Source organism: Blattabacterium cuenoti, from assembly GCF_014251955.1.
GTDB classification, from domain to species: domain Bacteria; phylum Bacteroidota; class Bacteroidia; order Flavobacteriales; family Blattabacteriaceae; genus Blattabacterium; species Blattabacterium cuenoti_L.
The window spans coordinates 425,963-483,633 of record NZ_CP059203.1; the positions used below are offsets into that span (position 1 = coordinate 425,963).

The following is a 57,671-nucleotide window of genomic DNA, read 5'->3' on the forward strand; positions in this document are numbered from 1 at the left end:
TTACATTTTTTTCCTTTTTTTGCGCAAAAAAAGGAAAAAAATGTAAAGATTCTGTATTAATCGGAGGAAGTCCATTTTTAAAATGGAGAACAATATTATATAAAAAACTAGAATTTTTAATTAAAAAAAGATTTTTATTATGTAAAAAATGAACAGGATCATAAGCTCTATACTTTTTTAAAAAAACTTCATCAATTATTCCTCCTGAACTAGAAATTCTAAGTCTCAAAACTTCATTTTCTAAAAAAATTTTTTTAATTTTCTTTTTTTCTAAAGAGTTTTTATCCTTTGATCCAAATTCTTGGAATTTATTATTAGATATAGTAGTGGTAAGATGAGGATTATTGTTGGTGGGATTATTAATTATATATGTAAAAATCGTTAATATTAACAATATTAAAAATAAACCAATAATAGAATTAGAATCCAAACTTCTATCCTTCATACATAAGAAGATTTTTGATAATGATAATCAAAAGACTGATATCCCTTAGAAATTTTCACAAAATAAGTAAATAAAGGATGAGGATTAGTTACTGTACTTTTATATTCAGGATGAAACTGAACTCCTAAGAAAAAAACGTGATTTTCTAATTCAAAAGCTTCTACTAAACCAGTGTCAGGATTAATTCCAACAGCTTTCATTCCAGCATTAGAAAAATTTTCTAAATAATTATTATTAAATTCATATCTATGACGATGTCTTTCTAAAATTTCTTTTTTTCCACCATAAATAGAAAAAATTTTTGATCCTTCTATCAAAACACATTTCCAATTTCCTAAACGCATAGTTCCCCCTTTTTGTATTATATTTTTTTGTTTTTCCATTAAACTAATAATTGGATAAGATGAATATGGGTTAGTTTCATGACTTTCTGCTTTTTTTATTCCTAATACATTTCTAGCAAATTCTATTGCGGCTATTTGCATTCCTAAACAAATCCCAAAAAAAGGAATTTTATTTTCCCTTGCATATTTTGCAGCAAGTATTTTCCCTTCTATTCCTCTATTTCCAAAACCAGGAGCAACTAAAATACCAGAAATTCCATTAAAATATTTTTTTATATTTTTTTCTTGAATCATATCTGAGTAGATCCATTTTACATTAACATCTGTTTCATTTTCTGCTCCTGCATGAATTAGTGCTTCTGTAATAGATTTATACGAATCATGCAAAGAAACATATTTTCCTACTAACGCTATTTTAATTTCCCATTTTGGATTTTTATATTTCTTAACAAAAGAATTCCATTTTTTCAAATTAGGGGGAATAATAGTGGATAAATTTAAATGTTTTAAAACGACTTTATCAAATTTTTGAAAATGTAATAAACAAGGAATATCGTATATAATTTTAGTATTGATAGATTCAATGACATGCTCTGGTTTAACATTACAAAATAAAGCTAACTTATTACGAATATTTTTTGATATGTGTTTTTCTGTTCTACAAACTAAAATATCAGCTTGAATTCCATTTTCCATTAAATTTCTAACAGAATGTTGTGTAGGTTTTGTTTTCACTTCTCCAATAACAGATATATATGGCAATAAAGTTAAATGAATTACTAATCCATTAGATTCTCCTAATTCCCATTTTAATTGACGTACAGATTCAATATAAGGAAGACATTCTATATCTCCAACAGTTCCTCCAATTTCAGTAATAACAATATCATAATTTTCAGATTCTCCAAGAATTTTAATACGTCTTTTAATTTCATTTGTAATATGAGGGATCACTTGGACTGTTTGTCCTAAATAATTTCCTTTTCTTTCATTATCAATAACTTTTTTATAGATCATTCCAGATGTTACATTATTTTTTTTTGTAGTTGATTGATTCAAAAAACGTTCATAATGTCCTAAATCTAAATCTGTTTCTGCTCCATCTTTGGTAACAAAACATTCTCCATGTTCATAAGGATTTAAAGTTCCAGGATCTATATTAAAATAAGGATCTAATTTTTGAATTGTAACTTTATATCCTCTCGCTTTTAACAACATACCTAATGAAGCGGAGACTATTCCTTTTCCTAAGGAAGAACTAACCCCACCTGTAACAAAAATATATTTTGTTCTTCTCATTTAATTTTTATTCAAAAAAAAATAACATTCAGAATAATTATAATTAATTAAATATGCAATAAAATTTTCTTGTACAGAAAGAAAATTTCTAAATCAGAAAAGAAGAATTTCTAATTTTTTATTTATATTTACCTGAATTAGGAGCAAGTCCTACGCAATCAGCTCCCTATAAAATCCTCCAGGGTGGGAACACAGCAAAGGTAATAGGTTTGTAGCGATGTGATGTAGATTAGCTTGCTCCTTATTTTTTTATCATGTTTGTCATGCTTTTTTTTTATAAAACATGAAAAATGGAAAATTTATTAATATGTAATTTTTGTGGAAGAAAAAAAAATGAAATAACTTTTCTTATATCAGGAATCAACGGACATATTTGTAATTTTTGCATAGAAAAAACTTATTCTATAATTCATAGAAAGTTTTCCATTATAGAACAAAAAAAAGAAAATAATCAATTTTTTTTAAAAAAACCAAAAGAAATAAAAACTTTTTTGGATCAATACGTTGTAGGACAAAATGAAGCAAAAAAAGTTATTTCTGTTGCTGTATATAATCATTATAAACGAATTCAATTTATACAAAATCAAAAAAAAGAAAAAGAAATTGAAAAAATAGAAATAGAAAAATCTAATATTTTGTTAATTGGAAATACAGGTACAGGAAAAACTTTACTTGCCAAAAGTATTTCTAAACTTTTAAAAATCCCTTTTACTATAGCAGATGCAACAACTTTAACTGAAGCTGGATACGTTGGAGAAGATGTAGAATCAATTCTATCTAGATTATTGCAATCTGTCAATTATGATATCCATTCTGCTGAAAAAGGAATTGTATTTATAGATGAAATTGATAAAATTTCCAAAAAAAGTAACAATAATCCATCTATTACTAGAGACGTATCTGGAGAAGGGGTTCAACAAGCTTTGCTTAAAATATTAGAAGGATCAATAATAAATGTTCCTCCACAAGGAGGACGGAAACATCCTGATCAAAAAATGATTCCATTAAATACAGAAAATATTCTATTTATAGCTGGAGGGACATTTGATGGAATTGAAAAAATTATATCCGATAGAATCAATCAATTTTCCGATATTGGATATATTACCCAGGCTAAAGAAAAAATAAAAAAAGAAAAAAATGAAACCTATCTAAAAAATATTACAGCTAATGATCTAAAAAAATTTGGTTTAATTCCAGAACTTATCGGTAGATTTCCTGTAATTACTTATCTAAATCCATTGGATAAAATTATGTTGAAAAAAATTTTAATAGAACCAAAAAATGCTTTAATTAAACAATATCAAAAACTATTTTATATGGATAAAATATCTATGAATATTACAGATGAAGCTTTAGATATTATTATAGATAAAACAATCCAATTAGGATTAGGGGCAAGAGGATTGCGTTCTTTTTGCGAAAAACTTTTTTTAGATTATATGTTTAACATAGAAAATATTAAAAATATATTAAATATAGATAAAAATATGGTTAAAGAAAAGTTATCTTGTTCGTAATTCTTTTTTTGAAATCAAATCCCATAATTTATTTTTTAACGTCATTAATCCTTCTCCTGTAAAAGAAGAAATAAATATTATGTTTTTTTCTCCTAATGAGAAGAAAACATTTTTTATTTCGTTTTTTTTTTTAAAACAAATCAAATCAGATTTAGAAATAGCTAATAAACGTTTTTTATTCAACAATTTTGTATTAAATTTTTTTAATTCATTCAATAAAACAAGATATTCTGTTTTTTGATTTTTTGTTTCTGAAGAAATAAGAAATAATAAAACAGAATTTCTTTCTACATGTCTTAGAAAATGATGTCCTAATCCTTTTCCTTGTGAAGCTTTTTCTATAATACCAGGTATATCTGCTAAGATAAAAGAATGATAATTATTCATAAATACTATTCCTAAATGAGGTCTTATAGTAGTAAAAGAATAATTTCCTATTTTTGGTTTTGCTTTTGTAAGTGTAGAAAGCAAAGTAGATTTTCCAGAATTAGGAAATCCAATTAATCCAACATCCGCTAAAATTTTTAATTCTAAAGTGATCCACTTTCCTAAAGTTTTTATTCCAGATTGTGCATAATAAGGAGATTGAGACTTTGAATTTTTGAAAAAAGCATTTCCTTTTCCTCCTTTTCCTCCTTCAAATAAAATTTTATCCTGAAAATTTTTAGTAATTTCTACAATAATTTTTTCATTAACATCTTTAATTATAGTTCCTATAGGAACTTCTATCAACAAATTTTTTCCATTGGCTCCAGTAATATTATTTTTTCCCCCCGGAAGTCCAGATTTTGCTATCCAATGTCTATGATATTTTAAATGAATAAATGTATGAAGATGAGAATTTCCTCTAATAATAATATCTCCTCCTTTTCCTCCTGAACCTCCATCAGGACCTCCTTTTTTTATTTTTTTATTTCTGAGAAAATGAATACATCCTGATCCTCCATCTCCACTTTTGCAATAAATTTTTACAAAATCTATAAAATTATCTTTCATAAAAAAGATGAATATTATTTTTTATTGTTGTTATAATAAATTCATTATTTTTTTTTCAATAAAATGAGAAATTTTTTTTCTAGAATAAGAAGCATTTAATTTTACTATATTTTTTTTCCATTTACAATCATTCCAAATAAATGCAGTTTTTTTATTATATTCTTCAATTCTTTTTTTAACTATGATCATATCCGTATCATCATTACGTTTGCTTATTTTTCCTCTTTTTATAAGTCTATTAATTAATAAATTCTTTTTTATATGAAAAGAAAAAATTATATTTATGCTCCCTAAAGAAAATTGATCTATCATTTTTTCTAGAGAAAAAATTTGATTTTTGGTTCTAGGATATCCATCATAAATAATTCCTTTAGATTGAACATGTTTTTTTATTTCCATATTTAACATATTCGTAGTTATTTTATCGGGGACTAATGTGCCTTGATTAAGAAATTCACGAGCAAGTGTTCCTAAACTAGTTTTGTTTTTTATATGATTTCTAAATATCATTCCAGTAGATAAATGAATAAATCCAAATTTATTTGCTATAATTCTTGCTTGAGTTCCTTTTCCACATCCTGGTGGTCCAAATAAAATAATATGTGTCATAAAAACATAAAAAATTATGAATTCTATATAAATAAATTTTTATTATATAGAATAATGGTTATTGTTTACATACAAAAACAATAAAAATCAATAAATAATTGTAGTTATAATTATAATAATATTTTTTTCAGAAGAATAAAATCAGAATTTTAAATTATTTTTTTATACTTTATTACTCTTTTTTTCTACTCTACTACTTACTTTACTTAACTTATAAATGAATAGCTTTTCCGTAAGCATGTGCTACAGCTTCTAAAATGGATTCGCTTAATGAAGGATGAGGATGAATGCTTTCTATTATTTCACAATGAGTAGCTTCCAATTTTCTAGAGACTACTGCTTCCGATATAATATCGGTAACGTTGTTTCCGATCATATGACATCCAAGCCATTCATCATATTTAGAGTCAAAAATAACTTTAACAAATCCTTCTGGACTGTCATCAGAAATAGATTTTCCAAGAGCAGAAAAAGGAAATTTTCCTATTTTAATTTGATATCCTTTTTTTTTTGCTTCTTTTTCCGTATAACCTACTGAAGCAATTTCAGGAAGACAATAAACACATTTTGGGATGTTATTATAATCTATTTTAGTAGGATTTAATCCTTTTATGTTTTCAACACAGAAAATAGCTTCATGTGAAGCTACATGAGCGAGAGAAGGACCTTCTATGACATCTCCAATAGCATAATATTCATCTATATTAGTCCTATAGCTCTCATCAACAATTATAAATTCTTTATCAGTAGTGTGAATTCCAACTTCTTCTAATCCAATAGATTTACTATTGGGAGTAGTTCCAGTAGCAGAAAGAACCACATCTGCTTCTAAAACAATTTCTTGATTATTATTCAAAGTTTGAATATAAACTCTAACTCCTTTAGAAGAAGAATCTATTTTCTTTATAGTAGATGATACATAACTTTTGATTCCTATTCTTTCAAAAGAACATTTTAATTGAGAAGATATTTCTTCATCTGTATTTGGAAAAAGTTGTGAACAAAGTTCTACAATAGTAACATCAGTTCCCATAGAATGATAAAAATAAGCAAATTCCAAACCTATAGGGCCAGATCCAATTATAATCATTTTTTTTGGTAATGAAGAAAGAGAAAGAGCTTTTTTATATCCTATAATTGTTTTTTCATTTTGTTGAAATTTTTTTTCTATTTTAGGTTTTGCTCCTGTAGCTATAATAATATGTGAAGCATTATGTTCCTCTATTTTTTTTCCATTCTTAAAAATTTCAACTTTTTTTCCACTTTTTAATTTTGCATTTCCATAAATAACATGAATTCCATTTTTTTTCATCAAAAATGAAATTCCTTTTTTCATTTTATCCACTACATTTCTACTTTTTTTAATGATTTTTGAGAAATCAATTTTTATTTTATTGATTCCAAATAAATCTTCATTTTTTTTTATCTTTTGCAAGATTTTAGCACTATTTAAAATAGATTTTGTTGGAATGCACCCCCAATTTAAACAAACTCCTCCAAGAGATTCTTTTTCAATAAGAGCCGTTTTCATACCAAGTTGTGAAGCACGTATAGATGCAACATAACCCCCTGGACCACTTCCTAAAATAATAACATCAAAATACATAACAAATATGATGATATTTTATCAATAATTATAAATTTACAAATTTTTATTTTCTTAATATACAAGAAGAAAATTAATAAAAATAAGAAAACATAGAATTATGGGAGTATGCTAAAAAAAAATTTTCATAAATTTGTTTTTAAAACATTATAATGAAGTTTTTTATAGACACAGCTAATTTAAATGAGTTAAAAAAAGCCAAAATGTTGGGGGTATTAGATGGAGTAACAACAAATCCTTCTTTAATAGCTAAAGAATCTATTTGTAGTAATAAAAATGATGTTTACAAACATTATATATCTATTTGCAATTTTTTAGAAAAAAATAACGGAGATGTAAGTGCAGAAGTCATTAGTACTAATTATGTAGATATGATTCAAGAAGGAGAAACTATTTCCCTTTTACATCCAAAAATAGTAGTCAAAATTCCTGCAACAGAAAATGGAATAAAAACTATTCAATATTTATCGAAAAAAAAAATAAAAACTAATTGTACACTTATTTTTTCCATTGGACAAGCACTACTTGCGGCTAAAGCTGGATCTCATTATGTGTCTCCCTTTGTAGGAAGATTGGATGATATATCTTATAATGGATTGAATTTAATAAAAGAAATTAAAACTATTTATAATTATTATCATTTTGATACAAAAATTTTAGCAGCATCAATACGACATCCTTTACATATTATAGAATGCGCTAAAATAGGAGTAGATGCTGTAACTTCTCCATTAAATATCATATCATGTCTTATCAATCATCCTTTAACTAAAATAGGATTGGAAAAATTTTTAAAAGATTATAAAAATAAAATTTGTTAATGTTAATTTTCATTCTTTGTCTCTGTTATTTTTATTTTTCCGTTTAACAAATATTGAATAGCAATAGATGTAGGTTTTGGTAATCTTTCATAAAATTTGGATAATTCTATTTGTTCTTTATTTTCAAATATTTCTTCCAAATTATTTTTATTCATTATGTTGAATTCTTCTAATTTCTTATCCAAATCATTTTTTAAATGAAAACTAATTTTTTGACTTACTTTTTCTAAAATACAAATGATTTCATAAATATTACTTCCTGATAATTTTTCCAATACTATACGATCTATAGTTTCAGTATTTATTGGTGCCTTAATCTTTTCAAGATTCATATTTTTTTATAATACTTCATCAAAGAATGATAAAAAAATTTCAATTCTTTTATACAAGGAGAATTTGGATACAATTGAATATATTCAGAATATGAATCCAAAAAATCGAAAATATTTTTTTTATTTTTATTATTAATAGCTATTCTGTATTTTATAACACAAATTTTATATAAAGCTTTTTCTTTTAAACTACTTTTTGGAAAATCATTTATAAAATTTTGAAAAGAAATTAAAGCTGCAGAATATTTATGAATAAAAAAATATGTATTAGCTATAGAATAATCTCTCCTTTCAAGTTTCTTAAACAATTTATTCAATAAAATATCTACTTCTATTTTTTTAGAATTTGGAAATTGTTTAACAAACTTATTTAACCTATCAATAGCCATATTTGTGCTTCTATTTATATTTATTGGTGGATGATCAAAAACACATTTTTTATATTCTTGCATACTTCTACTATATCCTGTTAATGTTAATGAAAATAATGTAAAAAACAATAACAAAGAAATAATTTTATTTTTATTCATACATTATAAAAATTATAATAACACATATAACAATTATATGCAAAAATAATTTTATTTTCAATATTTAAAAAATAATTATTGATCACCAACCAATCATTCATAAAATTCAATAAATATAATAGTAATAACTACTTACCTAGTTTTTTTTTTTTTGGTAACATAACAATAATTTTCTTTAATATCGCGATCAAATAAATAAAATCCTATTTTTTCCTCTCCTATTAATTCAATTTTATTAAGTATCATTTTACTCAATGTTTCTTCTTCTATTTGTTCTTCTATATACCATTGTAAAAAATTATGTGTAAAATAGTCTTTTTCTTGTAAAGATAATTCAACTAATTTATTAATTTCTGAAGAAATTTTTTTTTCCTGTTCAAATGATTTTTGAAATAATTCCTTCAAAGTACTATGCAAAGAAAATTCTTTAAAAAGAATAGAAGATTGATTGGGAAGAGAAACAACAGCAGATCCTCCTCTTTTGTTAATGTACCTAATTAATTTTAACATATGGTTTCTTTCTTCATTTGAATGATCATATAAAAATTCACATATTCCATCAAATCCTTTTTCTTCAGTCCAAGATGCCATAGATAAATATAGTTGAGAAGATTCTAACTCTCTAATCAATTGTTTTTTTAATCCTGTTTGTATTTTTTCACTAAACATAAATAATCATTTAGTTAGTTTATTTAATTCATTTTTTTTCAAAAAATATGTCATTTTCTTTTTTAAAAGATTAGATCCATTTAATAATGGTAATCTTACATAGGAATTACATATTCCTATGATATTCAAAAGTGTTTTAATTCCTGTTGGATTCCCCTCTTCATATATTAAATCAATCATATTAAAAACTTTGTAAAAAATAGTGAAAGCTTTACAAATATCCTTTTTTTTCGCTAAGGAGACCATTTTTGAAATTTCTTCTGGAAATCCTTGTGCTATTACAGAAATGACTCCATCTCCACCACCTGATATTATAGGTAAAGTAAGAAAGTCGTCTCCTGAGATTACACTAAAATTTTTTGGTTTTTTTTCAATGATTTTATAAGATTGCAAAATATTTCCAGATGCTTCTTTTATTCCTATTATATTTTTAAAATCATCAGCTAATCTAATTACGGTTTCTGGAGATATATTAGATCCAGTTCTTTTAGGAACATTATAAATAATTACATCAGATTCCGTATTATCTGCAATAGATTTAAAATGTTGATAAATTCCTTCCTGAGAAGGTCTATTATAATAAGGAGAAACAGAGAGAATTGCCGTAAAATCTGACAAATTCGAATTTTTTATTTTTTTTACAATAGATTTAGTATCATTTCCACCAATTCCTAATATCAAAGGGAGATTTTTAGAATTTATTTTTTTAATGCATTCAATTACATCCTTTTTTTCTTCCTTTTTTAAAGTAGAAACTTCAGATGTAGTTCCCAATAATACTAAATAATCTACTTTATTTTCTACATATTTTACAAGTTTTTCAAGTCCATTAAAATCTATCTTTTCATTTTTTTTAAAAGGAGTAACTAACGCTACACCTGTTCCAGATAATTTTTTCATTACATTTTGGTATAATAATAAATTAAATTAATTCTATATTATATTTTCATAATCTTTACATTTTAATTAATATATCCGTTATAAATTTCACATTTACACACATATATTTTTTATTCATTATTCAAAATATCATTTATAAACAGATGTAGACGTAAAAAAAAAAATAAGGGATAATTTTTTTATTTATATATCAGTGATATAGTGATATTTTTAATTTCTTATTTTAATAATCTTTTCTTGTTCTTGGTCTAGCAGCAGATACAATAATATTTCTTCCCATAAATTCTGTACCATTCAATTTTTCTATAGCTTGTCTTGCATTTTCTTCATTAGACATTTCTATAAAACCAAACCCTTTACTTCTTTTGTTTGATGCAGATTCATCAAAAATTATTTTTGCATGAGTGACTTCTCCTATAGATTCAAAATATTCTTTTAATTCTTTTTCTGTCATATCATAGGATAAATTACCAACGTATAATTTCGTATTGTCCATATTAATTAAATAAATTGTTTTAAAAGCAAATTTAGAGAAATATTTTTTCTAAATAAAGAAAAATATTTCACTTAAATAAGTTTTTTAACTAAAAAAAAAAAATCATGATTATTTTCATAAATAGAACTTTACAAAAAAAAAGTTGAATTTATAAAAATTTTTCTCTTAAATAAAGAGAAAACTCATCATTAAAAATGAATAAATTTTTAATAATTACAAAAAAAAGTATTTTTTTGATGAATGAATTTATGATCGTATCGTCTTTGTTAGACAATGATTTTTATAAATTTACTATGCAAAATGCTATAATAAAACTATTTCCTTCAGTAAAAGCTAAATATGAACTTATAAATAGAGGAAAACATTCTTTTCCAAAAAATTTTGCTAATCTTTTGAAAGAAAATCTTCAAAAAATGGCAAGTTTAAAACTTTCAAATGAAGAAAGAATATATTTAGAAAAATATTGTCCTTATTTAGATTCAGCATATTTAGATTTTTTGAAAAAATATCAGTATAATCCTAAAGAAGTTTGTATTTTTCAAAATGGAAAAAACATAAAAATACATATTAAAGGATTATGGAGTAGAACCATATTATGGGAAGTTCCTTTGATGGCTATTATATCTGAATTATATTATCAGTTAACAGGAACAAAACGCATTTCAGATAAAAAAATACTTTCTTTAACAAAAGAAAAATTGAATCAATATAAAAAACTAAATGTAAAAATTGGAGAATATGGGACTAGAAGAAGATATTCTTATCAAGTACATAAATTGGTTTTTAATCTTTTAAGAAAAGAAGGATCTCCTTTTTTTATAGGAAGTAGTAATGTTCATTTATCTCATATTTTTTCAAAAAAACCTATTGGAACCCATGGTCATGAATGGATAATGTTTCATGCGGCTAAATATGGATTCAACATAGCAGATAAAATGGCAATGGAAAATTGGTTGAACATTTATGGAAATCATTTAAAAATTGCTTTATCTGATACATATACTAGTCCAATTTTTTTTAAAAATTTCGACAAAAAATTGGCAAATATTTTTGAAGGAGTTAGACATGACAGTGGAGATCCCATTTCATTTACTAACGAAATGATAAAACATTATCAAAAATTAAAAATTAATCCTATCAATAAAAAAATTATATTTTCAGATAATCTGAACCCACATAAAGTAGCTATAATTTCTTCTTTTTGTAATAAAAAAAAAATCAATCCATTTTTTGGAATAGGAACTAATTTTACCAATGATGTAGGACTTCCTTCCATGAATATAGTTATTAAAATGGTTCAAACACTCACAGAAAAATCAAAAAAATGGATATCAGTTGTTAAACTTTCCAATGTAAAAGAAAAATCTACAGGAAATAAAAATATGATTTTTTTAGCTAAAAGAATTCTTCGTATTCAAAATCAAAATAATAAAAATAAACATTCAAAAAATATTATTTAAAAATTGAAAAAAAATCATACATTTCTAACTTAGAAATTTTAGTTTTGGTTTTGTAATATTTTAATAAAGTTAAGTTTGTTTTTTGTTTAATTGCACAATTAAAGTGTTATTTTAGTTTTTAGTTAATAGTATATAATAGTAAATGAAGTAGTGAAGGGATGAATAATCTCGTAAATTATTAAAATTATTTTTTTGTATTAGTGATGGAAAAGAACATAAACATAATAGGTAATAAAGAAAAAGAAAAAAAATCATTACGAACTTATATAGAAAGTTATGGATGTCAAATGAATGTTTCTGATAGTGAAATAATAGCTTCTTTTTTATTGAAAAAAGGATTTTCTATTACAAATAATTTAGAAGAAGCCAATATTATATTAATTAATACTTGTTCTATTCGAGAAAAAGCAGAATTAACTTTAAAATTAAGATTACAGAAACTAAAATATTTGAAATCCATAAAAAGAAAAGAACCTCTATTATTTGGAATTTTGGGATGTATGTCTGAGACAATAAAAAAGTTAGATAAAGAAGATCTTGTAGATTTTGTTATTTCTCCAGATTCTTATAGAAAAATTTCTGATGTTATTTTTTTAGTTAGAAAAAAAAAAAAATATTCACAAATTTTATCTAAAAAAATAAATGAAACTTATGATGATGTAACTCCATATCAACTTGATCATAGTAAAAAAAAAAAAAATATTCACAAATTTTATCTAAAAAAATAAATGAAACTTATGATGATGTAACTCCATATCAACTTGATCATAGTAAAAAAAAAAGAGTGACATCATTTATAAGTATTACAAGAGGATGTGATAATATGTGTACATTTTGTGTAGTTCCTTTTACAAGAGGAAGAGAGAGAAGTAGTGATCCTAATTCAATACTCAGAGAATGCAAAAATTTATATGAAAAAGGATATAAAGAAGTAACTCTTTTAGGACAAAATGTAGATTCTTATCTTTGGGTTGGAAGTAATATTTTAAAAAAACAAATTTTTAAAATAAATAGGAATAAAAAAGATTTCTTCGATTTTTCCATGCTTTTGGATTTTTTAGCAAGAAAAATACCTTTTATGAGAATACGTTTTTCCACATCTAATCCTCACGATATGTCTGAAAGTGTCATAAAAGTAATATCAAAATATTCAAATATATGTAAACATATTCATTTACCAGTTCAATCAGGAAGTAATAAAATATTAAAATTAATGAATAGAAAATATACTCGTGAAAGTTATATTTCTTTAATAAAAAAAATCAGATCTATAATTCCTGAATGTTCTATTTCACATGATATTATAACTGGATTTTGCAATGAAAATGAAGAAGACCATAAAAAAACTATTAGCTTAATGAAGAATGTAAAGTATAATTATGGATATATGTTTTCTTATTCTCCTAGACCTGGAACTTTTGCATACAAAAAATATCAAGATAATGTTCCAGAAAATGTAAAAAAAAGACGTTTAAAAGAAATCATTGACGTGCAAAGACTTCATTCCATTTTTTATATGAAAAAATATATGGAGAAAACACAAGAAGTTTTAATAGAAGGAGAATCTAAAAGGAAAAATCAGGATTGGTATGGAAGAAATACTCAAAATACTGTAGTAGTATTTCCTAAAGTTATAGGAAAAAAAATAGGAGATATAGTTTATGTAAAAATAAAAAATTACACTTCTGCAACATTGATAGGAGTAATAGAAAAATAGAATCTAATTAACGATGATAAATTTTTATAAAATATAAAAATTATTTGGACATGGAATCGATTCACAATATAAAACAAAAATTCAACATTATTGGGAATAATTACGCTTTAAATAGAGCTTTAGAAAAAGCCATTCAAGTTGCTCCAACTGATATTTCCGTATTAGTTCTTGGAGAAAGTGGAGTTGGAAAAGAATTTATTCCAAAAATTATTCATCAATTTTCTTGTAGAAAACATTGTTCTTATATTACTGTAAATTGTGGAGCTATTCCAGAAGGAACAATTGATAGTGAATTATTTGGACATGAGAAAGGTTCTTTCACAGGAGCTACAAACATGAGAAAAGGATATTTTGAGGGAGCAAATGGAGGGACAGTTTTTTTGGATGAAGTAGGAGAACTTCCTTTAACAACACAAGTACGTCTTCTTCGTATTTTAGAATCAGGAGAATTTATAAAAGTAGGATCTTCCAAAATCCAAAAAACGAATATACGAATAATCTCTGCTACTAATTTAAATATGGGAAAGTCCATTCAAAAAGGAAAATTCAGAGAAGATTTATATTATCGTCTGAATACAGTACAAATAACTGTCCCACCTTTGCGGTGTCGTAAAAATGACATTCAACTATTATTTAAAAAATTTTCCATTGATTTTTCTGAAAAATATCATATGCCTCCAATAAAATTAACTGAGGAAGCTATGAATTTTTTGGAAAATTATTCTTGGCCAGGAAACATAAGACAATTAAAAAATCTAATAGAACAAATATCTGTAGTAGAAACAAAACGTGAAATTTCCGTGGAAAAATTAAAAGAATATATTCCAGATAACATCCCTTCGTTATCTTTTCATCATTCAAATGATGAACGTTTTTTTCAAAATTTTTCTAGTGAAAGAGATTTTATTTATAAAATTTTATTTGATATACAAAAAAATTTAAATGATTTAAAAATTTTAACGTTACAACTAATAAAAAATAATAATAATGCTAATTTTATTGAAAAAAATCAAAAAATTATGGAAAAAGTATTTGGAAAAATGATTAATCATTCTAATATAGATGATTCTCTTTTTCAATTAGAAGATTCTTCAAAATTATCCTCTAATAATGATTTAGATTATGAAGAAGTAGAAGAAGATAATAATCTATCTAAAAATGATTCTAGTAGTTTTTCTTTACAAAAGAAAGAAATAGAATTTATTCAAAAAGCTTTAAGAAAAAATAGTGGAAAAAGAAAAATGACTGCAAAAGAATTAGGAATTTCAGAAAGAACATTATATAGAAAAATAAAACAATATGGATTGTAAAAAAATTATTTTAATTCTTATTTCATTTCTATTATTAAATGGTTGTTATAAACCGATCTATTCTAAAATAAATGAATATGATAAAAAAATACAAATAAAAGAATTTCTAGAAAGAGTTAAATTTCCTTTTCATGGAGCTGCGGTTTTTATTTCTTATGATTTGAAAAGGAAACTTGAAGATTATATAATAGAACATGCCCCATTAAGTTTAGTTTTAGAAGGTGGAGATATTATTATAGGAGGAAAATTTGTAGATTGCTCTTTCATAGAAAGAGAAGGAAAAAATGCAAAAATTAAGATAATAGTGAATGCTTATTGCAAAGATAAGCATAATTCTCAAAATAATTGGGTACAAGATTTTGAAGTAATAGAAGATTATTATGGAGAAAAAGATGCTTTAAATGAAGGCCCTATGAAAAACAAAATTATAAACAATTTAGTTAGTCAATTATATAATAAAACAATCGAAAAAATAAATTTCAATAAAGAATATAATCAAGAAAAAGAAAAAGAGATCAATATCAATATTAATAACACAAAAACAAAAAATACAACGAATTAAGACTACTGAAAATACTACTTACTAAGAAATACTAATAAAAATGAAAATTAATGAATAACTAAAACTGGTTTATTATGTTATTTTATTCTTTGATCTTATGAAAGATATATATTCAACAATATTTGGATTTTTAATCATTTTAACATGTGTCCTACTGATTATAGTGATTTTAATTCAAAATCCTAAAAAAGAAAGCATTTCTCAATCTTTTATGGAAAAAAATTTTAGATTTTTTGGAATAAAACAAACAAATACTTTTTTAGAAAGAATAACTTGGATATTATCTATTTTCATAGTTTTTTTAACTTTATTTTTTAATTTTTTGTTAAAATCAAAGTAATAAATTATGACATAATGTCATTTAATCATATTTGTACAATTGTGTAAAATCTAAATATTTTTTATTTGGCATGTTTTTGGCTATGAATGATTCAATATATAGTTAACCTTAAAAATTATTTTAAATATGGTGGAAGTTAAGATTAAACCTTTAGCAGATCGTGTTTTAGTACAACCAGATCCTGCTGAAACAAAAACCGCTTCAGGAATTATCATTCCTGATACAGCAAAAGAGAAACCACAAAAAGGAACTATAATAGCTGTTGGTAATGGAAAAAAAGATGAACCTATGGTTCTGAAAAAAGGAGATAGAATTTTATATGGAAAATATTCAGGAACTGAATTAAAATGGGAAGAAGAAGAATATCTTATTATGAGAGAATCTGATGTAATTGCAATCATATAATAATAGAATCAATCATTTTGTTCATTAAAAATATGATAAGAGTAAGAGATAAGATTGTAATTAAGATAACTTTATAAAAAATCTAAAAAATTATGGCAAAAGATATTAAATTTGATATTGAAGCAAGAGATAAATTAAAAAAAGGGGTGGATGCATTGGCAAATGCTGTTAAAGTGACTTTGGGACCAAAAGGTAGAAATGTAGTATTACAAAAATCTTTTGGAGGCCCCCAGGTGACTAAAGATGGAGTTTCTGTAGCTAAAGAAATAGAATTAGAAGATCCTATAGAAAATCTTGGAGCTCAAATGGTTAAAGAGGTAGCTTCTAAAACAAATGATGTTGCAGGAGATGGAACAACAACTGCAACAGTGTTAGCTCAAGCGATTGTTAGAGAAGGATTAAAAAATGTAGCAGCTGGAGCTAACCCAATGGATTTAAAGAGAGGAATAGATAAAGCGTTAGAAGTTGTGATCTTAGATTTAAAAAAACAATCTAGAGAAGTAGGAGGAAACACAGAAAAAATAAAACAAGTAGCTTCTATATCTGCAAATAATGATGAAAAAACTGGAGCATTAATAGCAGATGCTTTTGAAAAAGTCGGAAAAGAAGGAGTCATCACTGTAGAGGAAGCAAAAGGAACAGAGACATCAGTAGATGTTGTGGAAGGAATGCAATTTGATAGAGGATATCAATCTCCTTATTTTGTTACAAATACTGAAAAAATGATAACAGAATTTGATCAACCACAAATTCTATTGTCAGATAAAAAAATCTCTGCAATGAAAGATCTTCTTCCCATATTAGAACCTGTAGCACAATCTGGAAAACCTTTACTTATTATTTCTGAAGAAGTAGAAGGAGAAGCACTAGCAACATTAGTTGTTAATAAAATACGTGGCACGTTGAAAGTAGCGGCAATAAAAGCGCCTGGGTTCGGAGACAGAAGAAAAGCAATGCTAGAAGATATTGCGATTCTAACAGGAGGAAGTGTTATTTCTGAAGAAACAGGAAGTAAATTGGAAGATGTTAAATTAAATATGCTGGGAAAAGCAGAAAGAGTTATTCTTGATAAAGATAATACTACCATTGTAAATGGAGGAGGAAGTAAAAAAGAAATTAGAGCTCGTGTTGAACAAATTAAAGCTCAAATAGAATCTACCACATCTGATTATGATAAGGAAAAATTACAAGAACGTCTTGCCAAATTAGCTGGAGGAGTTGCCGTTCTTTATGTAGGGGCTGCATCAGAAGTAGAAATGAAAGAAAAAAAAGATCGTGTAGATGATGCATTAAATGCTACTCGTGCTGCTGTGGAAGAAGGAATTGTAGCAGGAGGAGGAGTTGCTTTAGTCCGTGCCATAAAATCATTAGAGAATATAAACGGAGATAATTCAGATCAAGATACTGGTATACAAATAGTTAGAAGATCATTAGAAGAACCTTTACGTCAAATAGTAGCCAATGCTGGAGGAGAAGGTTCTGTGGTAGTAGCTAAAGTTGCTGAAGGAGAAGGAGATTTTGGTTATGATGCTAAAATTGGAGAATATAAAAATATGATTGTAGAAGGAATTATAGATCCTACCAAAGTTGCTAGAGTTGCATTAGAAAATGCAGCATCTGTATCAGGTATGTTATTAACAACTGAATGTGTTGTAACAGAAATAAAAAAAGAAGAAACAAGCACACCTCAAATGCCTGGAGCTGGTGGAGGAGGTGGAATGGGTGGAATGATGTAGTAGTGAGTTCCAATAATCCTCAAAAAAAAATAGTGTCTTACATAGACACTATTTTTTTATGATGGATATTTTTTTTATATTATATCCAATTTTTTTGAATCTTCAGAGTTTGTTCTATTACATCTCTTACACAACCTTTTCCACCTTCTTTTGGAGAAATATATTTAGATATTTCTTTTACTTCTTGAACTGCATCTATTGGAGAACATGGTAAGGCAACAGATTTCATGATTTCAATATCTGGAATATCATCTCCCATATAAAGAATTTTTTTCTTAGTAATATTTAATATTCTGCAATACTCATCTAAATATTCTTTTTTATTATCAACCCCTTGATAAATATAACGAATATTAAGTCTTCTTAAACGTCTAAATACCATTAAATCAGATCCTCTAGTTATAATACATAAATTATATCCTTTTTTTTTTGCTAATTGCATTGCATATCCATCTTTAGCAAACATTTGACGAACCATGTTCCCATCAGGAAATAAATTTAAAGTACAATTAGTTAACACCCCATCGACATCAAATATAAAAGTATTAATATCATTCATAATATTTCTATAGCTACGACTACTACTACTCATAAGCAAATCCATTCATTGATCAATCATTTCTTTCTTTATTTTTTTTGTTTTCTTTATCTTTCTTTTAATTGCATAACATAAATAACAAGAAAGAAAGAAATGAATACGATATGTATGCAATAATTTTTTACATTACATTACAATTAATCAATAATTAAAAATTAAATATCTTCAAAATTAATATTTGTAAAATTCTTTATTTCTGATGTTTTTTTTTGAACATCTTTCATTTCTTGATTAAATGTATGATTTTTAAAATCTTTTTGATGACGTTCTGAAATGACTTCTCTTCCTTTTTCATTGATAATAAATCGAATCATATCATCAAGAATACTTTGAAATTTAGAAAAATCTTCTTTGTACAAATAAATTTTATGTTTTTTATAAGTTATTTCTCCTGTTTCAGAAAAATTTTTCTTACTTTCAGTAATAGTTAAATAATAATCTCCTGCTCTCGTCTCTCTTGCGTCAAAAAAATATGTACGACTACCAGTTTTTAGAGTACGTGAACAGATTTCATTTCTTTCTTTAATCTTTTCTTTTTCGTCCATTTCAAACAGTGTTATAATTAATTAATACTAATTCAGCAAATCTAAATAAAAAAAATGGTCCATCCTACTTTTCTTAAAATTATTCAAAGTAAATTTCCTAAAAAAGAATCCTACGGTCTCCTATTTTATATATCTTTCCATTTTTTAAAATAATAATAAGATCGAAATCAGATATATAAGATAAGTCATGAGTTATAATTATAATAGTTGTATTTCTCATATATTTTTTTAAAGAACACATTATTAATTTTCTAGTATTTTGATCTATAGATGAAAAGCTATCGTCAAATATAAGAATTCTAGGATTTCTTATAATAGCTCTTGCTATACATATTCTTTGTTTTTGACCTCCTGATAAAGTAATCCCTCTTTCTCCTATAATAGTTTCATATCCATTTTTAAAATGAAGAATATCATCTTCTATTATTGCTTTTCTAGCAGCATCATGGACCTTCCATGATTCTACTACTCTTTCAATACTTCCAAAAGCTATATTATTATAAATTGAATCTGAAAAAAGAAAATTGTCTTGAGGGACATAACCTATGGAACTTCTAAAGTTATATAGATTATGAGACTTTAAAGAAATATTATCAATAAAAATTTCACCTTGATTTGTATCGTATAAACGAGTTATTAATCTTCCTATAGTCGTTTTTCCTGATCCTGTTTCTCCAGTTAAAATTAAAGTTTTTCCTTTATGAAGAGTAAAAGAAATTTCACTTATAGTTTTAATTCTATCTTTATTTTTCACTATCAAATTCGAATCATAGATAAATCCAACATTTTTAAATTGGATTTTTCCAAAAATTTTAGTAGTTTCTTTCATGAAACTATTATTGAGTATTTCAGGAATTTCTTTCAAAAATTTATTTATTCGTATTTGTGATACTTTTGCTCTTTCAACAATAGATACAACCCATCCTAAAATAATCAACGGAAAAATTAACACATTTATATATGTAAAAAATTCAGCAAGAGTTCCTATATTTCTTATCTCTCCTTTAAAATACTTTTTTCCTCCAAAAAAAAGAATTAATAAATGACTAATTCCAATAAAAAATATTATTACAGAAGATAAAATAGTATCAATTTTTGCTAATTCTACATTTTTTTTTTTATACTTCAATATAATATTTTTGTGTTTTTCTTGAAAAAAAATTTCAGAAACAAATGCTTTAATAACGTGAATTCCAGAAAAAGTCTCTTGTACAAAAGAACAAATCATAGATTGATAATTTTGAACTTCTTCACTTTTCCTAGTAATAAAAATACTAATATAATAAATGAAAATAAAAAGAATCGGAATGGGGGATATGACATAAAAAGTCAATGTTCTATCTAAACGTAACATTTGCACAAAAACCATTAAAAACAAAACTATAAGATTTACAAAATACATTACTCCTGGACCAATATACTGTCTAATAAAAGAAACATCTTCAGTTATACGATTCATTAAATCTCCCGTTGAATTTTTCTTATAAAAAGATAAACTTAATCTTTGATAATGCGAAAAAATTTCATTTTTTATATCAAATTCTATCATTCTTGATGTTGTGATAATACACTGTCGCATATGATATTTAACAATCCCTCCTATAATTGGAATTATTAATATAATACTTGTATAAATGAAAATGTCTGTTTTTAAATTATTAAAAAATATAGATGATATGGATATTGTTGTATTTTTTTTGTATTTAGAAAAAAAAATAAAAAGGTTCTTAATTATATTAATAGACCTTCCTATATAAGGAATAGGAATTAAGGTTAAAATATTTGATATTAAAATCAATATAAATCCTCTCCACAAACGAAATTTATATTTCAGAAAATATTTTTTGCTAAAAGAAAATAAATCCCACATACAGAACACAAAGGTACCAAACTTTCTAAGTTTGGTATTTTCTTTACATTGTAAAAAGAAAAAATTAATAAAAACAATGTTAATCAGACGACATTTCAGAATAAAAAGTCTGCAATTTTTGTACGCTCAATACTTATCTAAAATGAATCCTAAAAAAGTAGAAGAGAACATGTTAAAAAGTATTGAAGAATTACATGATCTATATATATCTCTACTTTATTTAATATTGAAAATTAGAGATAAAGCTATTGTAAAAATAAAAGAAAATAAAAAAAAAATATCATCTAAAAATATTATAATACAAAAACTAGCTTACAATTCCGTAATTAAAATATTATCTAATAACAAATATTTATTAGAATATAATTCCGAAAAAATATTATGGAAAAAAAAAGATGAATATATTTTTTTTATACTGAAAGAAATGCAGAAATCAAAATTTTTTGAAAATTATATTCAAGAATCCAATTCTTCATTTGAAGATGATAAATATTTTATCATAAAATATTATAAAAATTTTGTTATACCTAACAAAAAATTAATAGAATACATTGAAGATCAATGTATCAATATCAGTGGAATTGATGATTTATATATAGCACATACAATGGTTTTCAAAACTTTGCAATACATAAAATTATCTACTCCAAAAAATTTTCAATTATATAATATTTTTTATAAAAATAATGAAAATAAAAAATTTATTATCGATTTGTATCGAAATACTCTTTTTCACAAAAAAGAATTTAATTATTTAATAAGTAATATATCCAAAAATTGGGACATAAATAGAATATCTATAATAGATTTAATCATATTACAAATGGCTATTTGCGAATTTTTATATTTTCCCAATATTCCACCAAAAGCAACTATGAATGAATATATAGAAATATCAAAAATTTTTTGTATGGAAAAAAGTAAAATTTTTATTAATGGAATATTAGATCAAGTATTTAAATTTTTATACAAACAAAATAAAATTTTTAAAGAAGGAAAAGGATTAATATAATAATTATATTAATATTCATTTTTACTGAATTTTATTTTTATTATATTCAAATGAAAAAATTTATTTTATGTTTTTCATATTACAACAACAAAATCCTATAATAAGTACTCTTTGGATGTTTTCCTTAATTTTTATTGTTTTTTATTTTTTTATGATACGTCCTCAAATACGAAAACAAAAAACAGAAAAAAAATTTCAAGAGAATATAAAAAAAGGAAATTATATAGTAACAATCTCAGGAATTCATGGAAAAATTATAGAAATAACAAATAATTTTTTCGTATTAGAAACTATTGTAGGTAAAATTAAATTAGAAAGAAATACTGTTTCTAAAGAATTAACTCAATTGCGTTATGGAGATTTTGTAAATAAGAAAAATAAAGAAAATACTACTACGACAATAACAACAAATATAGAAAAAAAATGAAGTCTTTGTTAATAGGAATTACTGGAGAAATGGGATCCGGAAAGAGTTTATTATCCTCTTTTTTCGAAAAAAAAGGAATCCCTGTCTATTCTTCAGATAAAAGAAGTAAATTTTTGATGAATCAAACAAAAAACATAAAAGAAAATATTATAAAATTTTTTGGAAATAAATCTTATAAAAACAATAAAATAAACAAAACATTTTTATCCAAAAAAGTTTTTCAAGATAAAGATTCTCATGCATTAAAATTATTATGTACTATAGTTTATCCATGGATTTTATTAGATTTTAAAAATTGGTTTTTTTCTCAAAAAACTCTCTTTTCCATAAAAGAATCTGCCCTATTATTTGAAAGTGGATCATATAAAGAATGTGATTTAATTATTACCATTAATACTCCTCTTAAAAAAAGGATTGAACGAATAATAAAAAGAGATAAATTAAGTGAAAAACAAATTATGAATCGTATTAAAATTCAAATACCGGATAAAGAAAAAGAAAAACATTCTGATATCATTATAAAAAATGATCAAAATATTTCTTTTTTACAAAAAGAAGCAGAAACAATTTCTAATAAAATTATTCAAAATATTTTCAAATATGGGAAAAGGGGACAAAAAAACTAGAAGAGGAAAAATAAAAAATAAAACTTATGGGAATCTTCGTCCAAATTCAAAAAATTTGAAAAAAAAGAAGAAAAAAAACTAAAATTGTTCATCTCTTTTATTCTTAAGAAAAGACATAAAATATATTAATTGTGATAAACTCCCTAAAGCAGAAACAACATATGTCATAGCAGCCCATTTTAGAGAATCTTTTGCTTGATTGTATTCTTGATAATTTACCAAATTTTTATTTTTTAACCAAATCAAAGCTCTTCTACTTGCATCAAATTCTATTGGAAGAGTAATAAAAGAAAAAATAACGGCCAAAGAAAACAATCCTATTCCTAACTTAAGAAAAAAAGAATTTTCTCCTTCTGAACTATAAAAAATAGCAAGTCCAAACATCATTGTAAAATTAGTAAATTTTGAACTAAAATTTAAAATGGGGACCATTTGATTTCGTAATTTTAACATTTTATAACCTAATTTATGTTGTAAAGCATGTCCACACTCATGTGCTGCAACTGCAATTGCTCCTATAGTTTTCTCTGAATATACTATTTCACTTAAATTAACAGTTTTATTTAAAGGATCATAATAATCTGTTAACTCTCCTTTTACAGAAAGAACATTTACATCATAAATTCCATTATCAGATAACATTTTTTCTGCTATTTCTTTTCCACTCATATGAATATTCATTTCTAATTCAGAATAGAATCTGAATTTATTTCTTAAAATTCTACTCACAATAGCACTAATAAAAAAAATAATTGCAACAATCCAATAATAATAATTCATAACAAAATATAATTTTTCTTTTCAACAAAATTATTAATTAATTTTTATTTTCAATAATGAAAATATTATTATAATATCACTAATTAACTAATTCATTTAATCAAATAAGATCATAAATTTGTACGTCAAATTTTTGATTATGAATATTCCAACAGTAAATAATCTAAAAAGAGTTGTTATTATTGGTGCTGGTTTTGCTGGATTACAAGTAGCAAAAAAATTAAAAAGAGAAAAATTTCAAGTTGTACTTATAGATAAAAATAATTATCATACATTTCAACCTTTATTATATCAAGTAGCTACAGCAGGATTGGAGCCAGATTCTATTGCACATTCTATTAGAACAATTATCAAAAAAAAAAAAAATTTCTTTTTTCGATTAGCTTACGTTCATTACATTAATACAAAAAAACAAAAAATATACACAAGTGTGGGGTCTTTATTTTATGATTATTTAATTATGGCTACAGGATCTGTAACTAATTATTTTGGAAATAAAAACATTGAATCTTTTGCTTTACCTATGAAATCTATTCCAGAAGCATTGGATTTAAGGAGTCTTATTTTACAAGATTTTGAATCTGCTTTATTGATTAAAGATTCAAAAAAAAGAGAACGACTTATGACTTTTGTTATTGTTGGTGGAGGACCAACTGGAGTAGAATTAGCAGGAGCTTTAGCAGAAATGAAAAGATATGTTTTACCAAATGATTATCCTGATTTGGATATTCAACGGATGAATATCCATTTATTACAGGCTTCTACTAGATTATTAGATGGTATGTCTGAAGAATCAGCAAAAGAAGCTTTTAAAAATTTAAAAGAATTAGGAGTAACTATTTGGCTAGATTGTTTAGTAAAAGATTATGATGGAAAAATCGTTTTTATAGACAAAAATAAGAGTATAGAATCCTCTAATGTAATATGGGCTGCAGGAGTAAAAGGAGCTATCATAAAAGGGTTTCTAAAAGAGGATATGAAAGGACAAAGAATTTTAGTGGATAATTATTTCAAAGCTATTAGATATCAAAACATTTTTGCTATTGGAGATATTGCTTGTATGATAACAAATCCATATTATCCAAATGGTCATCCTATGACGGCACAACCAGCCATACAACAAGGAAACTGTCTTGCGGGAAATTTAAATCTTTTTTTAGAGAAAAAACCTATAAAACCTTTTAAATATAAAAATTTAGGATCCATGGCAACTATTGGAAGAAACAAAGCAGTATGTGATTTTCCATATTTCAAATTAAAAGGTTTTCTAGCATGGATTATTTGGATGTTTGTTCACTTAGTTAGTTTAGTTGGATTTAGAAATAGAGTCATTGCTTTAATGAATTGGATTATTCAATATTTTCATTATCACAAAAGTGTACGATTAATCATAAGACCATTTCATAGAAAAAAAATTAATTGAGACAAAATATTTTTTATTTTATTTTCTGTTTCCAAATATTCTTGATCCGCATTACTATTTTCAGTAATTCCGCTTCCAGCATATAATGATATTTCTTTTTTATCCATACTGATTTTTGCACATCTTAAATTAAGATACAACTCCATATTATTATGGTCAACAGGACCAATATATCCTGTATAAAAACTTCTTTTATATCCTTCGTTTTCTTGAATAAATTCTAAAGATTTTTTTTTAGGAAATCCACAAATAGAAGGAGTAGGATGCATGTGTTTTAAAATTTCAAAGTAATTCGGTCTATTCAAAAATGAAAAACTAATAGGAGTTTTAAGATGATATAAATGTCCCATAGTTGTTATTTTAGTTTTTCCTACAAAAACATTTCCAGAATATGTTTTTAATAAATTCACAATATATTCTGTCACTATTTTATGTTCTTCCAATTCTTTTTTTGTCCATTTTTTTTTATCAAAAATTGTTCCAGCTAGAGAAATAGTTTTAAATTTTTTATCATAAGATTTTATCAGCAATTCTGGAGATGCTCCTATCCAAAAACCATGGGGAAAGTCATACCAAAGAGTAACAAAAGCATTAGGATAAGAAAAAATCAATTGTTGAAAAGTTTTTTTTAAATAAAAACGACGAAATGAAAACTTCATGAATCTAGACACGACTACTTTATTAAAAAATCCATTTATTATAGATTTAATAGCTTTTTTAATCAAATTTTTATATTTATGTGAATAAGTTAAAACATAAAAATTTGTTTCATAATTAGAAGAATTAATAGAATTTTTTTGAAAAAAATTATCATCTATATTGATAAAATATATTTTTTTTGGATGTATTTCTATAGTGTTATTGTGATTAAAACTTCCAATCAAAAAAAATCTTTTTTCTTTTTTATTATTTACGTTTTGAGAATAAAAAAAAATTCTATTTTCGTATGGTTTTTTAAAAAGAACAAAACTTTTTCTATCCAAATAATTTTGGATTATTTTTTTATATAAACTTAAAAAAGTTATTTTTTCTTGTTGTTGGATCAACAGGATGTATTTTTTTTTGGAATAATTATATTCGTCATCTTACATAAACTAATAATATCTTTATTTTCATTTAAAATTTTAACTTGAATTAAATGAAGAGTTTTTCCTTTGTGAATAATTTTTGCAAAGGCAAAAATTATTCCTTTTTTCATAGATCGGATATGATTTGCAGATATTTCAATATTAAAAATATTAAAGAAATCTTTGTTTATATTTAAAGTAGATAATGAACTTCCAACACTTTCAGCTAAGGCAATTGTTGCTCCTCCATGAAGAAATCCTACAGGTTGAAATACTTTTTTATTAACAGGCATTTTTGCTACTAAAAAATTTTTTTCTGCATAGACATACTTTATTTTAAGAGTATTCATTAATGTATGTTTTCTAAGTTTATTTAATTTTTTCAATAGTTTTCTAATTTCCTTTTCCATGTTTCATATACTATTATAATATACTATGTTTGATAACAACAATATCAATATTATTCTACTTTACTTTATTTTAGAAAATTAGAAAATAAAAACTATAATAGTAATTTTTTTTCAAAAATTAATTGAGTCAATTAAATTTAATTTATTTTGTTTATCTTCTCACTAAATCATGATGAAAAAAAAAGAAAATCGCATTCCTTTGATAGGAACCAAAAATCAAATTATTGGATTTGAAAATAAAGAAAAAATTCATGTTGAAGGATTATTTCATAGTGCGGTTTCTGTTTTTATCTTTAATACAAAGAATGATAATAATATGTTAATGTTACAAAAAAGATCGTCAGAAAAGTATCATTCTTCCCTACTTTGGACAAATACATCTTGTAGTCATCCTAGAAAAAATGAATCTGTTCTTACAGCTGCTCATCGTTGTTTAATAGAAGAAATGGGCTTTGATTGTTTTTTAGAACACAAATTTTTTTTTACTTATCACGAATTGTTAAACAATGGATTAATAGAAAATGAATTAGATCATGTTTTTGTAGGATATTATTCTAAACCTCCTATAATTAATTCCAAAGAAGTAGATAATTGGAAATGGATGTTTTTGAATGAATTAATACAAGATATTCATCTTACTCCAGATTCTTATACCATATGGTTAAAAATAATTATAAAAAATTATCTAAATAAATTGGATAAAAAAAATAAATTATACTGAAATCATGATAGCAACTATAAGTAGAAAAGGATATTTTAGTGCAGCACATAGACTTTATAATCCTAATTGGGATTATCATAAAAATATAGAAAAATTTGGAAAATGCGCTTATTTAAATTATCATGGACATAACTATGAATATATTGTTAGTTTAACAGGAGAAGTAGATCCAGAAACAGGATTTGTTTTCAGTTTACAAAAACTAAAAAATATTCTTCGTGAAGAAATAGAAAATCTTTTTGATCATAAAAACATTAATTTAGATATTAAAGAATTTTCCTATAAAAATCCTACAGCAGAAAATATTGCAATTTTTATGTGGAATAGAATACATAAAAAAATATCTTCTTCCTTAAATTTAAGGATAATCTTGTACGAAACTGAAAATAACTTTGTTAAATATGAGGGATAATTTTTTAAAAAAAACAGTTTTATACAAATCTCATATACAGTTAAAAGCTAAAATGATTCCTTATTCTGGATTCTGCATGCCGCTTCAATATACTTCTTCTTTAGTAGAACATATGTCTGTAAGAAATTCTGTTGGAATATTCGATGTGAGTCATATGGGAAAATTTCTTTTAAAAGGAAAACATTCTAAAAAACTACTTCAATATTTAACTACAAATAATCTATCTAAAATAACATCTGGACAAGCTCAATACTCTTGCTTAGTCAATCATTTAGGAGGAATTATAGATGATTTAGTCATTTATAAAATTTCAGAAATGGAATTTTTACTCATAGTTAATGCGTCTAATATTGAGAAAAATAAAATATGGATTCATAAAAATATAAATGAAAAAGATGATAACAAATTTTTTGATTTATCTCAAAAATACTCTCTTTTATCTATACAAGGACCAAATTCTTTAGAAGCTATTCAAAAACTAACTAATATTTCATTATATAAAATCCCTTTCTATCATTTTATAATAGGAAAATTTTCAGGGATCGATGAAGTTTTGATTTCTCGTACAGGATATACAGGATCAAAAGGATTTGAAATTTATATTCACAATAAATATGCAGAAAATATTTGGAATGAGATTTTAAAAATAAAAACTAATTCTTTCCAAGTGACACCTTGCGGAATCTCTAGTAGAGATTCATTGAGGTTAGAAATGGGATACCGGTTATATGGTCAAGATCTTTCTGAAAAAATTACACCTATAGAAGCTGGATTATCTTGGATCACAAAATTGGAAAAAAAATTTATTGCAAGAAAAATATTGAAACAACAGAAAAAAGAAGGAAAATATAAAAAATTCATTTCTTTTGTAATAGAAGAAAAAGGAAAAATTCCTAGACAAGGATATTTATTAAAAAATAAAGATAATTTTATTGTTGGAAATGTGACTTCTGGATCTTTTTCTCCAATTCTAAAAAAAGGAATAGGATTAGGATATATAAATAATAATTCAAAAATAGAAAAAAATTCTTATTTTATATCAATAAGGGGAAAAAATATCCCCATTAGAATTGTAAAATTACCTTTTGTTAAAATTTAATATTATTAATTTTTTTTTCTTTTTTTCGTTTATGATGGATAATCTATCATATTAGATTAGAATCAATTAGGCTACCCTAAAATCTCCTTAATAATTTTTTACAATCATCCTAAAATTTATATTTCTCTACTACTCTAATTGATCAATGAGAGATTGTTTAAAAAAATCTGAAACATATTTACAACATTTTAAAAAAAATTTTTTATTAGCTATCCCTGTATTATTCACTCAACTAGGTGTTATCTGTGTCGGTTTTTCTGATAACATGATGGTTGGATTTTTAGGAAAAAAAGCTTTAGCTTCAGTTTCATTATCCAATGCTGTTTTTCTTATTATAATTATTTTTGGATTTGGAATAGCAACATCAATTTCTTCTTTAATAGCATCAGTAGATGCTAAACATGAATATAAAAAAGGAGCTATTATTTTATATCATGGGATAATTATTAATTTTTTTTTATCAATTTTTATGTATATCTCTATCCGTATTTTTTTATTATATATTCTTCCATATTTAGGACAACCTAAAGAAATTTTGAATGATACTATATCTTTTTTAAAGGTTACAGCTATTTCTTTGATTCCATGGATGATTTTTGAAATATTTAGAAAATTTTCAGAAGGATTATCTTTAGTTTTTCCTGGTCTTGTTATTACTTGGATTTCGGTATTTATTAATATTATATTGAATTATTTTTTTATTAATGGGTGTTATGGATTTCCTAAATTGGGCGTTATAGGTGTTGCTTATGCTACTTTGATTTCTCGTATAATTATGTTAATAGGAATTAACTTCTTATTATATAAATATAAAAAAGTTCGTAATTATTATAGTCATTTAAAAATTATTTTTTTAAATAAAAAATATTTAAGAAAAATCCTAAAAATAGGGATTCCTTCTGGATTACATATGTTATTTGAAATGAGTACTTTTTCTATTTCTTCTTTTATATCAGGAAAATGTGGAATTAAAGAATTAGCGGCTCATCAAATAGTTATTAGTCTAATTTCATCGACATTTCTATTATGTACAGGTTTTTCTGTGGCAGCAACAATTAGAATAGGAAATCAACATGCATTAAAAAACTATTTAGAATTAAGAAAAATAGGATGGTCTGTAATACTCATGGGAATGATGTTTATGTTTATTTGTAGTTTTTTATTCATAATTTTTAGAAATTATATTCCCTATATGTATATAAAAAATGATCATGAAGTTGTTCACATAGCAGAAAAAATGATTTTAATAGTTAGTCTTTTTCAATTACCAGATGGAATACAAGGAATAATTATTGGAGCTTTAAGAGGGATGCAAGATGTAAATGTCCCTATGTGGATAAGTTTTTTTTCTTATTGGATCATAGCATTACCGATAGCATGTTTTCTTTCTTTATATTTGAATATGGGAATTCAAGGAGTTTGGATGGGATTAGGAAGTGGACTGACTATCTCCGCTATATTAATGATTTTCAGATATCATAATATAACCAAAAAACTTATAAAAAAACAAAGATCAATAATAATAAACAATTAAGAGAATTCACTTATTTTTATGAAAACATTTAAAGAATATAATTTTTTGAATAATCAAATTATTCAAGCTTTAGAAGACATTGGATTAAAATTTCCAACTCCTATACAAAAAAAAGTTATTCCATACTTGTTATCAGAAAAAAAAGATTTAATCGCTTTGTCTCAAACAGGAACAGGAAAAACAGCCGCGTTTGGATTACCAATTATTCAAAAAATAAATTTGAATTTTTTTCTCCCTCAAGCTTTAATTTTATGTCCAACAAGAGAACTTTGTATACAAATTACACGTGATCTTTGTCGTTTTTCCAAATATATATCCTTGATCAAAATTATTCCATTATATGGAGGAGTGAATATAGAAAACCAAATTCAATCACTTCAAAAAAAGGCTCATATTATTGTTGGAACTCCAGGGAGAATTATTGATTTAATTAGAAGAAAAAAGCTTCATTTATCTGATATTAAATATTTGATTCTTGATGAAGCAGATGAAATGCTAAACATGGGATTTAAAGAAGAATTAGATTCTATTATAGTAAAATTACCAAAAAAAAGACAAAGTCTCCTATTTTCTGCAACAATGTCAGAATATATGAGTGGAATAGCGTATACTTATTTAATAGACCCTATAGAAATTGTTACAGGAAAACGAAATGTAGGTTCTGATGATGTGAAGCATATTTATTATATAGTAAATCAAGATAAGAAATATTCTGCTTTAAAAAGAATTGTAGACATTAATCCAGATATTTATGGAATTGTATTTTGCAAAACAAGGAAAGAAACAAAAAAAATAGCGAATTATTTAATCCAAGATGGATATAATGCAGATGCTCTTTATGGAGATCTTTCACAATCACAACGGGAGTTTGTTATGAGCAAATTTAGAAAAAAATATTTACAGTTTCTTGTAGCAACAGATGTTGCTTCTCGTGGAATAGATATCAATGATATAACTCATGTCATCAACTATAATATTCCAAATGAAAGTGAAATTTATGTTCATAGAAGTGGTCGTACAGGAAGAGCTGGAAATCCAGGAATTTCTGTTTGCATTATCCATTCGAAAGAAACTCATAATTTAAAAGAATTTGAGAAAAAAATAGGAAAAAATTTTGAAAGAATTATGGTTCCTACTGGAAAAGAAATATGTGAAAAACAACTTATGCATTTTATAGAAAAAATTAAAAAAGTATCAGTGGATGATTCATCTATGATGGAGAATTTTCTTCCAGAAATACAAAAAAAATTAAAATATCTTAACAAAGAAGAATTAATAAAACGATTTTCTTGGATAGAATTTAATCGTTTTTTTACTTTTTATAAAAATTCTAAAGATATTAATGACCATAAAAAAACTTTCCTTAAAGGAAAGAATCAATTCAATATTAAAAAAAATTTTTTTTTAAAATCAAAAAAACTTAAAAAATATTTTTCTTCTAAATTTTTTTTAATAAATATAGGATATAAAGATAATCTCACAAAATTAGGATTGATTAATTTAATCAATCAAGCTGCTAATAATTCCCGTATTAATATTGGCCATATAGAAATTTTATCTAATTTTTCATTATTTGAAGTAGAAAAACGTTATCAAAATAAAATATTAATAGGGATGAGTAGAATCAATCATTATGGGAAACCTATTTCTATAGAAATAAAAAATTAAAATTTTATTGTTAAATTATAACAACATGATTAGATTATTATGGCTGGAAATATTTTTGGAAATTTATTTAGAGTAACTACTTTTGGAGAAAGTCATGGAAACGCTTTAGGAGGTGTTATAGATGGATGTCCAGCAGGAATAAAATTAAATTTAGAAAAAATTCAATATGAATTAAATCGTAGAAAGCCAGGACAATCATCAATTGTTACTCAACGAAATGAACCTGATCAAGTGAATTTTCTTTCTGGAATTATGGATGATAATATAACTACAGGAACTCCTATTGGATTTATTGTCTATAATAAAGATCATAAATCTAACGATTATAATCATATTCAGAATATATATAGACCTTCTCATTCAGATTTTACATATGAAAAAAAATATGGAATTAGAGATTATAGAGGAGGTGGACGTTCTTCTGCTCGTGAAACGATATGCAGAGTTATTGCTGGATCTATCGCAAAACAATTAATAAAAGATATAAAAATCATATCTTATGTTTCATCTGTAGGAAATATATCGGTTAATAAATCTTATCAAAATCTCAATTTATCTAAAGAAATGATAGAACATTCCCCTATAAGATGTCCTGATCCAGATATTGCAAAAAAAATGATATCAATGATTCGTGAAATTAAAAAAAATGGGGATACTATAGGGGGAACTATTACTTGTATCATAAAAAATGTACCAGTAGGATTTGGAGAACCTGTTTTTCAAAAATTACATGCTGAATTAGCAAAAGCTATGCTTTCAATCAATGCAGTAAAAGGATTTGAATATGGAAGTGGATTTCTTGGAACAAAGTTAATGGGATCACAACATAATGATTTATTTGAAAATACTAACGGAAAAACTAAAACTAATTTATCTGGAGGAATTCAAGGAGGAATATCAAATGGAATGGATATTTATTTTAGAATAGCATTTAAACCGGTAGCTACAATAATGAAAAAACAAAAAACTATAGATAAATATGGAAATTTTATTTTTATGGAGGGAAAAGGAAGACATGACCCTTGCGTTCTTCCTCGTGCTATTCCTATTGTAGAATCTATGGCAGCTTTAGTTTTAGCAGATTATTGGATGTATAAAAAATTATCTCAATATTCTGAAATAAAAAATTGAAAAAAAAAAATTTCTCATTTTCATTGTAGGACCAACAAGTATTGGAAAAACATCTATTTCTCTGTTTTTAGCAAAAAAATTTAAAACAGAGATTTTATCTTATGATTCTAGACAATTTTACAAAGAACTAAAAATAGGATCCTCTATGCCTACTGATGAAGAATTGAGTTCTGTTCCTCATCATTTTATAGGACATCTAACAATTCATCAGAATTACAATGTCAAATGTTTTGAAAAAGAATCTTTAAAAAAAATTCAAGAATTATTCAATAAATATTCCATTTTAATTATGGTTGGAGGATCTGGTTTATATGAAAAATCCATAACAGAAGGATTATCTGATATTCCTAATATTGATTTTAATATAAGAAAAAATTTAATTTTTAATTTTGAAAAAAAAGGAATTCTTTTTTTACAAAAAGAATTTCAAAAATTTGAGAAAAAACCTTATTCTATAGATATAAATAATCCTCAACGTTTGATTAGATATTTAGAAATAGTGAAATCTACAGGAAATACTCCTTCTTTTTTCTTCAAAAAAAAGAAATCAAGGATAGAGAAAGATTTTACCGTTTTAAAAATAGGATTAATTTTACCAAAACATGAAATTTATTTTCGAATAAATAATAGAGTAGATAAAATGATAAAAAATGGATTGATAGATGAAGCTAAGAAATATTACCATTACAAATATTTGAATAGTTTACAAACTATAGGATACAAAGAAATTTTTGATTTTTTTGATCAAAAAAATTCTATTCATGAAACAATAGAAAAAATAAAACAAAATACTAGAAAATACGCAAAAAGACAATTAACATGGTATAAAAAAGACACATCTATCATATGGTTCAATCCAAAAGAAAAAGAAAAAATATTAAATTTTATTTTAAATCAAGTGGGCAATACTGGATTTGAACCAGTGACCCCCTGCTTGTAAAACAGATGCTCTAAACCAAGCTGAGCTAATTGCCCGTTTTTTTTCATTTTTTTTGGATAGGAAAAAAACAAATCCAAACCAAATGTAAATAAAAATTTATAATGTTAATAATAATACTTCAGATACAGTAAAAGAACTTCCACTTATTAAAATGAAATCTTTTTTTTTAGCTTTATTTTTAGATGATAAAAAAGCTTCTCTTACAGAAAAAAAAAAGGAAATTTTTCTATGATTTTTAAAAATTTTTTTTGCTAAAATTTTTAAATTATGAATAGAAAATTTTCTTTCTATATTGGGTTGACAAAAATAATAGAAAGCTTCAATAGGAAAGTATTTTAATAACTGTTCCACTTTCTTTTCTTTCAAAAAACCTAATACTAAATGTAAATTATCATATGATTCTTTTTTCAATTGATTATTTATCATATGAATCCCTTCTTCATTATGAGCTATATCACAAACAATTTTTGGATGATATTGCAATATTTGCCAACGACCTTTAAAATTCGTATTTTTAATTACATTTTTGAATCCATTTTTTATTGAATTATTTGAAATTATTATATTTTTTCTTCTATGCAAAAGATTTATAGTTTTTAATACAATAATCTTATTCAGATTTTGATAATCTGCTTCAAAAGGAATTTTATATTTAGAATAATCTTTCATATTTTTAGAAAAATATATAGGAGCATTTTTTTTTAAAGCTTTTTTAAAAAAAAGAAATCGTATCTCCTTTGACATTTCACTTCCAATTATTACTGATACATTTCTTTTTATAATACCTGATTTTTCTAAAGCAATTTGAAATTGATTCTCTCCAAGAGATTTTGTATGGTCTATACTAATGTTTGTAATGATAGAGACTTCTGGACATATAAGATTAGTAGAATCTAAACGACCTCCCATTCCTACTTCTATGATAGCTATAGAAACTTTTTTTTCTTTGAAATATTGAAATGCCAAGGCCGTATTCATTTCAAAAAAGGACATTTGTTCTTTTTCAATTAATTTTTTATTAAATTTTATGAAATCTATAATAAAATCTTTTTCTATTAAAAAACCATTATAAGTAATTCTTTCTCTAAAATCTATTAAATGAGGAGAAGTGAACAATCCTATATTATATTTTTCTTCTTGCAAGATAGAAGATAACATATGAACTGTAGATCCTTTTCCGTTTGTTCCTCCTACATGAATACTTTTGAAAAAATTTTGAGGATTTCCTAAATGAGAGCAAAAAGTTTGGATTCTTTTTAATCCAGGTTTATATGATTTTAATCCAATATTTTGGTAAATTGGTAAACGATTAAAAATCCATTGTACAGTTTCAAAATAATTCATTATATATGTTATCTTTTAGTAAAAGCACAACATGACATGTCATTTCATGAGTAAGAGAAAAACAAAAATATACTTTATAAAAAAATTAATTAAATTTACAAATTAGCAAATAATTATTTCATATAAAAACACATTTACACTTTATTGAAAAAATTATAGAAGAAGATATAAAAAAAGGATTTCCTATCAATAAAATTCGATTTCGATTCCCTCCAGAACCAAATGGATATCTTCATATTGGACATGTTAAAGCTATATATCTCAATTTCGAATTGGGAAAAAAATACAAAGCTCCTGTTTATTTAAGATTTGACGATACCAATCCGATAGGAGAAGAAAAAAAATTTTTAGAATCTATTAAAAAAGACATTCTATTTTTAGGATTTAAATGGGATTATGAAAGTTATGCTTCAGATTATTTTCATAAACTTTATAAATGGGCTATAATACTTATTAAAAATAACAAAGCTTATGTAGACCATCATTCTAAAAAAGTTATTCAATTACAAAGAAAAACTCCAATTGAATATGGAATTCACAGCAATTATAGAAATAGATCGATAAATGAAAATTTATATCTTTTCGAAAAAATGAAAAATGGATTTTTTGAAGAAGGATCATGTGTTTTAAGAGCTAAAATAGATATGAAATCATCAAATATGAATTTGAGAGATCCAATTATGTATAGAATTTTAAAAAAAAAACATCATCGTACTGGAAATCAATGGTGTATTTATCCTACTTATGATTGGAGTCATGGACAATGTGATTATATTGAACAAATATCTCATTCTTTATGTTCGTTAGAATTTGAAAATAGACGGCCCTTATACAACTGGTATTTAGATCAGATTTATGAAAAGAATCAAATACGTCCCAAACAAATAGAATTTTCAAGATTAAATTTAAGTCATACTATAACCAGTAAAAGAAAAATTCAATATTTAATTGAAAAAAAAATGATCCCATCTTGGGATGATCCCAGAATTTTAACTATATCCGGATTACGTCGTAGAGGATATACCCCAACAGCTATTAAAAATTTTATTCAAGAAATAGGAATTACAAAAAGAAATAATATCATAGATACATCTCTTTTAGAATTTAGAATTCGAGAACATTTAAATAAAATAACTCCTAGAGTTATGGTTGTATTGCATCCAGTAAAATTAGTTATTGATAACTATTCAAATGATTCTACTGAATGGATTGATGCAGAAAATAATCCAGAGAATCTAAAATTTGGATTTAGAAAAATTCCTTTTTCTAAATTTCTATATATTGAAAAAAATGATTTTCTAGAAAAAAAAAGAAAAAAATTTTTTCGTTTATCAATTGGAAATGAAGTAAGACTTAAAAATGCCTATATTATTAAAGCAAATTCTGTAGTAAAAAATTCTAAAGGAGAAGTAATCGAAATACATTGCTCTTATGATCCTAAAAGTAAATCTGGAAAAAAAAAAATGAAAGAAAAAAAAAGAGTAAAAACTACTTTACACTGGGTTTCTGTCAGACATTCTATTCCTATAGAAATCCATATATATCATCCTATTTTTCTGGATAGAGATCCAAATAGAGAAAATTTTCAAAAACATGTAAATCCAAAAACAATAGAAAAAATTGTTGCCTATGCAGAACCAACTTTAAATCAAGCAAAAAAAGGAGATCGTTTCCAATTTCAAAGAATAGGATATTTTTATGTAGATACGACTAATCAAAACTGTAAAGAAAAAAAACTTGTTTTCAATAAAACAGTTTCTATTAAAGATAAGTGGAAAAAAATACAAAATAAAAATTCCTAATCTAATTTACAATTTCTGAGGAAATATTTTCATATTCTTTTAATCCAGTCCCTGCAGGTATTTTGTGGCCTACAATAACATTTTCTTTCAATCCATATAAATAATCTGTTTTGCTACTTATAGCAGCTTCACTTAATACTTTTGTAGTTTCTTGAAAAGAAGCTGCAGAAATAAAAGATTTTGTCTGCAAGGCCGCTCTAGTTATTCCCTGTAATATAGGTCTAGCAGTAGCTGGTATAGCATTTCTGGTTTTTATTAATTTTTTCTTTTTATACTTTAAAACTGCATTTTCATTTCTAAAATCTCTAAAACTAATTAGATCTCCAGATTTAAATATTTCAGAATCTCCTGAATCTTCAATTACTATCATCTGAGAAATCCTATCATTTTCTTCTACAAAATCATCTTTATATTCAATATTTCCTTCTAAAAATCTAGTATCTCCTACATTTATTACTTCTACTTTACGCATCATTTGTAAAACAATAACTTCAAAATGTTTATCATTAATTTTTACCCCTTGCAAACGATATACTTCTTGTATTTCTTTCACTAAATATTCTTGAACCGCCCTAGCTCCCCTTATATTTAAAATATCATTAGGAGTAACAGCTCCATCTGATAAAGGCATTCCTGCTTTGACATAATCATTTTCTTGAACTAAAATTTGATTAGAAAGCTTCACAAGATATTTTCTAATATCCCCAGTTTTTGACTCTACTATAATTTCTCTATTTCCTCTTTTTATTTTTCCATGACTAACTATTCCATCCATTTCGGAAACTACAGCAGGATTAGAAGGATTTCTAGCTTCAAATAACTCAGATAACCTAGGTAATCCTCCTGTTATATCACCAGATTTAGCTGATTTTCTAGGAACTTTAACCAAAATTTTTCCCACTTCTATTTTTTCTTTATCTTCAACCATTAAATGTGCTCCTACCGGAAGATTATACACTTTTAATTCTTCATTATTTTCATTAATAATTTTTAATGTTGGAATTAAATTTTTATTTCTTACTTCTGTAATTACTTTTTCTTGAAATCCAGTTTGATCATCTATTTCTACTTGAAAAGTCACTCCTTGTTCTAAATGTTGATAAGAAATTATTCCAGAAAATTCTGCAACAATCACTGCATTATACAAATCCCATTTGCATATTTTATCTCCTTCTTTTAAGGTATCCCCATGTTTCACATACAAAGTAGCACCATAAGGAACATTATTTGTCATTAAAATAGATGATCTATTTTGATTAAAAAGTTTCATTTCTGTAGAACGAGAAATAACAATAACAATTTCCTCACCTAAATCATTTTTCATTTGCACAGTTTTAAGATCTTCAAATTCTATAATTCCATCATACTTTGCTCGTATTTGTGAAGATTCTGCAATATTTCCTGCAGTTCCTCCAACATGAAAAGTACGTAAAGTTAATTGAGTTCCAGGTTCTCCAATAGACTGTGCTGCAATAACTCCTACAGCTTCCCCTTTTTTAACAATTTTCCCTGTAGATAAATTCCTCCCATAACATTTAGAGCAAATTCCCATTTTTGATTCACAAGTCAGTGGAGAACGAACTTCAACAAATTCTATTCCAGACTTTTCAATCAAACCTGCTATTTTTTCATCAATCATATCTCCAGATGAAATTATTAATTTTTTGTTTTTTGGATGAAAAATATCGTTCAAAGATATACGTCCCAAAATTCTATCAAATAAAGTATCAACTATTTCTTCATTTTTTTTTAAAGATGATATTTTTAATCCCCTAAGAGTATTACAATCTTCTATAGTGATAATGACATCTTGAGCTGCATCAACTAAACGTCTTGTAAGATATCCTGCATCAGCAGTCTTTAATGCAGTATCCGCTAATCCTTTACGAGCACCATGAGTGGATATAAAATATTCTAAAATAGAAAGCCCTTCTCTAAAATTAGAAAGAATAGGATTTTCAATAATTTCTCCTCCAGAAGATCCGGCTTTTTGAGGTTTAGCCATCAATCCACGCATACCAGAAAGCTGACGAATTTGTTCCTTAGATCCTCTTGCTCCAGAATCTAACATCATATATACAGGATTAAACCCTTGTCTATCTTCACGCATATGTTTCATTACTTTATCTGTTAACATGGAATTTGTATTTGTCCATATATCAATAACTTGATTATAACGTTCATTATTTGTTATCAATCCCATGTTATAATTCATTTTTACACTATCAACTTGTTTGATCGCATGAAAAACCATGTCTTTCTTATCATTTGGAATAATAATGTCTCCTAATCCAAATGATAACCCTCCCTTAAATGCATTATAAAAACCTAATTCTTTAATATCATCTAAAAATTTAGAAGTTGTAGGAACATCTGTGAGATACAAAATTTTCCCTATAATTTCTCTTAAAGATTTTTTTGTCAGAGATTCATTAATATATCCTACTTGTTTAGGAACAACTTGATTAAATAAAACTCTCCCTACAGTTGTTTCTATTAATTTTTTAAAAAATTTGTCCTCTTCACGAAGATCTACCTTTACACGAATTAAAGCATGTAATTCTACTTTATTTTGATTATAAGCTATTTCTACTTCTTCCGGAGAATAAAAAGTGAGACCTTCTCCTTTTACTTTTTTTCTATTTGAACTTGATAATAGAGGTTTAGTCATATAATATAATCCTAATACCATATCTTGAGAAGGAACGGTAATAGGAGATCCATTAGCAGGATTCAAAATATTTTGAGAAGCTAACATAAGAAGTTGTGCTTCTAAAATTGCTCCATAAGATAAAGGTAAATGAACGGCCATTTGATCTCCATCAAAATCAGCGTTAAAAGCAGCACAAACTAAAGGATGCAATTGGATTGCCTTTCCTTCTATTAATTTAGGTTGAAATGCTTGAATTCCCAACCTATGCAAAGTAGGAGCTCTATTCAATAATATTGGATGTCCTTTTAATACATTTTCCAAAATATCCCAGATCATGGGATCTCTCTTATCTATAATTTTTTTTGAAGATTTGACTGTTTTTACAACTCCTCTTTCAATCAATTTTCGTATTATAAAAGGTTTGTAAAGTTCTGCAGCCATATCTTTAGGAAGACCACATTCATGTAATTTTAAATGAGGACCAACTACAATAACCGAACGTGCAGAATAATCTACTCTTTTTCCAAGCAAATTTTGTCTAAAACGTCCTTGTTTTCCCTTTAAAGAATCAGATAAAGATTTTAAAGGACGATTCGCCTCTGATTTTACTGCGGATACTTTTCTTGAATTATCAAATAGAGAGTCTACTGCTTCTTGTAACATTCTCTTTTCATTTCTAAGAATAACTTCAGGCGCTTTAATTTCTATCAAACGTTTTAAACGATTATTTCTTATCAAAACACGACGATACAAATCCGTCATATCAGAAGCCGCATAACGACCTCCATCTAAGGGGACTAAAGGACGTAATTCAGGAGGAATAACAGATAAAACATGAATAATCATATAAGAGACATTTCCTCCATTTTTTTTCCCTTCCCGAAAAGATTCTACAACTTGTAAACGTTTTAAAGCTTCAGTTCTTCTTTGTTTAGAAGTTTCATTATGAACTTGATTTCTTAATTCTATAGATAAACTATCTAAATCAATACGATTTAAAAGATCTTCTATACACTCAGCACCCATTTTTGCAATAAACTTTTTTGGATCAGTATCTTCCAAATATTGATTTCCTTTTGGTAATTGATTTAAAACAGATAAATATTCTTCTTCCGTAAGAAAATCTCCTTTTTGAAAGGAAGACCCATCTGAACGAAATGCTTCTCCTCCTTGGATAACTACATATCGTTCATAATAAATAATCATCTCAAGTTTTTTAGAAGATAAACCTAATAAATATCCTATTTTATTAGGAGAAGTACGAAAACACCAAATATGAACAACAGGAACTATAAGACTAATATGCCCCATACGTTCACGTCTCACTTTTTTCTCAGTTACTTCCACTCCACATCTATCACAAACAATTCCTTTATAACGAATTCGTTTATATTTTCCGCAAGCACATTCATAATCTTTTACTGGTCCAAAAATACGTTCACAAAATAAACCATCTCTTTCTGGTTTATGAGTTCTATAATTTATAGTTTCTGGTTTTAAAACTTCTCCATGAGATTCTTTTAAAACAGATTCTGGAGATGCTAATCGAATAGTTATTTTACTGAACTTATTATTTTTTTTTCTATTCATTTCTTCATATTAAAATAAAAAAAATTACTCTTCTAAATTAATGTCTAATCCTAATCCTTTTAATTCATAACATAAAACATTAAAAGACTCTGGATTATTAGGTTCCGGCATTGATTCTCCTTTTACTATTGACTCATAAGTTTTCGACCTTCCTGTCACATCATCTGATTTAACAGTTAAAATTTCACGTAAAATGTTGGAAGCTCCAAAAGCTTCTAAAGCCCAAACTTCCATTTCTCCAAAACGTTGTCCTCCAAATTGCGATTTACCACCAAGAGGTTGTTGAGTAATAAGAGAATAAGGGCCTATAGAACGAGCATGCATTTTATCATCTACCATATGACCTAGTTTTAACATATATATAACCCCTACGGTTGCAGGCTGATCAAATCTTTCCCCTGTTCCCCCATCAAATAAATAAGTTGTTCCAAAACGAGGAATACCAGCTTTATTCGTGTATTCATATATTTTATCTATAGAGGCTCCGTCAAATATAGGAGTAGAAAATTTAATATTGAGTTTATATCCTGCCCAACCTAATACTGTTTCATATATTTGCCCAATATTCATTCTAGATGGGACCCCTAATGGATTTAAAACAATATCTACAGGACTTCCATCTTCTAAAAATGGCATATCTTCTTCACGAAGAATTCGTGCAACTACACCTTTATTTCCATGTCTCCCAGCCATTTTATCTCCTACTTTTAATTTTCTTTTTTTTGCAATATATACTTTAGCCATTTTAATGATCCCGGAAGGTAATTCATCCCCAATTGTAATAGAAAACTTTTTATGTTTTAAACTGCTAGTTAAATCATTGAATGCTATTTTATAATTATGTAGAATTTCATATACAAGATTACTTGTTTCCCTATCATCATAGGTCCACCCAGATGAAGTGATATTTATATAATCAGATATCTTATTTAACAATGGAAAAGTAAATTTAGATCCTTTTTTTATTACTATCTTTTGTTTTTTTTCATCTAAAATTTCCTGAGAAATCTTATCCTGTAAAATAAGATGTAATTTTTGCAATAAAAGATTTCTTAAATCAGAAAATTTTTTATCATATTCTTTTTCTATACGTTCTATTTGTATTTTATCCTTAGCTCTAGATGTTTTATCTTTTATACTACGAGTAAATAATTTTGTATCAATAACAACACCAAATAAAGAAGGTTCAGCTCTTAAAGATGCATCCTTTACATTTCCTGCTTTATCTCCAAAAATAGCTCTTAACAACTTTTCTTCTGGAGTAGGATCAGATTCTCCTTTAGGAGTTATTTTTCCAATAAGAATATCCCCAGGTTTTACTTCAGCACCAACACGAATAATTCCATTTTCATCCAGATCTTTAGTTGCTTCTTCACTGACATTAGGAATATCATTCGTTAATTCTTCCATTCCTAGTTTTGTATCACGGACATCCAAAGAATATTCATCTATATGGATAGAAGTAAACCAATCTTCACTCACTACTTTTTCTGAAATCAAAACAGCATCTTCAAAATTATACCCATTACATGGAATGAAAGCCGCTCTTAAATTTCTTCCTAAAGCCAGTTCTCCACCTTCAGTTGCGTATCCTTCACATAAAATTTGTCCTTTTACAACTCTCATTCCTTTTTTAACAATAGGTTTCAAAGTAATGCATGTATTTTGATTTGTTTTTCTAAATTTAATAAGGTCATATACTTTGATTTCAGAATCAAAAAGAACCAAAGATTCTTTCTCTGTTCTATCGTAACGAATAATAATTTTTTTTGCATCAATATATTCCACTATTCCATTTTTTTCTGCATTAATTAAAATACGAGAATCTTTTGCTACTTGTTTTTCCAATCCTGTTCCTACAATAGGAGATTCAGGTTTTAATAATGGAACTGCTTGACGCATCATATTAGACCCCATTAAAGCTCTATTGGCATCATCATGTTCTAAAAAAGGAATTAAAGAAGCAGATATAGAAGCAATTTGATTAGGGGCAACGTCTACATAATCCACTTGTTCTGGTTTTACGATTGGAAAATCTCCATCTTCTCTAGAAATGATTCTATCAGAAACAAAAACACCATCTTTATCTATAGCATTAGCTTGTGCTATAATTTTTCCTTCTTCTTCTTCTGCGCTTAAATATTTTTCTTCATTTTTTAAATTTACTTTTCCATTGTGAACTAATCTATAAGGAGTTTCTACAAATCCCATTTGATTAATTTTTGCAAAAACAGAAAGAGAAGATATTAACCCAATATTTGGACCTTCTGGAGTTTCAATTGGACACAATCTTCCATAATGAGAATAGTTCACATCCCTAACTTCAAATCCTGCTCTTTCTCTAGATAATCCTCCAGGACCCAAAGCCGATAATCTCCTTTTATGTGTAATTTCAGATAATGGATTGGTCTGATCCATAAATTGAGATAATTGGTTTGTCCCAAAAAAAGTATTAATTACAGACGATAAAATTTTAGAATTTATCAAATCTACTGGCATAAAAACTTCATTATCACGAACATTCATTCGTTCTCTAATGGTTCTAGCCATTCTAGATAAACCAATACTAAATTGTGTATAAAGCTGTTCTCCAACAGTTCTTACACGTCTGTTTGATAGATGATCTATATCATCTACTTCTCTTTTAGAATTAAATAAAGCATTTAAATGTTCAATAATAGCAATAATGTCTTCTTTTGTCAAAACTAAATGATTGGGATCAATATCTAATCCAAGACGTTTATTTAAACGATATCTTCCTACAGGACCTAAGCTATATCTAGTATCAGAAAAAAAAAGCTTATCTATAACGCTTCTTGCTGTTTCTTCATCTGGAGGTTCTGTATTTCTAAGTTGTTTATATATATATTCTACTGCTTCTTTTTCAGAATTAGTAGGATCTTTCTGCAAAGTGTTATAAATAATAGAATAATCTTTTTTTCTTCCTCCTTCTTTGTGTAATAAAACTGTTTTTATTTCATGCTGAATAATTAAATCAATATGTTCTTGTGTAAGGGTTACATCTCTATCTATAAGAATTTCATTTCTCTCTATGGAGACCACTTCTCCTGTATCTTCATCCACAAAATCTTCATGCCAAATATTTAATACTCTAGCTGCTAAAGTTCTAGATAAAATTTGATTAGAATTTTCTACTATCACTTTGACTTCTTCTGCTAAATTAAATATTTCTAATATATCTTTGTCCCTTTCATATCCAATAGCACGTAATAAAGTGGTCATGGGTAATTTCTTTTTTCTATCAATATAAGCATACATCACATTATTTATATCTGTCGCAAATTCTATCCAAGATCCTTTGAAAGGAATAATTCTAGCAGAATATAATTTAGTTCCATTTGCATGATGAGATTGTCCAAAAAAAACTCCGGGAGAACGATGTAATTGAGAAACAATTACACGTTCTGATCCATTGAAAATAAAAGATCCAGAAGGAGTCATATATGGATATGTTCCTAAATATACATCCTGATACACTGTTTCAAAATCTTCATGTTCAGGATCTGTACAATATAATTTTAGCTTAGCTTTTAAAGGAACACTATAAGTCAAACCCCTTTCAATACATTCTTCTATAGAATATCTAGGAGTATCCATAGAATAGCCTTTAAATTCTAAAACAAAGGAGTTTCTCGCATCAGAAATTGGAAAATTTTCTGTAAAAGTTTTAAATAATCCTTCATTTTTTCTATCTTCTGGTTTTGTATCAAGTTGAAAAAATTCTTTAAATGATTTGATTTGAATATCCAAAAAATCAGGATATTCTTCTTGTTTTGCTACTGAAGCAAAAGTAATTCTTTCTAAAACTTTTTCTATATTCACCAAATTAAACGGTAATTAAAATTTTTTTATATAAAAAAATAAACATAGTTCCACTGTTTATTATAGTTTTTTTTATAAAAAAAATAAAACTATGAATGTGAAAATATGTGAAAATAATAAGAATAAACAAAATCATCAAAAAACATTAATATTATTTTAATTCTACTTCGGCACCAATTTCTTCAAATTTATTTTTTAAATTTTCTGCTTCTTTTTTATCAACAGATTCTTTAATAAGAACATTTGGAAGATTATCCACTAATTCTTTAGATTCTTTAAGTCCTTTTCCAGTAATTTCTTTTACCAATTTTACTACAGATAATTTAGAATTACCAGAAGATTTTAGAATTAAATTAAAAATATTTTTTTCTTCCTTACTAGAAGAACTTTCTTTTTTTGAAGAATCTACTAATGGTTCTAAACCCCTAGTATTAGAGTTAGAAGGTTCTATCCCATATTCTTTTTTTAAAAAAATAGCTAATTCATTAACTTGTTTTACAGTTAGATTTACCAATTGTTCTGCTAACTTTTCTATCATCTTATTTTTTTATTTTATTGTTTTTATTAATAATAGGATCTGATAATTTTTCTAGAATTCTAAATACTTTATATTCTCCTAATTCCTTTAAATATAAAAAAACATGTTTAATTGGATCTTGAAGCATATTTAAAATATCAATTATAAGATCTTTTTTAGATTTTATATTAATTAATAAATCCAAATCTTTATTTCCAAAAAAGAAAGATTCTTCAACATAAGCTCCTTTTAAATAAGGTTTTTCCATTTTTTCTTTAAGATGAAAATTTTTTATAATTTTTGATGGAATACTACTTTCTGAATTAGAAAATAAAATAGAAGTATTTCCATTTAAAATAGAAAAAAAAGAATCTAATTTTTTATTTTCAATCTTTTTTAAAGCTTTTTTCAATAAGGTATTCTTTATAACTTTCATTTGAATATTAAATTCATAAAAATTTTTTCTAAGAATAGAAATATGATTAGAATTCAAATCCGAAATATCAATTAAATATATTGTATTATAATTAGAGAATATAGAAATTAATTCTAATATTTTTTTTTCTTTATTTTCCCTCATTGATTCATAAAACTTTTTGAGTCCACCAAAATACTATGACTCATAGTAGTGGATAAATAAATACTCTTTATATAAGAAGAACCTTTGCAAGAGGAAGGTTTATTTCTAATAATTTTGCTCATAAATTCCTTTGCATTATTCAATAAATATTGATGAGAAAAAGAAACTCTTCCAATAGAAGAATGAATAATTCCATAACGATCTGCTTTAAAAAATATTTTCCCAGATTTTATTTCTTTGATAGATTTCCCTGGATGTATAGAAACTGTCTCTAATTTTAAACTTGGCATTAATCCCTTAGACCCCAATATTTTACCTAAAGAACTTAATTGAGGCATCACTGATGGAATGGTAATTATAACATCAATATTTGTCCATCCATGTTTAATTTTTTCTATGTAACCCAATCCCACATAATCAGCTCCAGCCTCTTTAGATTCTAATTCTTTATCTTTAGGAACTAAAGCTAAAATACAAATTTTTTTACCTGTACCATGTGGTAATTTTACAGATCCTCGTATCATCTGATTTGATAATCTTGTGTCTATTCCTAGACAAACAGAAATATCTACAGAGGCATCAAATTTAACAAAAGAAATCTCTTTAACAAGAAGAGATGCTTCTTCTAAAGAATATTTTTTTTTCTTAATTTTTTCTAAAATTTTTTTTCTATTTTTAGTTAATTTTTTTGACATAAAAAAGAAGTGATAATCTATTTTTTTTATTCTTACTACGTATCGTAAACTTCTACACCCATTGAACGTGCAGTTCCAGAAATCATAGATATAGCAGATTCAATTGAAAAACAATTCAAATCTTCCATTTTATCCTTAGCTATTTTTTTTATTTGATCTAAACTGATTCTTCCTATTTTAGAACGGTTTGGTTCATTAGATCCTTTATCTAATTGAATTAGATTTAATATCTGAATAGAAACTGGAGATTTCTTAATAAGAAAAGAAAAAGATTTATCTTCATAAACAGTAAGAATTACTGGACATATTTGTCCTTTTTTATCCTGAGTTCTAGAATTATATTGATTACAAAATTCCATTATATTTACTCCTGCACTTCCTAAAATAGGTCCTATAGGAGGAGAAGGATTTGCCTTTCCTCCATTTATTTTTTGTATTTTGATTCTCTTGACTATTTTTTTAATCATATTAAATTTTTTCTATTTGTGTAAAATTTAATTCAAGCGGAGTTTTTCTTCCAAAAATTAAAACAGCTAATTCCAATTTTCTTTTTTCTTCATTAATTTTTTCAATTGTTCCGTTAAATCCACTAAAAGGACCATCTATTACTTTTATAGTTTCTCCTACCACAAAAGGAATCCTTATATTTTCATAACTTTCTGACAATTGATCTATTTTTCCTAACATTTTATTCACCTCTTCCGTTCTCATAGGAATAGCAGAACCACCCTTTCCTTCACTTAAAAAATTAATAACTCCAGGTACATTTTTAATTGCATGGACCGCTTCTCCTTCAAGATTCGCTTCTACCATAACGTATCCAGGATAGTGAACTTTTTCCCTATGAATTTTTTTGCCTTTTCTCATTTGTATAACTTTTTCTATTGGAACTAAAACTTTTCCTATATATTCTTGAAACCCATTATCTCTAACTTCATTCTCAATATATGATTTAACTTTATTTTCTTGCCCACTAATGGTTTTAATAACATACCATTTTCTTTCCAAATCACTCATCAATGTTTTAGTTTTATATTATAAAGAAAATAACTTTTTCATAAAAAAAATAAACAAACCATCCACACCATATAAAAATATAGATAAAAACATAGAAAAAAACGACACAATAAGTGTAGTTTCTTGCAAATCTATCCACTTAGGCCATGTCATGCAATAAAAAAATTCATCGTAAATTTCCAAAAAAAAATTTTTTCTTTTCATATAATCTACGATTTTTTTTGCACGGACGGTAAGAATCGAACTTACGACCTTCGGTTTTGGAGACCGATGCTCTACCAACTGAGCTACATCCGTTTCAATTTATTTCAAACAGAATTAATTTTATTAATTAATCCATAATTTGAACAACTTGTCCTGCTCCAACCGTTTTTCCTCCTTCACGAATAGCAAAACGTAAATTTTCACTTAATGCGATAGGTTGATGCAATTCTACTTCCATAGAAATATTATCTCCTGGCATTACCATTTCTACTCCACCTAATAAATGAATTTCTCCGGTAACATCTGTAGTTCTTAAATAAAATTGTGGTCTATATTTATTATGAAAAGGAGTATGTCTTCCTCCCTCTTCTTTTGTGAGAATATAGACTTCTGCTTTAAATTTTTTATGAGATTTCATAGATCCTGGTTTCCCTATTACCATTCCACGCCTAATATCCTTTTTTTCTATTCCACGTAATAATAATCCAACGTTATCCCCTGCTTGTCCTCTATCTAAAATTTTTCGGAACATTTCCACACCTGTTACTGTAGACGATAATATATTTTCTCCCATTCCGATAATCTCTACCAAATCTCCTGTATTAATAATTCCACATTCTATACGTCCTGTTGCTACGGTCCCTCTACCAGTTATAGTAAACACATCTTCAACAGGCATTAAAAATGGTTTATCCATATCACGAATAGGTTCAGGAATATATTCATCTAAAATATTCATCAAATCCTGAATCTTTTCAATCCACTTTTTTTCTCCATTTAAAGCACCCAATGCAGATCCTTGAACAATAGGAATATTATCTCCATCATATTCATATTTAGAAAGCAATTCTCGTATTTCCATTTCTACTAATTCCAATAATTCTGGATCATCTACTTGATCCACTTTATTCATAAAAACAACAATTTTAGGAACACCCACTTGACGTGCTAATAAAATATGTTCTCTTGTTTGAGGCATAGGACCATCTGTCGCGGCAACTACCAAAATAGCTCCATCCATTTGAGCCGCTCCAGTGATCATATTTTTTACATAATCGGCATGACCAGGACAATCCACATGAGCATAATGTCTTTTAATTGTTTCATATTCTACATGAGAAGTGTTAATCGTAATTCCTCTAGCTTTTTCTTCTGGTGCATTATCAATGGCATCAAAACTTTTCTCCTCTGCTAATCCTAACTCTGATAAAACTTTGGTAATAGCAGCCGTCAAAGTTGTTTTCCCATGATCTACATGACCTGTTGTTCCTATATTTAAATGTGGTTTTTCCCGTTTAAATTTTTCTTTTGCCATGATAAATAAAAATTTCTAAAATTTTAAAATAAAATTCAAAAGCCAACGGCGGGAATTGAACCCGTACCCTCTTCCTTACCAAGGAAGTGCTCTTCCACTGAGCTACATTGGCCATTTTTTTTTACTACTAACTTTTTATAAAAAAAAATTATACCTAATAAGAAAAGAGTAGTAGTAGTATTCTTTTAGAGCGGAAGACGGGATTCGAACCCGCGACATTCAACTTGGAAGGCTGATGCTCTTACCAACTGAGCTACTTCCGCTTTTTCTTTGTTCTCAGATTCTTTTTTTTAGAATACATACATAAATACAAAAAAAAATGGGGAGAGCAGGATTCGAACCTGCGAAGGCAAAGCCAACAGATTTACAGTCTGTCCTCGTTAACCAAACTTGAGTATCTCCCCAAATAAATAATAAAAAAAAAGCCGGTAGAGGGATTCGAACCCACGACCCCGAGATTACAAATCACGTGCTCTTACCATCTGAGCTACACCGGCAAATAAATTTATCAGAACGAACTAACTATTATTATTCACTAATAATGAAAATCAGATTGGTACGTCTTACGTACAACAAATCTATAGAGATTTTTATAAATCTCAAAAAAATAATGAATATCAAAAAATTTTTACACTTTTAATTTTATTCTTGAATACTAACAATAAAATAACACCAAGGAAGATCACAAAATCTGAAAAATTAAAAACTGGTTTAAAAAATTGAAAATGATATCCACCAAAAAATGGAATCCAATGAGGAATATTAGTATCTATTATAGGAAAATAAAACATATCGACAACACATCCTTCCATAAAAGAGGAATAACCTCCAGAGAACAAAGAACTACTACTCATTTTAGATATTCCAGGATAAGAAATCCATTTATGATATTCTTTATGATAAATTGTTCCTGTATCAAATAACATCCCATATAAAGCACTATCTAAAAAATTTCCTATAGCTCCTGACAAAATAAAACTAGTAGGAAAAATAAAAAAATTTGAAGATTTTTTTTTTACATTTTTATAAAGAAAAATAGAAATAAAAAATATTAATAAAAAACGAGAAATACTTAAAAAAATTTTTCCATAATATCCAGGAGCAAGAAAAAAACCATAAGCCATCCCAGGATTTTCTACAAGGATAATCCAAAAGAAAGAAAAAATAGGAAATCCACCACCCAATTCAAAATGGGTTTTTATATAAATTTTTAAAAACTGATCTATTAATAAAATAGAAAAAATAATTAAAAAAATTTTTTTCAAATAAAATATATAATTAATAAGGGTTCATTTGAATCAATGCTTCTTATTCTGATGCAATAATAATCTTTCTTATTTAATTTTTTTTTCATAAAAAGGATCATTGTAGTAAATAGACTCTTTCAGCATTCAAAAATAGATCATTTTTTATTTTCATTTTATTCTCACTAGACTCATAGAAATATTATTTTTCCATTATCATATAATATTTTCTGATTTTTGTTTTTGAGTCATTATAGATATATATATTGAATGATTTTCAAAATCTATTTTTATTCCTTTTTTCTCTATTATGTTTTTTTCTACTAAAAAAAGATCTGACGCAAGAATTTCTTGACAGATATAATTTTTGTTTTTTTGTATGATCAATTGTATTTCTTTAATCGCATTTATATATACCAATATTTTTTCTATCACGTTATAGTTACACTTTTTTCTCAATTTCTGTATATTTCTAATCAATTCCCTGACAAAACCTTCTTCACGAAGGGATTTCGTTATGTTCAAATCCAAAGCAATTGTCAATTCATTATCAAAAATAACAGACCAATTTTTTACAAATTCAGTTGTAATAATCACATCTTTTAAAAAAATCACAATTTCTTCACCTTTAAGAGAAAAAATATATTTTTTGTTGACCTCTATTTCTTCAATGTCTTTTTGAGTAAATTTTTTTATGAAATTAGAAATGATTTGAGTTTTATTTCCAAATTTAGGTCCCAAATATTTATAATTTGGTTTAATATGTTTGACAACTTCTAAAGATTTACGAGACGTAAGAAACTCAATTTTTTTTACATTTATTTCTTGTTTAAGAATATCAGATATTTTTTTCAATTCATCAGTTGTTTTTTTATTAGAAATGAAAACAAGTAATTTTTGCAGAGGTTGACGAATTTTTATTCCCGTTTTTTTTCTAATGGAAAAAACCATGGTTGTAATTTTTTGAACTAAAAACATCTTCTTTTCTAATTCCTTATTTATAAAAAATGAATTATACTCTGGAAAAAATGTTAAATGAACACTTTCAAAATTTTCTTTCTTTGTAATAGAATTAAGATCTATATATAATTTTTCTGAAAAAAATGGAACAATAGGTGAAATTAATTTAGATATTGTTATCAAACATTTATAAAGCATTTGATATGCAGATATTTTATTTTGAGTATATTTTTCTTTCCAAAATCTTCTACGACATAATCTAACATACCAATTACTTAATTGATCTAAAACAAAAGATGAAATAAAACGAGCCGCCTTAGTTGGATTATAATCCGCATAATATTGATCTACGATTTTAATCATTGTATTTAATTCAGAAAGAATCCAAAAGTCTAATTCTGTATAATGTTCTAAAGAACAATCTTTTTCTTTATAAGAAAAACCATCAATATTAGCATATAAAACAAAAAAAGAATAAATATGATAAAGTGTTCCAAAAAATTTGTTAATTACAGTCCGTATTTCTTTCACATTGAATTTTAAATTATCCCAAGGTTCAGAATTAAATATAATATACCAACGAATGGCATCAGATCCATAATCATCTATCAAATCAAAAGGATTTATAGTATTTCCTTTGCTTTTAGACATTTTATGACCTTTTTCATCTAAAACTAAACCAGTGGAGATAACATTTTTATATACTGTAGAATTGAATAACATACATCCAATAGTATGCAAAGTAAAAAACCATCCTCTCGTTTGATCTATTCCTTCTACAATAATATCTGCAGGAAAAAACAAATTTTTTTCAATATATTCTTTATTTTCAAATGGATAATGAAATTGAGCATATGGCATGGATCCAGAATCGAACCATACATCTATTAAATCTGGTTCTCTTTTCATTGGAGTTCCTTTACTAGAGACTAATACAACCTCATCTAAAATATGTTTGTGCAAATCTATTTTTTCATAATTTTCATCACTCATATCATCCAATATAAAATTTTCAAACACGTTGTGTGACATTAATCCATGTTGAATAGATTTTTGAATTTCAAAATATAATTCTTTGATTGACCCTATCACAATTTCTTCCTCTCCATCTTTTGTTCTCCAAATAGGTAAAGGAGTACCCCAATATCTAGAACGTGATAAATTCCAATCTTTTATATTCTTTAACCAAGAATCAAAACGTTTTTTTGTAGATTTAGGATACCAATTGATTCCTTTATTTAAAAAGATCATTTCATCTTTTATTTTTGTGGTTTTAATAAACCATGAATTTAAAGGATAATAAAGAATAGGTTTTTCTGTTCTCCAACAATGCGGATAAAAATGAGTATGCATTTCTACTTTAAAAACTTTTTTTTCTTTCTCAAGAAAAGAAACTATTTCTTGATCTACGGATGAGGAGAAAAAACTTGAATTTTTTTGATTTTTTTGAAAATCATTTTTTACATATTTTCCACCAAATCCATAGGGATAACTTTTTAAAAATTTTCCTTGCAAATCCACTAAAGGGACAGGAACATTTTCTTGATTTAAAATCAACATAGATGGAATATTGTATTTTTTAGCGGCTATAAAATCATCTATTCCAAATGTAGGAGCAATATGGACAATCCCAGTCCCTTCAATTGTATTTACAAAATCTGCTTCTATCACTTGAAAAGCATTTTCTTCTTTTTGATAAGGTTTAAACCAAGGTAATAATTGTTCATACTTGCTTTTAATAAGTTCTTTTCCTTTAAATTTGCTCGCTATAAAATAAGGAATCCTATTATTATTTTTTTCATAAATTTTGAATTTATCTAATTCAAAGATGTTAGAAACAAAATAAAATCTATCTGGTAATAATATTTTATGAATTAATTTTTCAGAAAAAATGATATTTTCTTTAGAAAAAGTATATGGATTATAAGTTATAATTAAAACATAATTTATGTTTAATCCAACAGCTAGTGCTGTATTAGATGGAAGAGTCCAAGGTGTAGTTGTCCAAGAGATTAAATATGTATCTCCTAAAAATTTTTGAATTTTTTTTGGTAAAGTCTCTTTCTTAGTTTTGAATTTTAAAATAGGGGCTATCTGTTTTACTTTTTTATAGGTTCCTGGCATATTTAACTCATGATAACTTAATCCTGTACCTGCTGCAGGAGAATATGGTTGAATAGTATACCCTTTATAAAGAATTTTTTTTCGATATAATTTTTTGATTAACCACCATACGCTTTCTATATATTTTGCATTACATGTTATAAATGAATTTTCCATATCTAACCAATATCCTATTTGGTTCGTAAACTTTATCCATTTTTCTAAAGATTTTTTCACAAAACATTTACAAATACTATTATATTCTTCTATACTTATTTTTTTTCCTATATCTTTTTTAGTAATTCCTATTCTTTTTTCTACATTCAGTTCTACAGGAAGGCCATGTGCATCCCAACCAGCCTTTCTTATCACTTTTTTTCCTTTAAGAGTATGATATCTGCAAAAAATATCTTTTATTGTTCTAGCTACTATGTGATGTATTCCAGGGCTTCCATTTAAAGAAGGAGGACCTTCATATAATACATAATAGAAGCCTTTAGAAGGATTAAAACTTTTTTTAAAAATTTTGTGTGTTTTCCAATATTGATTTATTTCTATAGTAATTTTTTTTAGATCTAGTTTTTTATATTCTCTAAATATTTTTGACATGATAAATAATAATTCAAAAAAAATAAGGATTTTATCATCATTATAATTTAAATTTTTACAAACTAAATAATCCCCTATTTTTATTTATTAATTACTACTATTTTATTATTATAATGAATAAAAACAAAAATTCTTTTTCCGAAGAAACTCCATTAATCAAACAATATAATAATATAAAAGATAAATATACAGAAGACACTATTCTATTATTTCAAGTTGGAGATTTCTATGAAACTTTTGGACAAGACGCTGTCAGATGTTCTAAAATTTTAAATATTGTTTTAACCAAACGATCAAATATTCCCTTAGCAGGGTTCCCTTATCATTCTTTAAATAATTATTTGCCAAAACTAATCCAATCAGGACATCGTGTTGCTATTTGTGATCAATTGGAAGAACCTCAAAAAGGAAAAAATATTGTAAAAAGAGGAGTAATAGAATTAGTGACCCCAGGAATAGCGATCAATGAAAAAATTTTACAAAAAAAATCTAATAATTTTTTAGCTTCTATTTATGTGTATAAACAAAAATTAGGATTCAGTCTTTTAGATATTTCTACAGGAGAATTTTTTCTGTCAGAAGATAATCAATTCAATATTTTGCAGTATCTCAAACATTTTAATCCAAGTGAAATACTTTTTCAGAGAAAAGAGAAAAATTTTTTTAATCAATTTTTAAAAGACAAATATTATACCTTCTTAATGGAAGATTGGATATTCAATTATTCATTTGCATATGAAAAATTGATAACTCATTTTCAAACAAATTCTTTAAAAGGATTTGGAATAGATGATTTAAAATTAGGAATTATTGCTTCTGGAGTGATATTAAGTTATTTACATGAGACTCAACATTACAAAATCAAACATATTTCCACCATACGAAGAATAAAAAAAGAAGAACATATGTGGATTGATGATTTTACCTTTCGTAATTTAGAAATATTTCGTTCTTTAAATAAAGAAGGAGTTTCTCTAATAGATATTCTAGATAAAACGATCACCCCTATGGGGAGCAGATTATTAAAACATTGGATTCTTTTTCCATTAAGAAATATACTTCATATACAAAAACGTCATGACATAGTACAAGAACTATTTTCTAATTCCTTCATTCATAAATGTATAATAAAAAGACTAAAAGAAATTTCTGATATAGAACGAATGATTTCCAAAATAGCTATTGGAAAAATATCTCCCCGTGAACTAATAGCATTGCACAAATCTTTAACAGCTATTGTTAAAATACAAAAAAAAATTTTAGGACAAGGATCAAAAAAACTTGTAGAAGTTGTAAATACTTTTCAAAACTGTAACGATATTTCTAAACATATTATTCAAACAATACACACTGATTCTCCTCATTCTATTGAAAAAGGAAATGTCATTATGAAAGGAGTTTCTAAGGAATTGGATGAAATACGTCATCTTTATTTTTCTAAAAAAGAATATTTAGAAAAACTTTGTTCAGTTGAACAATTGAATACAGGAATACAAAATTTAAAAATTGGATATAACAATGTAATTGGATACTATTTTGAAATAAGAACTTCAAAAAAATATAAAATACCATCTTATTGGATCCGTAAACAAACATTGACCAACTCAGAACGATATATTACCGAAGAATTAAAAAATTATGAATTTCAAATTTTAAATGCTGAACAAAAAATTTTGTCTCTTGAAAAAGAAATATTTTACAATTTGATTAACCAACTTTTAAAACATATAAACCCTTTACAAAAAAACGCAAAAATAATTGCCGAATTAGATGTTCTATGTTCTTTCTCTACCATTGCATTAGAAAATAATTATGTGAAACCAGAAATAAATCACTCTTTTCAATTATACATAAAAGAAGGAAGACATCCGGTTATTGAAAGACAATTTCAATCCAAAACATCATATATTCCTAATGATATTATTCTGAATAAAACAGATCAACAAATTATGATTATAACGGGACCAAATATGTCAGGAAAATCAGCTATTTTGCGTCAAACTGCAATTATTATATTAATGACGCATATTGGGAGCTTTGTCCCTGCAACATATGTAAAAATGGGATTAGTGGATAAAATATTTAGTAGAGTTGGAGCTTCAGATAATATTTCTTTAGGAGAATCTACTTTTATGGTAGAAATGAATGAAACTGCAAATATATTAAATAATATTTCTAAAAGAAGTTTTCTTATTTTAGATGAAATAGGAAGAGGAACAAGTACTTATGATGGAATCTCCATAGCTTGGTCTATTATTGAATTCTTACATGGAAATTCTTTTAGACCCATAACTTTATTTGCTACTCATTATCATGAGTTAAACAAAATGAGTTCTTTTTTTGAAAGAATTAAAAATTATCATTTTTATGTCAAAAAAATTAATGAAAATATTATTTTTATGCGTAAACTAATTGATGGAGGAAGTGAACATAGTTTTGGAATTCATGTTGCTAAAATATCAGGAATGCCTATAAAAATTATTCATAGAGCAAAAGAAGTATTAAAAACAATAAATAAAAAAAACATATGGAATGATCATATCTCTCAACAACAACATAAAGCTTTTTTTTTATCCAAAAAAATAATAAATTATTTTAATCAATTAGAGATTAATCATCTAACTCCTGTAGATGCCCTTGTAAAAATCAGAGAAATTAAAAATTTATTAGATGAATCATAAAATTTGCGATATATATAAAAGTGTTTTTACCTTTGTCTAAAAAAAGTCTCATAAAACGACTATTAGACATGACAATTTTTTCATTTTTTTCATAAAAAAAAACGCGAGAATAGCTCAATTGGAAGAGCACGATCTTGCCAAGATCGGGGTCGCG

Annotated in this window: 51 protein-coding genes, 7 tRNA genes, 1 other RNA gene and 1 pseudogene (1 of these 60 cut by a window edge); 26 read left to right on the top strand and 34 right to left on the bottom strand. The window is 25.8% G+C overall.

Translation table 11 applies throughout. The features are described 5' to 3' along the window. Both H0H53_RS02020 and H0H53_RS02025 read right to left on the bottom strand, forming a co-directional pair. Positions 1 to 445: pseudogene (locus tag H0H53_RS02020) on the bottom strand (preprotein translocase YidC); the annotation flags it as partial. Further along, positions 442 to 2,088, bottom strand: coding sequence for a CTP synthase (locus H0H53_RS02025; protein WP_185870346.1), 1,647 nt, complete (start codon positions 2,086 to 2,088; stop codon positions 442 to 444). The pseudogene H0H53_RS02020 and the gene H0H53_RS02025, both read right to left, overlap by 4 nt. A gap of 141 nt (positions 2,089 to 2,229) precedes the next feature. Here H0H53_RS02025 and ffs point away from each other — a divergent pair. Together ffs and clpX are read left to right on the top strand one after the other, a co-directional pair. Next, positions 2,230 to 2,331, top strand: an RNA gene (gene ffs / locus H0H53_RS02030) — signal recognition particle sRNA small type. Between the two features lie 47 nt (positions 2,332 to 2,378). Further along, positions 2,379 to 3,608 carry an ATP-dependent Clp protease ATP-binding subunit ClpX gene (gene clpX, locus H0H53_RS02035; protein ID WP_185870347.1) on the top strand — a complete coding sequence of 410 codons (1,230 nt, stop codon included), beginning with the start codon at positions 2,379 to 2,381 and terminating at the stop codon, positions 3,606 to 3,608. On the opposite strand, the gene obgE is transcribed toward clpX, so the two are convergent. The 3 genes from obgE to lpdA form a co-directional block, all read right to left on the bottom strand. Next, positions 3,594 to 4,604, bottom strand: a complete 1,011-nt coding sequence (gene obgE / locus H0H53_RS02040) for a GTPase ObgE (RefSeq protein WP_185870348.1) — start codon at positions 4,602 to 4,604, stop codon at positions 3,594 to 3,596. The genes clpX and obgE overlap by 15 nt on opposite strands. A 30-nt stretch (positions 4,605 to 4,634) precedes the next feature. Continuing rightward, on the bottom strand, positions 4,635 to 5,213 hold the full coding sequence (locus H0H53_RS02045; protein WP_185870349.1) for a nucleoside monophosphate kinase: 579 nt from the start codon (positions 5,211 to 5,213) through the stop codon (positions 4,635 to 4,637). Positions 5,214 to 5,424: 211 nt separating this feature from the next. After that, positions 5,425 to 6,819, bottom strand: coding sequence for a dihydrolipoyl dehydrogenase (gene lpdA / locus H0H53_RS02050; RefSeq protein ID WP_185870350.1), 1,395 nt, complete (start codon positions 6,817 to 6,819; stop codon positions 5,425 to 5,427). Between the two features lie 152 nt (positions 6,820 to 6,971). Between lpdA and fsa the strand changes: the two genes are divergently transcribed. Then, complete coding sequence (gene fsa / locus H0H53_RS02055) at positions 6,972 to 7,640, top strand: fructose-6-phosphate aldolase (protein ID WP_185870351.1); 669 nt, start codon at positions 6,972 to 6,974, stop codon at positions 7,638 to 7,640. A 2-nt stretch (positions 7,641 to 7,642) separates the two neighbouring features. Here the strand turns inward: fsa and H0H53_RS02060 are convergent, their stop codons facing one another. The 5 genes from H0H53_RS02060 to H0H53_RS02080 form a co-directional block, all read right to left on the bottom strand. After that, positions 7,643 to 7,972: a hypothetical protein gene (locus H0H53_RS02060; RefSeq protein ID WP_185870352.1), complete on the bottom strand. Its 330-nt coding sequence runs from the start codon at positions 7,970 to 7,972 to the stop codon at positions 7,643 to 7,645. Next, a complete protein-coding gene (bamD, locus tag H0H53_RS02065; RefSeq protein WP_185870353.1) occupies positions 7,969 to 8,502 on the bottom strand; it encodes an outer membrane protein assembly factor BamD in 534 nt (177 codons plus the stop codon). Before bamD ends, H0H53_RS02060 begins: the two co-directional genes overlap by 4 nt. Before the next feature lie 132 nt (positions 8,503 to 8,634). After that, a complete protein-coding gene (locus H0H53_RS02070) occupies positions 8,635 to 9,171 on the bottom strand; it encodes a ferritin (protein ID WP_185870354.1) in 537 nt (178 codons plus the stop codon). Positions 9,172 to 9,177: 6 nt separating this feature from the next. Further along, positions 9,178 to 10,071, bottom strand: a complete 894-nt coding sequence (gene dapA, locus H0H53_RS02075; RefSeq protein WP_185870355.1) for a 4-hydroxy-tetrahydrodipicolinate synthase — start codon at positions 10,069 to 10,071, stop codon at positions 9,178 to 9,180. 223 nt (positions 10,072 to 10,294) lie between these two features. Then, positions 10,295 to 10,567: an RNA recognition motif domain-containing protein gene (locus H0H53_RS02080; RefSeq protein WP_185870356.1), complete on the bottom strand. Its 273-nt coding sequence runs from the start codon at positions 10,565 to 10,567 to the stop codon at positions 10,295 to 10,297. Between the two features lie 236 nt (positions 10,568 to 10,803). Between H0H53_RS02080 and pncB the strand changes: the two genes are divergently transcribed. The 8 genes from pncB to groL all read left to right on the top strand — a co-directional run bounded on the left by pncB (position 10,804) and on the right by groL (position 18,097). After that, a complete protein-coding gene (gene pncB / locus H0H53_RS02085) occupies positions 10,804 to 12,027 on the top strand; it encodes a nicotinate phosphoribosyltransferase (RefSeq protein WP_185870357.1) in 1,224 nt (407 codons plus the stop codon). A gap of 203 nt (positions 12,028 to 12,230) precedes the next feature. Continuing rightward, on the top strand, positions 12,231 to 12,755 hold the full coding sequence (locus H0H53_RS03145; RefSeq protein WP_238784250.1) for a hypothetical protein: 525 nt from the start codon (positions 12,231 to 12,233) through the stop codon (positions 12,753 to 12,755). 56 nt (positions 12,756 to 12,811) lie between these two features. Then, positions 12,812 to 13,744 (top strand): MiaB/RimO family radical SAM methylthiotransferase, encoded by a 933-nt coding sequence (locus H0H53_RS03150; RefSeq protein ID WP_238784251.1) that lies wholly within the window; start codon positions 12,812 to 12,814, stop codon positions 13,742 to 13,744. A gap of 50 nt (positions 13,745 to 13,794) precedes the next feature. Next, positions 13,795 to 15,054 carry a sigma 54-interacting transcriptional regulator gene (locus H0H53_RS02095; RefSeq protein ID WP_185870358.1) on the top strand — a complete coding sequence of 420 codons (1,260 nt, stop codon included), beginning with the start codon at positions 13,795 to 13,797 and terminating at the stop codon, positions 15,052 to 15,054. Beyond that, on the top strand, positions 15,044 to 15,616 hold the full coding sequence (locus H0H53_RS02100) for a hypothetical protein (RefSeq protein ID WP_185870359.1): 573 nt from the start codon (positions 15,044 to 15,046) through the stop codon (positions 15,614 to 15,616). Before H0H53_RS02095 ends, H0H53_RS02100 begins: the two co-directional genes overlap by 11 nt. Positions 15,617 to 15,713: 97 nt before the next feature. Further along, a complete protein-coding gene (secG, locus tag H0H53_RS02105; protein WP_238784252.1) occupies positions 15,714 to 15,956 on the top strand; it encodes a preprotein translocase subunit SecG in 243 nt (80 codons plus the stop codon). A 126-nt stretch (positions 15,957 to 16,082) separates the two neighbouring features. Further along, entirely contained in the window at positions 16,083 to 16,361 is a 279-nt protein-coding gene (locus H0H53_RS02110; protein WP_185870360.1) for a co-chaperone GroES, read from the top strand. 92 nt (positions 16,362 to 16,453) lie between these two features. Further along, positions 16,454 to 18,097 carry a chaperonin GroEL gene (gene groL, locus H0H53_RS02115; protein WP_185870361.1) on the top strand — a complete coding sequence of 548 codons (1,644 nt, stop codon included), beginning with the start codon at positions 16,454 to 16,456 and terminating at the stop codon, positions 18,095 to 18,097. A 79-nt stretch (positions 18,098 to 18,176) separates the two neighbouring features. Here the strand turns inward: groL and H0H53_RS02120 are convergent, their stop codons facing one another. From H0H53_RS02120 to H0H53_RS02130, 3 genes are all read right to left on the bottom strand, one after another. Further along, the gene (locus H0H53_RS02120; protein ID WP_238784253.1) at positions 18,177 to 18,701 is read right to left on the bottom strand and encodes a KdsC family phosphatase; all 525 of its coding nucleotides are present in this window, start codon (positions 18,699 to 18,701) and stop codon (positions 18,177 to 18,179) included. A gap of 149 nt (positions 18,702 to 18,850) precedes the next feature. After that, complete coding sequence (locus H0H53_RS02125; RefSeq protein ID WP_185870362.1) at positions 18,851 to 19,240, bottom strand: DUF3276 family protein; 390 nt, start codon at positions 19,238 to 19,240, stop codon at positions 18,851 to 18,853. A 97-nt stretch (positions 19,241 to 19,337) separates the two neighbouring features. Beyond that, on the bottom strand, positions 19,338 to 21,110 hold the full coding sequence (locus H0H53_RS02130; RefSeq protein ID WP_185870788.1) for an ABC transporter ATP-binding protein: 1,773 nt from the start codon (positions 21,108 to 21,110) through the stop codon (positions 19,338 to 19,340). A 118-nt stretch (positions 21,111 to 21,228) separates the two neighbouring features. Here H0H53_RS02130 and nusB point away from each other — a divergent pair, with 118 nt between their 5' ends. The 4 genes from nusB (at position 21,229) to H0H53_RS02150 (ending at position 23,257) form a co-directional block, all read left to right on the top strand. Continuing rightward, positions 21,229 to 22,122, top strand: coding sequence for a transcription antitermination factor NusB (nusB, locus tag H0H53_RS02135; RefSeq protein WP_394798640.1), 894 nt, complete (start codon positions 21,229 to 21,231; stop codon positions 22,120 to 22,122). Positions 22,123 to 22,189: 67 nt separating this feature from the next. Continuing rightward, entirely contained in the window at positions 22,190 to 22,549 is a 360-nt protein-coding gene (gene yajC / locus H0H53_RS02140; RefSeq protein ID WP_185870364.1) for a preprotein translocase subunit YajC, read from the top strand. Continuing rightward, a complete protein-coding gene (coaE, locus tag H0H53_RS02145; RefSeq protein ID WP_185870365.1) occupies positions 22,546 to 23,175 on the top strand; it encodes a dephospho-CoA kinase in 630 nt (209 codons plus the stop codon). The genes yajC and coaE overlap by 4 nt, the downstream gene beginning before the upstream one ends. Then, positions 23,150 to 23,257 (top strand): 30S ribosomal protein THX, encoded by a 108-nt coding sequence (locus H0H53_RS02150; RefSeq protein WP_185870366.1) that lies wholly within the window; start codon positions 23,150 to 23,152, stop codon positions 23,255 to 23,257. The genes coaE and H0H53_RS02150 overlap by 26 nt, the downstream gene beginning before the upstream one ends. Here H0H53_RS02150 and H0H53_RS02155 read toward each other — a convergent pair. After that, positions 23,254 to 23,955: a zinc metallopeptidase gene (locus tag H0H53_RS02155; protein ID WP_185870367.1), complete on the bottom strand. Its 702-nt coding sequence runs from the start codon at positions 23,953 to 23,955 to the stop codon at positions 23,254 to 23,256. The two genes, H0H53_RS02150 and H0H53_RS02155, sit on opposite strands and share 4 nt — an antisense overlap. Positions 23,956 to 24,094: 139 nt before the next feature. Here H0H53_RS02155 and H0H53_RS02160 point away from each other — a divergent pair, with 139 nt between their 5' ends. After that, a complete protein-coding gene (locus tag H0H53_RS02160) occupies positions 24,095 to 25,378 on the top strand; it encodes an NAD(P)/FAD-dependent oxidoreductase (protein WP_185870368.1) in 1,284 nt (427 codons plus the stop codon). On the opposite strand, the gene H0H53_RS02165 is transcribed toward H0H53_RS02160, so the two are convergent. Next, positions 25,357 to 26,361: a chorismate-binding protein gene (locus tag H0H53_RS02165; RefSeq protein WP_238784254.1), complete on the bottom strand. Its 1,005-nt coding sequence runs from the start codon at positions 26,359 to 26,361 to the stop codon at positions 25,357 to 25,359. The two genes, H0H53_RS02160 and H0H53_RS02165, sit on opposite strands and share 22 nt — an antisense overlap. A gap of 59 nt (positions 26,362 to 26,420) precedes the next feature. Continuing rightward, positions 26,421 to 26,855: a PaaI family thioesterase gene (locus H0H53_RS02170; RefSeq protein ID WP_185870369.1), complete on the bottom strand. Its 435-nt coding sequence runs from the start codon at positions 26,853 to 26,855 to the stop codon at positions 26,421 to 26,423. Between the two features lie 172 nt (positions 26,856 to 27,027). On the opposite strand from H0H53_RS02170, the gene H0H53_RS02175 reads away from it, so the two are divergent. From H0H53_RS02175 to miaA, 7 genes are all read left to right on the top strand, one after another. Beyond that, complete coding sequence (locus H0H53_RS02175) at positions 27,028 to 27,576, top strand: isopentenyl-diphosphate Delta-isomerase (protein WP_394798647.1); 549 nt, start codon at positions 27,028 to 27,030, stop codon at positions 27,574 to 27,576. Between the two features lie 4 nt (positions 27,577 to 27,580). Continuing rightward, on the top strand, positions 27,581 to 27,988 hold the full coding sequence (locus H0H53_RS02180) for a 6-pyruvoyl trahydropterin synthase family protein (RefSeq protein ID WP_185870371.1): 408 nt from the start codon (positions 27,581 to 27,583) through the stop codon (positions 27,986 to 27,988). Beyond that, positions 27,978 to 29,087 carry a glycine cleavage system aminomethyltransferase GcvT gene (gcvT, locus tag H0H53_RS02185; protein ID WP_185870372.1) on the top strand — a complete coding sequence of 370 codons (1,110 nt, stop codon included), beginning with the start codon at positions 27,978 to 27,980 and terminating at the stop codon, positions 29,085 to 29,087. The genes H0H53_RS02180 and gcvT overlap by 11 nt, the downstream gene beginning before the upstream one ends. A 268-nt stretch (positions 29,088 to 29,355) precedes the next feature. Next, positions 29,356 to 30,621, top strand: coding sequence for an MATE family efflux transporter (locus H0H53_RS02190; RefSeq protein ID WP_238784288.1), 1,266 nt, complete (start codon positions 29,356 to 29,358; stop codon positions 30,619 to 30,621). Between the two features lie 18 nt (positions 30,622 to 30,639). After that, entirely contained in the window at positions 30,640 to 32,289 is a 1,650-nt protein-coding gene (locus H0H53_RS02195; protein WP_185870374.1) for a DEAD/DEAH box helicase, read from the top strand. A gap of 39 nt (positions 32,290 to 32,328) precedes the next feature. Beyond that, positions 32,329 to 33,420 carry a chorismate synthase gene (gene aroC, locus H0H53_RS02200; protein ID WP_185870375.1) on the top strand — a complete coding sequence of 364 codons (1,092 nt, stop codon included), beginning with the start codon at positions 32,329 to 32,331 and terminating at the stop codon, positions 33,418 to 33,420. A gap of 61 nt (positions 33,421 to 33,481) precedes the next feature. Further along, entirely contained in the window at positions 33,482 to 34,360 is an 879-nt protein-coding gene (gene miaA / locus H0H53_RS02205; protein WP_317168602.1) for a tRNA (adenosine(37)-N6)-dimethylallyltransferase MiaA, read from the top strand. On the opposite strand, the gene H0H53_RS02210 is transcribed toward miaA, so the two are convergent. Continuing rightward, positions 34,320 to 34,395, bottom strand: a tRNA-Val gene (locus H0H53_RS02210). The two genes, miaA and H0H53_RS02210, sit on opposite strands and share 41 nt — an antisense overlap. Positions 34,396 to 34,456: 61 nt before the next feature. Continuing rightward, positions 34,457 to 35,704: a bifunctional folylpolyglutamate synthase/dihydrofolate synthase gene (locus H0H53_RS02215; RefSeq protein WP_185870376.1), complete on the bottom strand. Its 1,248-nt coding sequence runs from the start codon at positions 35,702 to 35,704 to the stop codon at positions 34,457 to 34,459. Between the two features lie 143 nt (positions 35,705 to 35,847). On the opposite strand from H0H53_RS02215, the gene glnS reads away from it, so the two are divergent. Beyond that, a complete protein-coding gene (gene glnS / locus H0H53_RS02220; protein WP_238784291.1) occupies positions 35,848 to 37,506 on the top strand; it encodes a glutamine--tRNA ligase in 1,659 nt (552 codons plus the stop codon). 1 nt (position 37,507) lies between these two features. Here the strand turns inward: glnS and rpoC are convergent, their stop codons facing one another. The 16 genes from rpoC to ileS all read right to left on the bottom strand — a co-directional run bounded on the left by rpoC (position 37,508) and on the right by ileS (position 54,836). Continuing rightward, positions 37,508 to 41,749, bottom strand: coding sequence for a DNA-directed RNA polymerase subunit beta' (rpoC, locus tag H0H53_RS02225; RefSeq protein ID WP_185870377.1), 4,242 nt, complete (start codon positions 41,747 to 41,749; stop codon positions 37,508 to 37,510). Positions 41,750 to 41,773: 24 nt separating this feature from the next. Beyond that, the gene (rpoB, locus tag H0H53_RS02230; RefSeq protein ID WP_185870378.1) at positions 41,774 to 45,595 is read right to left on the bottom strand and encodes a DNA-directed RNA polymerase subunit beta; all 3,822 of its coding nucleotides are present in this window, start codon (positions 45,593 to 45,595) and stop codon (positions 41,774 to 41,776) included. A gap of 148 nt (positions 45,596 to 45,743) precedes the next feature. Continuing rightward, the gene (rplL, locus tag H0H53_RS02235) at positions 45,744 to 46,130 is read right to left on the bottom strand and encodes a 50S ribosomal protein L7/L12 (RefSeq protein ID WP_185870379.1); all 387 of its coding nucleotides are present in this window, start codon (positions 46,128 to 46,130) and stop codon (positions 45,744 to 45,746) included. 1 nt (position 46,131) lies between these two features. Then, on the bottom strand, positions 46,132 to 46,689 hold the full coding sequence (rplJ, locus tag H0H53_RS02240; protein ID WP_185870380.1) for a 50S ribosomal protein L10: 558 nt from the start codon (positions 46,687 to 46,689) through the stop codon (positions 46,132 to 46,134). Then, positions 46,686 to 47,384 (bottom strand): 50S ribosomal protein L1, encoded by a 699-nt coding sequence (gene rplA / locus H0H53_RS02245; RefSeq protein WP_185870381.1) that lies wholly within the window; start codon positions 47,382 to 47,384, stop codon positions 46,686 to 46,688. Before rplA ends, rplJ begins: the two co-directional genes overlap by 4 nt. Before the next feature lie 35 nt (positions 47,385 to 47,419). Beyond that, complete coding sequence (gene rplK, locus H0H53_RS02250) at positions 47,420 to 47,851, bottom strand: 50S ribosomal protein L11 (RefSeq protein WP_185870382.1); 432 nt, start codon at positions 47,849 to 47,851, stop codon at positions 47,420 to 47,422. Position 47,852: 1 nt separating this feature from the next. Beyond that, positions 47,853 to 48,401 carry a transcription termination/antitermination protein NusG gene (nusG, locus tag H0H53_RS02255; protein WP_185870383.1) on the bottom strand — a complete coding sequence of 183 codons (549 nt, stop codon included), beginning with the start codon at positions 48,399 to 48,401 and terminating at the stop codon, positions 47,853 to 47,855. An 18-nt stretch (positions 48,402 to 48,419) separates the two neighbouring features. Next, positions 48,420 to 48,605 (bottom strand): preprotein translocase subunit SecE, encoded by a 186-nt coding sequence (locus H0H53_RS03135; protein ID WP_185870384.1) that lies wholly within the window; start codon positions 48,603 to 48,605, stop codon positions 48,420 to 48,422. Positions 48,606 to 48,625: 20 nt separating this feature from the next. Then, positions 48,626 to 48,698: transfer RNA gene (locus H0H53_RS02265), tRNA-Trp, on the bottom strand. 34 nt (positions 48,699 to 48,732) lie between these two features. Next, positions 48,733 to 49,920, bottom strand: a complete 1,188-nt coding sequence (gene tuf / locus H0H53_RS02270; protein WP_185870385.1) for an elongation factor Tu — start codon at positions 49,918 to 49,920, stop codon at positions 48,733 to 48,735. 40 nt (positions 49,921 to 49,960) lie between these two features. Continuing rightward, positions 49,961 to 50,032 (bottom strand) — tRNA-Thr (locus H0H53_RS02275). Between the two features lie 77 nt (positions 50,033 to 50,109). Next, positions 50,110 to 50,183: transfer RNA gene (locus H0H53_RS02280), tRNA-Gly, on the bottom strand. Positions 50,184 to 50,240: 57 nt separating this feature from the next. Then, positions 50,241 to 50,324, bottom strand: a tRNA-Tyr gene (locus tag H0H53_RS02285). A 19-nt stretch (positions 50,325 to 50,343) separates the two neighbouring features. Beyond that, positions 50,344 to 50,417: transfer RNA gene (locus tag H0H53_RS02290), tRNA-Thr, on the bottom strand. Positions 50,418 to 50,537: 120 nt separating this feature from the next. Further along, positions 50,538 to 51,185, bottom strand: a complete 648-nt coding sequence (locus H0H53_RS02295; protein WP_185870386.1) for a lipoprotein signal peptidase — start codon at positions 51,183 to 51,185, stop codon at positions 50,538 to 50,540. A 195-nt stretch (positions 51,186 to 51,380) separates the two neighbouring features. Continuing rightward, positions 51,381 to 54,836, bottom strand: coding sequence for an isoleucine--tRNA ligase (gene ileS, locus H0H53_RS02300; protein ID WP_185870387.1), 3,456 nt, complete (start codon positions 54,834 to 54,836; stop codon positions 51,381 to 51,383). A gap of 113 nt (positions 54,837 to 54,949) precedes the next feature. Here ileS and mutS point away from each other — a divergent pair, with 113 nt between their 5' ends. Both mutS and H0H53_RS02310 read left to right on the top strand, forming a co-directional pair. Then, complete coding sequence (gene mutS, locus H0H53_RS02305; RefSeq protein WP_185870388.1) at positions 54,950 to 57,517, top strand: DNA mismatch repair protein MutS; 2,568 nt, start codon at positions 54,950 to 54,952, stop codon at positions 57,515 to 57,517. A gap of 103 nt (positions 57,518 to 57,620) precedes the next feature. Continuing rightward, positions 57,621 to 57,671, top strand: a tRNA-Gly gene (locus H0H53_RS02310) (it continues 22 nt past the right edge of the window).

What these genes read in the sequence shown, in the direction of transcription:
- H0H53_RS02025 (WP_185870346.1), bottom strand. Translation starts at nt 2,088, where the DNA reads ATGAGAAGAACAAAATATATTTTTGTTACAGGTGGGGTTAGTTCTTCC.
- clpX (WP_185870347.1), top strand. Translation starts at nt 2,379, where the DNA reads ATGGAAAATTTATTAATATGTAATTTTTGTGGAAGAAAAAAAAATGAA.
- obgE (WP_185870348.1), bottom strand. Translation starts at nt 4,604, where the DNA reads ATGAAAGATAATTTTATAGATTTTGTAAAAATTTATTGCAAAAGTGGA.
- H0H53_RS02045 (WP_185870349.1), bottom strand. Translation starts at nt 5,213, where the DNA reads ATGACACATATTATTTTATTTGGACCACCAGGATGTGGAAAAGGAACT.
- lpdA (WP_185870350.1), bottom strand. Translation starts at nt 6,819, where the DNA reads ATGTATTTTGATGTTATTATTTTAGGAAGTGGTCCAGGGGGTTATGTT.
- fsa (WP_185870351.1), top strand. Translation starts at nt 6,972, where the DNA reads ATGAAGTTTTTTATAGACACAGCTAATTTAAATGAGTTAAAAAAAGCC.
- H0H53_RS02060 (WP_185870352.1), bottom strand. Translation starts at nt 7,972, where the DNA reads ATGAATCTTGAAAAGATTAAGGCACCAATAAATACTGAAACTATAGAT.
- bamD (WP_185870353.1), bottom strand. Translation starts at nt 8,502, where the DNA reads ATGAATAAAAATAAAATTATTTCTTTGTTATTGTTTTTTACATTATTT.
- H0H53_RS02070 (WP_185870354.1), bottom strand. Translation starts at nt 9,171, where the DNA reads ATGTTTAGTGAAAAAATACAAACAGGATTAAAAAAACAATTGATTAGA.
- dapA (WP_185870355.1), bottom strand. Translation starts at nt 10,071, where the DNA reads ATGAAAAAATTATCTGGAACAGGTGTAGCGTTAGTTACTCCTTTTAAA.
- H0H53_RS02080 (WP_185870356.1), bottom strand. Translation starts at nt 10,567, where the DNA reads ATGGACAATACGAAATTATACGTTGGTAATTTATCCTATGATATGACA.
- pncB (WP_185870357.1), top strand. Translation starts at nt 10,804, where the DNA reads ATGAATGAATTTATGATCGTATCGTCTTTGTTAGACAATGATTTTTAT.
- H0H53_RS03145 (WP_238784250.1), top strand. Translation starts at nt 12,231, where the DNA reads ATGGAAAAGAACATAAACATAATAGGTAATAAAGAAAAAGAAAAAAAA.
- H0H53_RS02095 (WP_185870358.1), top strand. Translation starts at nt 13,795, where the DNA reads ATGGAATCGATTCACAATATAAAACAAAAATTCAACATTATTGGGAAT.
- H0H53_RS02100 (WP_185870359.1), top strand. Translation starts at nt 15,044, where the DNA reads ATGGATTGTAAAAAAATTATTTTAATTCTTATTTCATTTCTATTATTA.
- secG (WP_238784252.1), top strand. Translation starts at nt 15,714, where the DNA reads ATGAAAGATATATATTCAACAATATTTGGATTTTTAATCATTTTAACA.
- H0H53_RS02110 (WP_185870360.1), top strand. Translation starts at nt 16,083, where the DNA reads ATGGTGGAAGTTAAGATTAAACCTTTAGCAGATCGTGTTTTAGTACAA.
- groL (WP_185870361.1), top strand. Translation starts at nt 16,454, where the DNA reads ATGGCAAAAGATATTAAATTTGATATTGAAGCAAGAGATAAATTAAAA.
- H0H53_RS02120 (WP_238784253.1), bottom strand. Translation starts at nt 18,701, where the DNA reads ATGGATTTGCTTATGAGTAGTAGTAGTCGTAGCTATAGAAATATTATG.
- H0H53_RS02125 (WP_185870362.1), bottom strand. Translation starts at nt 19,240, where the DNA reads ATGGACGAAAAAGAAAAGATTAAAGAAAGAAATGAAATCTGTTCACGT.
- H0H53_RS02130 (WP_185870788.1), bottom strand. Translation starts at nt 21,110, where the DNA reads ATGTGGGATTTATTTTCTTTTAGCAAAAAATATTTTCTGAAATATAAA.
- yajC (WP_185870364.1), top strand. Translation starts at nt 22,190, where the DNA reads ATGTTTTTCATATTACAACAACAAAATCCTATAATAAGTACTCTTTGG.
- coaE (WP_185870365.1), top strand. Translation starts at nt 22,546, where the DNA reads ATGAAGTCTTTGTTAATAGGAATTACTGGAGAAATGGGATCCGGAAAG.
- H0H53_RS02150 (WP_185870366.1), top strand. Translation starts at nt 23,150, where the DNA reads ATGGGAAAAGGGGACAAAAAAACTAGAAGAGGAAAAATAAAAAATAAA.
- H0H53_RS02155 (WP_185870367.1), bottom strand. Translation starts at nt 23,955, where the DNA reads ATGAATTATTATTATTGGATTGTTGCAATTATTTTTTTTATTAGTGCT.
- H0H53_RS02160 (WP_185870368.1), top strand. Translation starts at nt 24,095, where the DNA reads ATGAATATTCCAACAGTAAATAATCTAAAAAGAGTTGTTATTATTGGT.
- H0H53_RS02170 (WP_185870369.1), bottom strand. Translation starts at nt 26,855, where the DNA reads ATGGAAAAGGAAATTAGAAAACTATTGAAAAAATTAAATAAACTTAGA.
- H0H53_RS02175 (WP_394798647.1), top strand. Translation starts at nt 27,028, where the DNA reads ATGAAAAAAAAAGAAAATCGCATTCCTTTGATAGGAACCAAAAATCAA.
- H0H53_RS02180 (WP_185870371.1), top strand. Translation starts at nt 27,581, where the DNA reads ATGATAGCAACTATAAGTAGAAAAGGATATTTTAGTGCAGCACATAGA.
- gcvT (WP_185870372.1), top strand. Translation starts at nt 27,978, where the DNA reads ATGAGGGATAATTTTTTAAAAAAAACAGTTTTATACAAATCTCATATA.
- H0H53_RS02190 (WP_238784288.1), top strand. Translation starts at nt 29,356, where the DNA reads ATGGTTGGATTTTTAGGAAAAAAAGCTTTAGCTTCAGTTTCATTATCC.
- H0H53_RS02195 (WP_185870374.1), top strand. Translation starts at nt 30,640, where the DNA reads ATGAAAACATTTAAAGAATATAATTTTTTGAATAATCAAATTATTCAA.
- aroC (WP_185870375.1), top strand. Translation starts at nt 32,329, where the DNA reads ATGGCTGGAAATATTTTTGGAAATTTATTTAGAGTAACTACTTTTGGA.
- H0H53_RS02215 (WP_185870376.1), bottom strand. Translation starts at nt 35,704, where the DNA reads ATGAATTATTTTGAAACTGTACAATGGATTTTTAATCGTTTACCAATT.
- rpoC (WP_185870377.1), bottom strand. Translation starts at nt 41,749, where the DNA reads ATGAATAGAAAAAAAAATAATAAGTTCAGTAAAATAACTATTCGATTA.
- rplL (WP_185870379.1), bottom strand. Translation starts at nt 46,130, where the DNA reads ATGATAGAAAAGTTAGCAGAACAATTGGTAAATCTAACTGTAAAACAA.
- rplJ (WP_185870380.1), bottom strand. Translation starts at nt 46,689, where the DNA reads ATGAGGGAAAATAAAGAAAAAAAAATATTAGAATTAATTTCTATATTC.
- rplA (WP_185870381.1), bottom strand. Translation starts at nt 47,384, where the DNA reads ATGTCAAAAAAATTAACTAAAAATAGAAAAAAAATTTTAGAAAAAATT.
- rplK (WP_185870382.1), bottom strand. Translation starts at nt 47,851, where the DNA reads ATGATTAAAAAAATAGTCAAGAGAATCAAAATACAAAAAATAAATGGA.
- nusG (WP_185870383.1), bottom strand. Translation starts at nt 48,401, where the DNA reads ATGAGTGATTTGGAAAGAAAATGGTATGTTATTAAAACCATTAGTGGG.
- H0H53_RS03135 (WP_185870384.1), bottom strand. Translation starts at nt 48,605, where the DNA reads ATGAAAAGAAAAAATTTTTTTTTGGAAATTTACGATGAATTTTTTTAT.
- tuf (WP_185870385.1), bottom strand. Translation starts at nt 49,920, where the DNA reads ATGGCAAAAGAAAAATTTAAACGGGAAAAACCACATTTAAATATAGGA.
- ileS (WP_185870387.1), bottom strand. Translation starts at nt 54,836, where the DNA reads ATGTCAAAAATATTTAGAGAATATAAAAAACTAGATCTAAAAAAAATT.
- mutS (WP_185870388.1), top strand. Translation starts at nt 54,950, where the DNA reads ATGAATAAAAACAAAAATTCTTTTTCCGAAGAAACTCCATTAATCAAA.